Source organism: Sedimenticola thiotaurini, from assembly GCF_001007875.1.
Classification (GTDB): domain Bacteria; phylum Pseudomonadota; class Gammaproteobacteria; order Chromatiales; family Chromatiaceae; genus Sedimenticola; species Sedimenticola thiotaurini.
This window is the reverse complement of sequence record NZ_CP011412.1, coordinates 3,450,457-3,507,371: the sequence shown is the minus strand read 5'-3', so window position 1 is coordinate 3,507,371 and position 56,915 is coordinate 3,450,457. Positions and strand designations below refer to the sequence as shown.

The window sequence follows — 56,915 nt, the reverse complement described above, 5'->3', positions numbered from 1 at the left end:
CCACCCAGACCCACCAGGTGCAGGGTTCTGAACAGCACATTAAGCCAGCGCTGGCCGGGCAGATAGCGGGACTCCCGCGGGAACAGCCATGCTTTCAGACTCATGCGTCACACCTCGAACCAGGGACTGACCTCCCCTTGACTGGTCAGGGTAAGGCGTGGCGCCAGCTCTGGCAAGCGGGACAGAATGGTATCCCGAACCTTGTCCGGGTCATTGTTCTGTTCGCTCACGTGGGCCACCACCAGGTGACGCAGACGGGCATGATCCAGATCGGCCAGCAATCCCACCGCCTGCTCATTGTTCAGATGACCAAGCCGGCCACCGACCCGACGTTGCAGGGAGGGTGGATAGGGGCCGCTGTTGAGCATCGCCAGATCGTGATTGAACTCCAGCAACAGGGCGTGGCAACCCGCCAGCATCTGCTGAATATGGGGCGTGATACTACCGCTGTCGGTCAGCACCCCCAGGCTGGTGCCAGCGCTGCTGAATACATACTGCACCGGTTCCCGTGCGTCATGGGGTACCGGATAGGGTTGCACATTGATGGCGCCGATCCGGAATGGCGCCTGGTGACTGTGGATCAACTGTGGGTCCGGCAACTCCCCGCAGCGACCCTGACGGTAGGTACCGTGGGTAATCCACACCGGCAGATCGTAACGCCGGGCCAGGGGGCCGACCCCCTTGATATGGTCCTGGTGTTCGTGGGTCACCAGGATGGCAGAGAGACTCTCCGGAGCGACTCCGAGCAGCCCCAGGCGCCGCTCCGTCTCTCTGGCGGCAAAGCCACAATCCAGCAGCAACCGGGTTGTTCCACACTCGATCAGTGTGGCATTTCCCCGGCTGCCACTGCCGAGAGAGGCGAATCGCACCGCTCCTATCCTGGCCAGGTTCCGCCTTTACTGGATCTGCTCATGCAGCAGGGTCAGGATACGCAGTGCGGTATCCGAGTTCTCCTGCACGCCGTCCTTGTTCCTGACCACCACGCGGGAGCCACCATTACCATCCGCAGTCAGCCCCACCTGGTACTGGCTCTCCTTGTCGATATCCTTGTCGTTATCGCTCCAGAACGCCAGTTTGCTCAGCAGGCCCGGCTCGTCAGTCTCCTTCAGCGGATCGTTGTAACGCACGTAGTAGATCATCTTGGCACGATCCCGATCCTCCACCGCGAAACCGACCCGGTCCAGGGCCACCCCGGTCAGACGCCAGGCGCGACTCACCTCTTCATTCATCAGCAGCACCACCTCACTGTCGTTGCGTACCAGCCGGGAGCGCGCCTGGGGCGTGCCCGCCTGGGCCAGTGAGGTGCGGGACTGCTGATCCGTGACGCCCATGTAATTCATCAGGCGGCGCAGCATCTCCGCCTCCAGGCCGTGATCGGTAGGCCGGGGATTCCAGATGGTACGCTCCGGGTCCCCCCCTCTATTCAGCACATACTCCTCTTCCATACCGCGATGGGTCAGATAGAGTTCGGTGGTCCCTTCGGTCAAGCCCTGCTCAATACGGACACGGTACTGATCCCGGGTCGCCGCAGCATAGGCACCATCAAATACGGAACGAATCTTGTCCGTAATGAAATCACGCTTGATATCCGCCCGGTTCTCCAGCCAGTCGGTCACCATCACACCCACCGTAGGATCCTGCTGGGCCAGCAGAATGCCGTTCTCCTGCCAGAACGCAACCGCCTTGTACCAGACATCCTCGGGATCGCTCTGGATACGCAGCCAGCGCTGGTCGCCGTCCCGCATCACCTGGATCTTGTCGATCTTGGGCAATACGTTGGTCCGGGTTGCCACACGGCCCTGAATACGCTCTCTCTCCAATTGCCCCGACAGGGTGGTCGCTTCAGCACCGGAGGAACCGGGAATGACCAGTTGATCATTGATAGTGCTTTTGGTCAGGTCGGGCGGGATCTCCAGATTGTTACCGGCATCCTTGGCCTTCTTGTACTCAACCTTCCGGTCGGGCAGTACGTCATCCATGTTTGGCAGGGCACCACAGCCCGCCAACATAACAGTAACCAGGAGTGTGACTAGCGTATTTCGAGTCGTTAAAGCCATGTTGTAGAAAACCTTGTTGCCAGTTACCTGACGTTTCAGAGGAGACCTGCGGTGACCAGCGATTGACGCAGTTGATCGTGATAACGCTCTGCGAACCAGGTCAGCGGCAGGCGGATACCCACTGGAATGCGGCCCATCTCCGCCAACGCCCACTTCACCGGGATCGGATTGGACTCCAGGAACAGATCCCGGTGCAGGGCAGCCAGCGGCTCGTCCAGGCGGGCGGCCTCTTCCGCGTCGCCCCGCCGGGCGGCCGCAATCATCTGGTGCATCGCCGCCGGCGCCACGTTCGCAGTTACAGAGATGGTTCCGACACCACCCAACAGAATAAATTCACGGGAAGTTGCATCATCCCCGGTAAGCAGTGCGAAATCCTCGCCACAAAGCTCGCGCAGGATCGCCACCCGATCCAGATCACCGGTGGCTTCCTTGATACCGACAATATTGGTAATTTTGGAGAGTCTGCCCACTGTCTCCGGCAACATGTCGCAGGCGGTCCGGCCCGGCACATTGTAGAGCAGTTGCGGAATATTCACCGCCTCTGCGACCGCCTTGAAGTGCCGATACAGCCCCTCCTGGGTCGGCTTGTTGTAATAGGGCGTGACCAGCAGACAGCCATCGGCACCCGCCTCCTTGGCACAGCGGGTAAGCTGGATCGCCTCGGTGGTGGAGTTGGCTCCCGTCCCGGCGATAACCGGCAGCCGTTTGGCAGTAAATTCCACAACCTGCCGGATTACCTCACAGTGCTCCGTCTCATCCAGGGTGGCGGATTCACCGGTGGTACCCACCGCAACAATGGCGTCGGTACCCTGTTCAACGTGCCATTCCACCAGGTCACGCAGGCTGTTCTCATCGACGCTGCCATCCTCCTGCATCGGGGTGACCAGCGCTACCATACTGCCTTGAAACATGTGAAAAAACTCCAATTAATCCGCCTAATCAGCCATTCTAAAACGCCGACTCCGACGCTGACAAGGCGGATGGGCGATAATCTGGCATTTCCCTTCGCATTCCCCAGACACCACTCGCCCGGCAACCCCATTCCAAATCGCAAAGATGGATGGCAGGATGCCGGGGCCTCCAACGTCCCGGCTGGAGGGGCACACCGTTCACCCGGTCAACGTTTTGCCAGAGAACGCAAGACAAGCGGACCCTTGCGGGGCTACACTTCAGGAGAAAAGAAACAGGAGTAGCAATTTTCTATGTCTACACAGAACTACTTGGTGATATCCGCGCTGGGAAAAGATCGCCCCGGCATTGTCGACGAACTCTCCAAGGCGATACTGAATATCGGCTGCAATATCGCCGACAGCCGCATGACCGTTCTCGGCGGTGAGTTTGCCATTCTGCTGATGGTGGAAGGTAACTGGAATACCCTCGGCAAGCTGGAAGAAGCGATCCCCGCACTGGAACAGCAGCTCGACCTGACCATCATTGTCAAACGCACCGAAGCCCGCGACAGCACCGCCCGGGCCCTGCCCTATGTGGTGGACGTGGTCTCTCTCGATCATCCGGGTATCGTGCACCAACTGGCCAACTTCTTCTCCCAACGCAAGATCAATATCGAGGATATGGCCACCACCAGCTACGCCGCGCCCCATACCGGCACCGTGATGTTCTCAGTCCATATGACCGTGGGGATTCCGGCAGACTTGCACATCGCCACCCTACGGGACGATTTCATGGAGTTTTGTGACACCATCAATCTGGACGCCATTATCGAACCGGCCCAGCGCTGATCCGCGCCACACGCAGCAACCCCACAACCCGATGCAGGACAAGCCACCGATGACTGACCAGGAGAAGCGCCGACTGTTTGTGCTCGATACCAACGTACTGATGCACGACCCCACTGCTATCTTTCGCTTCAAGGAGCACGACATCTTCCTCCCCATGGTAGTACTGGAAGAGCTGGACAAGGGCAAGAAAGGGGTCTCCGAGGTGGCGCGCAACGTGCGCCAGGTATCCCGCTTCCTGGATGAACTGATGTCGGGTGCCAGCAAACAGCAGATCGATACCGGCCTGCCCCTGCCTGCACCGGCGAACGGCACCAGCACGGCAACAGCGCCGGCCGGCCGGCTGTTTTTCCAGACCACCACCCTGGCCAGCCACCTGCCTGAGAGCCTGCCGGGAAATATGCCGGACAACAACATATTGAGTACTGCCCTGACCCTGCAGCAGGAGCATCCCGAGATGCAGGTGACCCTGATATCCAAGGACATCAACCTGCGCATCAAGGCAGCCGTATTGGGGGTACCGGCGGAGGATTACAATAACGACCAGGTGCTGGACGACGTCAACCTACTCTACAGCGGCGAGGCGGAACTGGAGGCCAATTTCTGGGAGGAACACAGTAAAAACCTCGACTCCTGGCAGGAGCAGGGCCGCACCTACTACCGTATCAAGGGCAAGGATACCCAGGCCTGGTACCCCAACCAGTGCCTGTTCCTGGACGACGATTCCAAGTTCGAGGCCATAGTGCGGCGCCGCGACGGTGACGACGCCATTATCGAGATGGCCACCGATTACCGCAGCGCCAACCATGCGATCTGGGGCATACGGGCGCGTAACCGGGAGCAGAACTTCGCCATCAACATGCTGATGGATCCGGAGGTGGATTTCGTCTCGCTGCTGGGCAGCGCCGGTACCGGCAAGACCCTGCTGGCCCTGGCCGCCGGGCTCGCCCAGACCCTGGACATGAACATCTACCGGGAGATCATCATGACCCGGGTGACCGTGCCGGTGGGCGAGGATATCGGCTTCCTGCCCGGCACCGAGGAGGAGAAGATGACCCCCTGGATGGGCGCTCTGATGGATAACCTGGAGGTACTGACCCAGACCGAAGGGGGCGAGTGGGGCCGGGCTGCCACCGATGAGCTGCTCCGCTCACGTATCCGCATCCATTCACTCAACTTCATGCGCGGACGCACCTTCCTGAAGAAGTACATCATCCTGGACGAGGCGCAGAATCTCACCTCAAAACAGATGAAGACCCTGATCACCCGGGCCGGCCCCGGTACCAAGATCGTCTGTCTCGGTAACGTGGCACAGATTGACACTCCCTACCTGACCGAAACCACTTCCGGTCTGACCTACGTAGTGGACCGGTTCAAGGATTGGCGCCACAGCGGCCATATCACCCTGCTGCGGGGTGAGCGCTCACGCCTGGCCGACTACGCCTCGGAGGAGCTGTAGTCCTGTTGGGTTACCCCTTCAGCTAACCCAGGCTGCGATAAATCCGACACAAACGGTGCGAACCTGGCAGGGTGGGCACGTCTTTTATGCCCACGCGGGTGGTGCGGCACGGGGTAAAAGGTGGGCAGACGACATGTTCAACCGGACAACAGCCGCAGGATCGCGTTCCGGTTGGTCCAGGATGTGGCTTTACAGGCCGCCTGCGCGGCCGGGAGCCAGCGCATCTCGGCGTGCTCGCGGGGATTGAGCCGGATCAGCCGACGGGACGGTAACCGGAAGTAGAAGAGGTGTTCCCGGTTGTAGTGTGCGGAAGGGGCAAAACGGGCTCGCCAGGCCGGCAGAATGGGGAAACGCTCCGTGTGGCGGGCATCCCGCAGGCGACCCTGGTGGTGGAGACCGGTCTCTTCAAACAGCTCCCGTTCCGCTGCCTGACGGGGTGACTCGTTCCACTTCAGACTGCCGGTAACGGACTGCCAGAACCCCCTGGGCTGGGTGCGATTGAGCATCAGCACCTCGCCCCGGTCGGTGTAGATCACCACCAGAACCGACTCTGGACGTTTATAGGTTGGCCGCACCGGTCCGCTCCAGTTGTCAAATAAGCATCCTGCTTGTCCGATTACCCAATCGACGACACCCGACTGAACCATTCAGCCATTACGATAAACGTCCGGGCCAGCCTTCACTGACCCGAACGCAGCCTGCTCAGCCCTGCTCTTCCGCCTTTGGCGTACGCACCCGGATAGAGAGCTCCCGCAGTTGGGCGGGACTCACTTCGGACGGTGCCGCCGTCAGCATACAAGCCGCTGTCTGGGTCTTGGGGAAAGCCATCACGTCACGGATGGAACCGGCGCCGGCCAGCAGCATCACCAACCGATCCAGGCCAAAGGCCAGACCGCCATGGGGCGGACAACCGTATTTCAGCGCAGTGAGCAGGAAGCCAAACTTCTCCTCGGCCTCCTCTTCACCGATACCCAGCAGCCGGAATACCCGCTCCTGCACGGCGCTGTTGTGAATACGGATGGAGCCACCGCCCACCTCGGTACCATTCAGCACCATGTCATAGGCCCGGGACAGGCAGGCACCCGGATCGCTCTCCAGCAGGTCCAGCTGATCCTCCTTCGGCGCGGTAAATGGGTGGTGCAGCGCATTCCAGCGGTCCGCGCCCTCGTCCCATTCGAACATCGGGAAGTCGACCACCCAGACCGGGTGCCAACCGGGCTGCATCAGCCCCCGATCTTCACCCAGCTTGACCCGCAGGGCGCCCAACGCCTCATTCACCACCGAGGCCTTATCAGCACCGAAGAAGATCAGATCGCCATCCTGGGCGCCGGTGCGCTCCATGATGCCGTTGACCGCCTCATCCGGCAGGAACTTGAGAATCGGCGACTGCAAACCATCGCGCCCCTGGCCACTCCAGTCGTTCACCTTAATGTAAGCCAATCCCCGGGCCCCGTAGATACCGACGTACTTGGTGTACTCGTCAATCTCCTTACGGGTCAGCTCACAACCCTTGGGCAGGCAGAGGGCCGCCACACGGCCTTTGGGGTCCTTGGCGGGTCCGGAGAACACTTTAAAATCGACCCCGTCCATGAGATCCGCCACGTCCACCAGCTCCAGCGGACAGCGCAGATCGGGGCGATCAGAACCGAACCGGCGCATCGCCTCCTGGTAGGTCATGTGGGGGAACGGATCGGGCAGATCCACGTCCAGCACCTGCTTCACCACGCCCCGGATCATCTCTTCCATGGCGTTCATGATCTCGTTCTCACTCATGAACGAGGTCTCGATATCCAGCTGGGTGAACTCGGGCTGGCGATCAGCACGCAGATCCTCATCACGGAAACAGCGCACAATCTGATAATAACGGTCCATGCCGGACATCATCAGCAGCTGTTTGAACAGCTGGGGTGACTGGGGCAGGGCAAAGAAGTGGCCCGGATGGGTTCGGGACGGCACCAGGTAATCCCGCGCCCCTTCTGGAGTCGCCTTGGTCAGCATCGGTGTCTCGATATCGAGAAAGCCGTTATCGTCCAGGTAGCTGCGCAACGCCCGTGTGACGGCAGCCCGCAGCATGATGCGCTTCTGCATCTCGGGGCGGCGCAGGTCGATATAACGGTAGCGCAGGCGCACCTCTTCGGAGACCCGCTCATGCTCATCCAGCTGGAACGGCGGGGTGTCGGCCCGGTTCAGCACCTCCAGACCGAGTCCGAGGATTTCGATTTCACCGGTCGGCATATCCGGGTTGACGGTGCCTTCGGGACGGGCGCGCACACGACCACGCACCTTCAGTACAAACTCGTTGCGAACCTGTTCAGCGATGGCGAAGATATCCGGCAGGTCCGGATCGTACACCACCTGGACGAGTCCTTCGCGATCCCGCAGATCGATAAAAATCACCCCGCCATGATCACGTCGCCGGTGAACCCAACCGCAAATTTCGACCTCCTGGTCGATATGTGAGGCGTTTATATGACCGCAATAGTGGGTGCGCATACTCGATATTACCGTTACAGACTGATTTCAGGCGAGAAATTCGCCCGACTGAGAAAACAGGAAATTTTAAGGTTTGGATACGAGAGGCGCAAGCACTGAGTCGATTTAATTGTTCGTGGGGGGAGAAATCGACGCGCCTCCTGACCAATGGGAGACCCGGCGCGGCGAACAACCGACTGTCCGGACAACCATTCAGCTGTTGTAACCGGACACCCTGCAACCGGATAAAAATGGGTACTTCCCGGACTAGTTTAGAGAATAGAGGATTGAACTGCTAAAGGGATTTCGCCCGGTCTGCCGCTCTTTGACGAGGTACTTTTACCATACGAAGTGACCCGGCGCAGGGGACCGGGTGCCTGGTTTAGAAAAACCGGGAGTCCTGCGCTCAGTGACCGGGATCAATCCCGTCGGTCTGCCGGGAGGTTTTCTGCCCCTGGGGCACCACCGCCCCCATGGACATGAGCATTTTCAATCCGTCATCCACGCTCATATCCAACTCCACCACATCCTCCCGGGGCACCATGACGAAGTAACCGCCGGTCGGGTTGGGGGTGGTGGGAACGTAGACATTCACCACATCCCGCCCGGTTTTGAGCTGGGCTTCACCCGCATCGGTACCGGTCTGAAAAGCCAGTGTCCACAACCCTTTGCGGGGAAACTCGATCAACAGGACTTTCCTGAAGGATTGCCCCGCCTCGCTGAACATGGTCTCCGCCAGCTGCTTGGCCCCTGAATAGACGGACCGAACCAACGGAATGCGGGCCATCAGGCGTTCCCAGACGGAGACCAGGGAGCGACCAAACAGATTGGCCACCATCACCCCGGTGACAAATACGATCAACACCGAGACCAGCACACCGAGCCCGGGAATGGAGAAACCCAGCAGCTGTTCCGGCCGGTAGGCCTCCGGCAACAGTAGCAGAGATCCATCCAGCCAGCGCACCAGCAGACGCACCACCAGCAGCGTTATGCCCAGCGGCACCCAGACCAGCAGTCCGGCCACCAGGTAGCGGCGGATTAATCGCATATCGCGGGATCAGGGCTCACAGCTACTACAGGCACCGGCACCGCAGGCAGGCGCCGGCTTGGAGTCCTGCTTGTCTCCGCTGTGCAGATTCTTCTGTTTGCCACTCTTGAAGTCTGTCTCGTACCAGCCCTGCCCCTTGAGACGGAACCCGGCCGCCGATATCAGCTTTTTCAGCGCGGGTTTACCGCACTTCGGGCACTCGGTCAGCGCCTCATCGCTCATTCTTTGCATCGCCTCCAGCTCATGGCCGCAGGCTTCACAACGGTACTCATAAATCGGCATGCGTTACTCCTGATCGTTCAATAGCCCCGGGCAAACTCCGGGGCGCAAAATAGCAGTGGATGTTAGCACAATTAATGGTGGTTCAAAGGCTTTCCCGAGCCACTGCAACAACCGGTGAAAACCTGCTGCAATACAAACCTGTCCGACGGGCGCTCAACAAAACCGTCCTCCTCACCCGATCGCCGGCTTCACAATCCCAGCTTCTGCACATCCTCACCCTGGTCGAGCTGCTGTTGCACTTTGGCCTCTTCCACCAGACGAACCAGTTTCATATGTTCATCCACCGGCAGCCCGAAACGCAGAAACAGCTCCAGATGCTCCAACACCTTCTCCAACATCTGGTCCCGCTGGTGCAGATAGAGCAGCGATCTGGCCAGAAAATCCGGATCATCATCCCGCTCCCGCATCTGTTCGGCTAGGCGTAGCGCCCGGTTTAATTGATCATCAGTCGGTTTCATAAATTACTTCCCTGCCAGTTGCACCAGGCGGATCTCCACCCGGCATAAATAAGGTCAATTCCCGATTTCTGCAAGTGCCATTAAAACAGGTACCACAGCTCCGGTGACGCCGGCGACCGGTCTGGCACATTGCCTGAAAAGAACACAACACCCTTCCGGTCTTATTGTACGTGTCCTGACGTTGCAAAGCGCCATAACAACTCTGTTTCCCGCACAAGTACAGATCCACCCACAGCATAAACGGAGTATTAACGGCAAAACGACCAGCGATCCACAACAAAAACAGACAGGCATTTCAACCAGAGGAGATCCAACATGAAGCAGACCAGCTCCAGAAAGACCCTGACAGCCATTGTCAGTGGCTGTCTGACCACCGTCGTACTCGGCGGCACCCCACTCTATGCGGCCAATCCCTGCGCGGCCAGATCCAGAAATCCCTGCGCAGCAAAAAGCATCACCCCCTGTGCCGGCAGGAACCCTTGCACCGCCCAGTCGATGAATCCCTGCGCGGCCCGGATCAACTCCGCTGCCGTAACACGTCCCGATAACTACCAACCCTACCAGGCTGATCAGGCCACACTGCTGGCCGAGGGCGAAAGACTGTTCAAGGATACCAGCCTGAGCAGTAACGGCATCTCCTGTAACAGCTGCCACAACAACCATGGCATGTTCCAGGCCACATTCGCCCAACCCTACCCCCACTACGTACAGATGGCCAATGACCAGTTTCAGGTAAAAACCGTTCACGCCGACGAGATGGTACAGCTCTGCATGGTCTCCCCTATGGCGGCCCAACCCCTGGCCTGGGACTCCATGGAACTGGCCGCCCTGGCCACTTACGTGACCCATCAGCAGAAAAACTTTGCCGAATCGCACAGCAGCGGGACCATGAACCCTTGTGCGGCGAAAAACCCCTGTGCCGCAAAGAACCCCTGCGCGGCAAAAAATCCCTGTGCAGCCAGAAATCCCTGCGCCGCCAATTGAGAAACAGGTGGCGGGCCAAAGCCCGTCACCTGACCCGCGCGCCCGCACCGGGGGACAGCATGGGGTCAGCTCCCCCTGATCGCCTCCGGTGATGGTATCGCCACTTTTTCTGCCGGCACACCTCCCGTGGAACCTGCTGAAGGTGCCCGAATTTACCGCCCCGGCTGCGCTGCATTGGCAACGATTATGCGATCCTGCTTTGGGACTTTGACAGATGAGTAACAGAGAACCACACATACAGCCACCCCAGCTGATACCACCCAACCCCGTCCACCTGCTCCAGGACGAGATCAAAACGATGTTGCATGCCGGTGACGAGGTTCGCTCCTGCATGGGCGCACTGGAGCGGGTCGGACTGAACCTGGTGGGGGAGATGCTCAAAGGGCAGGGGGATTTTGTCGAACTGGAACACTATCCCCGTGATGACGTGTTTGATAACGAGACCTTTGGCCAGTACTACTACCACGCCCATCGCAGCGATATTCAGGAGCACGGTCATTTCCATACTTTCCTTCGCACCGGCGGACGCGCCTGGCCGGCTGAGCCACTGGATTACCCCCTGACCAGTGAACCCTGGCCCCAGGGCCAGGATGCCATCGCCCACCTGGCGGGCATCTCCATGGATGCCTGGGGACGCCCCATCGGCCTGTTTGCCGCCAATCGCTGGGTGACCGGAGAAACCTGGTACAGCGCACGGGACGTAATCGAGATGCTGCCTCAATTCGCCATCGAACACGCCTGGCCCTCCTGGCCGGTAAACCGCTGGATCAGTGCCATGCTGAGACTGTTCCGGCCCCATATCCAGGCACTGCTGCTGCATCGTGACCAGATGATGGAGTACTGGCAACAACGTCACCCTGGGCAGGATGTGCTGGAGGACCGGAACCTGGAGTTGACCGGCTATCTGCCCATCTCAATCGACCATTGGATAGCCTCACTGGAGCAGGTCCAGCGGGGCTGATCCGACGCGGCACCTAAAGTGGCCACAAGATCCTCCACGTCCCCACCATCAGGAAGAGGATTTCGACTGACCCAGGGCAAAAACAGCAGGGGATATTCCTCTATACTTTAATCTCCGGGGTCGTTGACCCGTTTATCAACTTGAGAGAGGAATGATTATGAATGCAGCCTGGGTAGTTGTTGCTGACACAAGCCGTGCAAGAATCTTCTCCGCCGAGAACGCCTTTAGTCCCCTGGTAGAGATCCACACCCTGGATCATCCGGAGGCCCGCCTGCATACCGGGGATCTGGTAGCGGACCGGCCGGGGCGTGACCGCAGCGCCGGTCCCCGCAGTCATGACGTGGGTCATGTCAATGAAACCAAGCACGATGAGGCAGTACGCTTCGCACACCAGGTCTGTGCCACTCTGGAATCAGGTCGAGCCCAGGGCCATTTCAACAAACTTCATGTTATCGCCGCGCCCAGCTTCCTTGGGCTCTTGAGAAAGCAACAGCCGCAACCCCTGCAGAAACTGGTTGCCACTGAGATATCCAAGAATCTCACTACCCAGGATGTTGAGACCATCCGCAAAAATCTGCCCCATAGACTCTGAGCAGACCCCGCACAGGCCGTGGCACATAGGCGGCGCGCCACCACGGCCTGGCCATAATCCGCCGGATTATCACCATTCACCCTGCCTATACGGGGTAACGGTGGGTCGATTGGCCCCGGTTAGGCGGTACCAGCATAGGTGAAACCGGCATCTTCAACTGCCTGCCTGATCAGGTCATCATCGTCCACTCCATCGACAGTCACCAGTCCACCTTCCAGTTGAACATCCACACTGGCCTGGGCCGCCGCTGTCTTGATTGCCTGCTCCACTGAACTGGCACAACCGCCACAGGTCATGCCTTCCACTTTATAGGTCTTTGCCATCATCGTACTCCAACAACAGAGTTAAAAATTATCGGGCTGAACTGCGCCAGCGCCGTAACAACAGGGAATTGGACACCACGCTCACCGATGACATGGCCATGGCCGCGCCGGCCACCACCGGGCTGAGCAAACCGGAGGCTGCCAGGGGAATGGCGATCAGGTTATAGATCAGCGCCCAGAACAGATTCTGCCGGATCTTCCCATAGGTGGCACGGGATATGGATATGGCATCGGACACCAACTGGGGATCACCCCGCATCAGGGTAATCCCAGCGGTATGCATGGCCACATCGGTTCCCGTGCCCATCGCCATCCCCACATCCGCCGCCGCCAGGGCCGGCGCATCATTGATGCCGTCCCCCACCATGGCCACCACCCGCCCCTGCTCACGCAGACGCACTACCTCGGCTGCCTTCTCCTCCGGCAGCACCTCGGCCACCACCTGGTCGATGCCGACCCGGTCGGCTACCGCGCGGGCGGCGTGTCGATTGTCACCGGTCAGCATCACAGTCAGGATGCCCTGCCGCTTCAGCGCCGCCACCGCGTCTGGCGCCTCCGTTTTGACCGGGTCGCTGACAGCGATATAGCCAAGCACTCCAGCAGCCGGAGCGGTCTCCGCCACCCACATCAGGGTGCGTCCCTGATTCTCCAGTTGTGCGGCTTCGGCCGCCAGACTATCCAGAGCGATCCCCTGCTCGTTCATCAGGCGACTGTTGCCGATCAGCAGCTTCCGATCGCCCAGCCGGGCAGCCAGTCCACGTCCGGCCAGGGTGTTGAAATCCGTCACCGGCTGCAGGGTGAGCCCATCCGCTTCAGCCCGTTCCAGTATGGCGTGGGCCAGAGGGTGCTCACTGCCCTGCTGGGCAGAAGCGGTCAACTGCAGCAGTGCCGCAGCATCCCCATCCAGCGCCACTACCGACTCCACCGTGGGTCTGCCCAGGGTCAGGGTGCCGGTCTTGTCCAGAATCACCGCACTGCAGTGGTGGGCCCGCTCCAGCGCCTCCGCATCCTTTATCAGCACGCCGTTCCTGGCTGCCACCCCGGTACCCACCATCAGCGCGGTCGGTGTAGCCAGGCCGAGGGCACAGGGGCAGGCGATCACCAGCACCGATACCGCCGCGATAAAGGCCACTTCCAGGTTGGAGCCGATCAGCCACCAACCCAGGAAAGTGAGCAGAGCAATACCAGCGACCACCGGCACGAATATGGCGGAGATCTGATCCACCAGTTTCTGTACCGGCGCCTTGCTGGCCTGGGCGCTCTCCACCAGGCGGATAATCCGCGCCAGAGTGGACTCGGTGCCGACCGTGGTAGCTTCCACCCGCAGCAGGCCCGAACCGTTTACCGACGCCCCGGTGACCCGATCACCGACACTCCGCTCCACCGGCAGGGATTCACCGGTAATCAGGGATTCATCCAGTTGGCTCGCCCCTTCGACAATCAAGCCGTCCACCGGCACCCGTTCTCCCGGCCGGATCACCACCACCTCGCCATGGGTGACGCTCTCCGCCGGCACTTCTACAACGCCACCATCCCGCTCAACCCGGGCCAGTTCCGGTTGCAGATCCATCAGGGCACGGATGGCGGATGCGGCGCTGCGCTTGGCCCGCCCCTCCAGCCATTTGCCCAACAGCACCAGGCTGATCACCATGGCGCCCGCCTCAAAATAGAGATGACCTCCGGCACCACCGAACAGGGTTACCCAGGCGCTTAGCCCCCAGGCGGCACTGGTCCCCATCACCACCAGCACATCCATATTGCCAGCGCCACCCCGCAGGGATTTGTAGGCCCCTTCATAGAAGCGCCATCCCAGCCAGAACTGCACCGGTGTAGCCAGCGCCAGCTGCCAGAAAGGGGGCAACTCGGCCTGTATGCCGAACGGCATCAGCAGCATTGGTAACGCCAGTGGCAAGGACAACGCCAGTGCCAGAATCAGTTTCCGCAACTCCCGGCTTCTGCGCTGTTCGGCCAGTACCTGCAGGCGGGCCTGCTGTTCGGCAGCCGTGGCGACCGGTGCTGCCTTGAAACCCGCCCGCTCCACCGCCGCAATCAGTTCAGCCTGGGACACCAACCCGGCCGGCGCGGTAACTGACGCCTTTTCCGTTGCCAGGTTGACTACCGCCCGTTCCACCCCGGGCAGGCGGGACAGCACCTTCTCCAAACGAGTGGAACAGGCGGCGCAGGTCATGCCACTGATCAGCAACTCCCGGGTTTCCGAAGGGACTGAAAAGCCGGCCCGACTGATCGCCGCGGTAATATCCAGGGGAGAGATCTTTGCCCGGTCAAACTCCACGCTGGCACTGTTGGCGGCGAGATTGACCTGGGCCACGGAGACACCGTTCTGCTTGCCCAGCACACGCTCCAGGCGGGTCGAACAGGCGGCGCAGGTCATACCTTCCACGGGCAGATTGATACGCAGTGACTCATTGGGTGTCTGTTGTTGCATAACGGTTTCGTTGCCGGTCAGGCCGCGGCGCCAGGGATTGTCGGACGGCGATTTTATCAGGAATGGCTAATGCAGGCCTGCCCTTTTGACCGGGATCGGGCCACATAATTCATCCGTTGCGGCAGTGTCTGCGGTGCCGCCGGTAAAAATTCAGAAATAATAGTATGACTATCCGAATACAGAGCGACTTTAGATTCTGCATCTGGCTCCAATAGCCAGCAAAGAGTATACTAATGATTCTATTAAAAAATTCTGTGGCCCATCCTTGACCGGATCAGCACATCAATCCTCATGCCCCTCCAGAAGAACAGATAACATGACACAAAAACATTACGACACCCTAGTTATCGGCAGCGGCCCTGCTGGCGAAGGCGCTGCCATGAAACTGGCCAAGTCAGGCCAGAATATCGCTATCGTTGAGAAACACAGCAAGGTGGGCGGTGGCTGCACCCACTGGGGAACCATCCCCAGCAAGGCACTGCGCCACAACATCTCCATGCTGGTGGACTACAAACGCAATCCGCTGTTCCTGCACAGCGTCGAACAGGTCAATGCGGACTATCCCCGTATGTTGCGCGCGGCGGACTCGGTGATTCAGGAGCAGGTAAGTACTCGCTATCGTTATTATTCCCGCAATAACGTGGATATTTTCAACGGCAGCGCCAGCTTTGTGGATGCCAACACCCTGAACATCCTGCATGTGGACGGCTCCTCGGAACAGGTGACCGCCAACAATTTCGTAATCGCGACCGGCTCGTCACCCTATCATCCCGACGATATAGACTTCAGCCACCCGCGGATACACGACAGTGACAGCATCCTGTCACTGAAGCACACCCCGAAATCCCTGACCGTCTACGGAGCCGGGGTGATCGGCTGCGAATATGCATCGATCTTCTGCAATCTGGACGTAAAAGTGAATCTGGTGGACACCCGGGACCGGCTGCTCTCCTTCCTCGACGATGAGATCACTGACGCACTCAGCTATCACCTGCGCAACCAGGGGGTGGTGATCCGCAACAACGAGGAGTATGAGCGGGTCGAGCCGATGGCGGATGGTGTGGTCCTGCACTGCAAATCGGGGAAAAAGTTTAAGACGGACATCCTGCTCTGGGCGAACGGTCGCTCCGGCAACACCCGGGATATGGGACTTGAGGAGATCGGCGTGCGAGTCAACCACCGCGGGCAGATCGAAGTCAATGAACGCTACCAGACCGATCTGGAGCATATTTTTGCAGCCGGTGACGTGGCAGGCCCGCCTGGATTAGCCAGTGCCAGCTACGACCAGGGACGATTTGTCGGCGCCCAGATCAGCGCCGGAAAGTGTGACTGGAACCTGATAGAACAGTTCCCCACCGGCATCTACACCAATCCGGAGATCAGTTCCCTGGGCAAAACAGAAAGAGAACTCACCGAACAGCAGGTGCCCTACGAGGTGGGACACGCCATGTTCAAAAGCATCGCCCGGGCGCAGATCACCGGTCATACCGTGGGCATGTTGAAAATTCTGTTCCACCGGGAGACGTTTGAGATTCTCGGCATTCACTGTTTTGGTGAAACAGCCGCGGAGATCATCCACATCGGCCAGGCCATCATGTCCCAGAAGGGCGAAGCCAACAATCTGCACTACTTTACCGAGACCACCTTTAACTATCCCACCATGGCTGAAGCCTATCGCGTGGCCGCATTGAACGGCCTGAACCGCATTTTTTAGCAGTCCCCTCAAAATCCCATCCGGCGCAGCCGCCTGGCGGCGCCCGGATGGCCCTGTGCGGCCGCTTTCCGGTACCAGCGGGTGGCTTGCTGCAGATCCCGTTCCGTGCCGCGACCGATACGGAACATCTCGGCCAGGTTGTACTGGGCCACGGGGTCGCCATGCAGAGCCGCTTCCCGATACCAGTTGATCGCCTCCTGCGGATCGGGGGACACCCCCAGGCCCTGGTCATACAGATAGCCCAGGTTAACCTGGGCGTAGCCATAGCCCTGCCGGGCCGCCAGGGTGAACCAGTGCAGCGCCCGGGCATAATCCCGGGTCACCCCATCACCGGTCCGGTACATATCCCCCAGGCAGTTGCGCGCCGCCGCATGCCCCTGTTCAGCAGCCCGGGTATACCAGTCGACCGCCAACTCCCGGTTCTGCGCCACCCCCAGGCCCTGGTCATAGCAGCGAGCCAATCGATACTGGGACTCCCCATCACCCTGATTGGCGGCCTCCCCCAGCCAGCGTACCGCCTGGCTGGGGTTGGGCTGAACACCGATACCTTCGTTATACAGCAGGGCCAGATTGTACTGGGCATCCACCAGGCCCTGTTCAGCAGCGCGCCGGTACCAGTCAGCAGCCAGGGTAAAATTTCTCGTTACGCCTTCACCACGATCAAACAGCACCGCCAGGCCGTACTGCGCCCGGGCCTCCCCCGCCTCAGCCAATGCCGACCAACAGCGATAGGCCTCTTCATAGGCACGGCGCCCGTAGGCCGCCACGCCCTGCTCATAGGGATTATCATCCCCCTGGTCGGTACAGCGGTCTGCACCCTGCCCGATGGAACGCCGCGCTGAGAGCATCCCCACAACTCCTGCAAAAATATTCAAAATAGCAGCGGCACGCAGCCCCCCCCTTTCCCGGCGCTGGATGATTCCAGATGCACATGGTATCCAGCGCACCAAACCGATGTTGACCCACGCTTCAGTGAGTTGCGGATCGGCGCCTCGTGCCAGACAGGTTTATAGATAGAAAAAACCGGCGCATTATCCCATGAAATGTGGCCGGTTTCCCATTCCGGCCCGCTTTCCGCCGCCTTTGCTGAAACAGAGCCGGTAAACTGGCACAATCACGGCTCTTGCCAATCTCTAATACCTAACGTGCGCCAAACATGAGAAAACAATCCCTGCTCTCGATCTGTCTCCTGCCAATCACTATTCAGGCGTTTGCCGAGGATATCGACGCGCTCGCCAGCCAGCGCGATCAACTTCAGCAGGAGATTGAACTTCTACGGCAGACCACCCAGGATAATCGCGACCGTCTGGATACCCTACAACGGCTGATCGAGGCGGCCCGGAAACAGAACAGTCAGCTGGATCAGCAGCTCAATCACTCGCTGGAGAACGCGGCCGGCGATACCCGGATCACCCCAACCCCGGCACCCCCGGCAGAATAGAAAAACGGCCGGAAAATTATTCACAATTCCTGTGGATAACATTGTGGAGAAGTTGCCGAAACTTGCCCGTACCTCACGTACATTCAACACTGTTACGGTTTTGTTTACTTTTTATACAGCATAAAAACACTATATTTTTCAGTTAGTTAAAAACACACCGGAAACAGGTCACAAAAAGATTCGCAACAACACATAAGCCATCCCCGCACCTGGTTTAATGTTAACAAAACGTCAGAACGACAATCACTTAGCCGATTGTCAAGATCAATTTGGATGAAAAACAGCGCCTGGCAGCGCAGGGGTTTGGCAGGGTTAATCGGCACGCCACAGCGGGCCAATGACTGTTAGAATAGCGCGATGAATTCATCTGAAACACCATTCTGGGTTCGCAAACCCCTCGCCCAGCTGACTCCGTCCGAATGGGAATCCCTCTGTGACGGCTGCGCCAAGTGCTGCCTGCACCGGTTCGAGGACGAGGAGACCCGGGAGATCCAATTCACCAATGTCTGCTGTCGCTACCTGGATCAGTCCGATTGTCGTTGCAGCGACTATCCCAACCGCTCCCGGAATGTCCCGGAATGCGTCACCATTACTCTGGCGGTGCTGGAGGATCCCTACTGGCTGCCGGAGAGTTGCGCCTATCGGCTACTGGCGGAGGGTAAACCGCTGCCGCACTGGCACCCGCTGGTCTCCGGAGACCCGGATTCCGTTGTCCAGAGCGGGAATTCGGTGGGCGGACGGGTGATTAGTGAACTGGAGGCCGACGACCTGGAATATCACATCATAGACTGGATCAGCTAACTGACTTAGCGAGAAACCCCGTGCAACAGATCAGTACCATTACCGAATTTCTGGAGACCAGCGGCGCCCGTCTGCGCTTTTTCGACATGGGACGCCGGGTGGTGAAACTCTCCCGGGAGCGCTTCCTGCAGTTTGAAAAGAACGACATCCCCTACCCTTTTCCGCTGCAACAACAGGCCTGGTTTGCCCTGCTGTTCCAGGACAAGAGCAGCCAGCAGGAGCCGCTGATCTGGTTCCTGCGCATGCCCCTGGATGAGCAGGGAAAACTGCTGCAGGCGGCCCGGGACGACTTCATGCATCGCCTGATCGAGCGCATTGGTGAAAAGATGCAGGCGGACAGCGAAGGGCAGCAACTGGAGTCGGCACTGCAGGACAACCCCTACAGCTTTAAGCCCAAGGATGAGCGCATGGCCGTGTTCCATGCCCGCATCTCCCGGCTGTTGAATGCCCCACCGTCCCGTTTCTATGAACATGCCCGGCACTATTTCTCCGGTCAGCCGGGCTGGGAGCAGTGGTCGTTCGTCGGTTACCAGGGCATTGCTGACCTGGCGGCTCGACTGGACCAGGACAAGAACGAATCGCTGGTCGCCGGCGCCATCAATGAACTGCCTAACCAGCCGCTGATTGCCCTCTGCCACTGCCTGGAGAACGAAACCGTTTCAGCACCGGTCTGCCAGGCCCTGCTTGAGCGGGTGGAGCGGGAGTTGCAGCAGCCCGACAAAGACCCCTCACTGCTGGCAGCCGCTATTCGCGGTAGCGCCCGCGCCGATTCAGCAGAACTGCAACGTCGGATCATCAAACAGATTCTCCACGCCCCGGATGGCAACCACATCGAGATCCTCACCGCCGTCTCCGGTCGCGCCTGGGAACAGCTACTGGACAGTGAAGTACGCCAGCTGTTCCTGGAGCGGCTGGCGGAGAACAGTGCCGGACAGGAGGCGTTCAATCTCTGTATCGCCGATCTGCTCTATCTACCGGGAATGCGCCAGCCGATCCTGACTGCCGTGCGCGATCCGGATCGTTCAGAGCAGCTCTCCACTGCCATCGGCGCCCTGTTCCAGAAGATCACCCAACAGTAACCGCGTGCCTGGTCACCCGTGGGATGGGGCCGGGCAGCTACAGTTACCTCCGAGACTACGAATCAAAAGTTCTTCACAGGTTGGCGGGAAAATGGATTTCACCCGGCCCGGCGACCTTGAGCGAGCTACTTTTTGGGCCAAAACTGCCCAAAAGCCTTTCCCCGGTCAGCCGGCCCTTCGGGTACTCTGCGCGTCTCAGCCTGAGCGGCGCGTGAAAAAACTCGCCGCGGCGCGGCTCAAACAATTTCACGCTTGATTCCGCTCAGCCCTGCGATGCTCGACAGGCTGAACGGGGAGGTGCACGAATATACAGCCTGCCAATCTGCTCGTTCATCAGAAAACAGCCCCCGGGGTTCAGGTTCCGCAAGGTGATCCGACTTCCGCGCCACCGAGTATCGCAGCCAGGGACGGAAACCGGCGTGCATCTGTCTGAGCACAGCGAGTTATGCGCGCCCCGTTCGCTGGCGAGAAACGCAGGGGACCCAGAAGGGGTGGCGTAGTGGAGCGAGGGTTTTGGTTACTTTTACCCGTAAAAGCAACCCGGCCCGAAGGGCTGGTTTCCCCGAGTTAAAAACAGGTTGACCTACTAGAGGAATTTCGCCCGGCCTGACCGCCTGTGGCAAGATACTTTTGTGGCCAAAACTGCCCAAAAGCCTTTCCCCGGTCAGCCTGCCCTTCGGGTAATCTGCGCTTCTCGGTCTGAGCGGCGCGTGAAAAAACTCGCCGCATTGCGGCTCAGACAATTTCCCGCTTGATTCCGCTCAGCCCTGTGATGCTCGACAGGCTGAACGGGGAGGTGCACGAATATACAGCCTGCCAATCTGCTCGTTCATCAGAAAACAGCCCCCGAGATTCAGGTTCCGCAAGGTAATCCGACTTCCGCGCCACCGAGTATCGCAGCCAGGGACGGAAACCGGCGCGCATCTGTCTGAACACAGCGAGTTAGGAGCGCCCCGTCGCTGGCGAGAAACGCAGGGGACCCCGCCGGGGTGGCGTGGTGGAGCGAAGGTTTTGGTTACTTTTACCCGTAAAAGTAACCCAGCCCGGTGGGCCGGATCTCCTGTTTAAAAAAGAATTTCACCCGGCCTGGCGGCCTTTGGCGAGGTACTTTTGTGGCCAAAAGTACCCAAAAGCCTTTCCCCGTTCGCTGGCGAGAAACCCAGGGGTGGCGTGGTGGAGAGAGGGTTTTGGTTACTTTTACCCGTAAAAGCAACCCGGCCAGGCGGGCCGGACCCACCAACAAAAATCCCATGCAATCAATCGGTTAAAAAAATTAAGATCGAACCCCGCTGATATACCCTATGCTTAGAGGTATGTCCCATCTTTACTTCTCCCTGCACCTGCGCAACCAATTGGGGCTGCTGGCGAGCCTTGCCTATCCCCGCGAGGCGTGCGGCATATTGTTTGGAAAACAGTCACAGGGTCATATCTCGGTGCATCGGGTGAAGGAGATGATCTATCCCGACCAGGTGGAGGGCAATTTTCGCCTGGAACTGCTCAACCAACAGCAGATCGATCAACGCACCAAAAAACAGGGTCTGGAGATTATCGGTGTCTGGCGCACCCTGCCGGATCAGTGCCATATCCCCACCGACAGTGAGCGTCACCTGATGTCCCCCGGTTACTCCTACCTGATCGCCTCCATTACGCCCCAGGGCATCTCCGAAATCCGGTCGTGGCGGTTACTCAGCAACCGGTTTGAAGAGGAGGAGCTGGTCTCCTGAGACCGCCTTCGGTCAGAATTTGGAGAGATACTCTCCATAGCCGGCTTCGACCAGCTCTTCCCGCGGGATGAAGCGCAACGCGGCCGAGTTCATGCAGTACCGGAGACCGGTCGGCTGGGGACCATCCTTGAACACATGCCCCAGATGGGAGTCACCAAAACGGCTCCGGATCTCGGTGCGCGGGAATATCATCTTGTAGTCGGTATGTTCCACCACGGCATCGGAATTGATTGGCCGGGTGAAACTGGGCCAGCCGGTTCCCGACTTGTACTTGTCCCGGGAAGAGAACAGCGGCTCACCGGTCACCACATCCACGTAGAGACCTTCACGCTTCTCATCCCAATAGGCATTATCGAAAGGCCGTTCGGTACCCTCCTGCTGGGTCACCTGATACTGCAGGGGGGTCAACCGCTGCCGTAACTCCTCGTCTGACGGCTTCACATAACGCGCCCCATCCTGCATGGCAGCGGTTGTCGTTGCAGCCTTCTCTGTCGCCGCCGGAGCCGATTTCTCAGCTCCCGCATTGAGCCAGAACAGCATGGCCACCGCGACCAGGGCAATGCCTGCGAAATATCCTCTCATGTTCATACTCCTGACTGAAAAATCGTCTGCCATCCGGTCTGTCTGCAGTGCAGCAGTCCCGGCACCGGTGTGGTGATCCGTATCCGGACCTCCCTAACAGAGACCCCAACCGGCGGTTGTTTGTTTCCGCCGTTATAAAACTGTGACAATTGCCCCCTCGGCAGCCGCCCGCCGGCAGAGCAATTGCATTCCAAAACCCGAGATGTCATGCTCCGAACAGCCCGTTTCTTACCGAAAGTCATGCATGGATATTTCACTACTCAGAACTTTTCTGGAAGTTGCCAGGCTGCGCCATTTCGGCAAAGCGGCGGAAACACTCTGCGTAACCCAGTCGGCAGTCAGCGCCCGCATAAAACAGCTCGAATCGACCCTTGATGTGGCACTGTTCATCCGTAAACGCGGAGATATCCAACTGACTGTAGCCGGCAATCGCCTGCGCCGCCACGCGGAGACCATTGTCAAAGGCTGGGCCAGGGCGAGGCAGGATATCGCCATGGACTCATCCCTGTCCGATTCCATCTCCATCGGCTGTATGAATGACCTGTGGCCGATTACGGTTAAGGATCTCTGCCTGCGACTGGCCAGCCAGGCCCCCGAAATGCTGCTCCAGGTGGAGATCCTGACCAGCGAAACCCTGATCCAGCGCCTCACCTCCGGACTGCTGGACCTGGCGATCATGTTTGAGCCCCCGCAGATGTCCGAGCTGGTGACCCGGAAAGTCCGTGATGTACCGTTGGTGATGGTGTCATCCAGGCCCGGTCTGATGGCCGCTGAAGCGGTACAGTCCGGCTACACCCTGGTGGATTGGGGCAACAGTTTTGCTAGTCTGCACGCCGAGCACTATCCCGATGCACCACCCCCCATGATGCGCACCGGTTCCGGTGGTCTGGCCTATGATCTGATCGAACAGCAGGGCGGCACCGCCTATCTGGCCGAGCCTATGGTCGCGGAAGCACTGAAACAGGGCAGCCTGTACCGGGTGGAGGATGCCCCGGTGCTGGAGCGTCAGGTCTACCTGGTGGTACGCCCGGAATATGAACAGCGTCAACCGGTCAGGATCGCCATCGACTGTCTGCAGGCGGGGGGTTGAGCGGCATGCCGGTACGGCGAACCCGTACCGGCGGATTGGAATCAGAAACTATCGGGATACCGATTACTGTTTCTACGGGAACTGTTGCGCTTGCGCGGGCCATCCTCCCGGTCGCGTGTGGTTGAACGACGAGCCTTGCCCGCCTCCCCCTGCCTGCGATTCCTGTGGTGCACCACATTGGACCACTGATCCAGGTCATCGTCGTAATCATCCCTCTCGGAACGCCTGCTCACTCGTCAAATCTCCATACAGAACCGACTGGAATCCTATCATCCGAACGGTTGTTTCTACTCTGCATCACGCCGGCCAACCGGCACAACTGCCTCTCCCTCACCCCGGCAACCGACTATCGACCGGTTGCTCACTCAAAATCGACAAAATCGGGATCGCCCAACTGCTGCCGCAACCGCCGCAGCTCCATCAACTGCTCAACCCGGCGCCGGGCATCAGGTGAACTTCTTCTTGACCGTGTTGCTGCATACTCAAGATCGGGATCGTCGTCGACTTCCAGATCATCATCATCCAGAACATCATCTACCGTATTCATTACCTGCCAATCTCACGCAAAAAATAGGAGGGTCAGTAATTACTCTGAGTGGAGCGGCGAGGTAAAGTTAAAAATTTTTGTCGTGATGATTAAAATGTTTAATCATCAGGGTGAGGAAGCGGCCCCCGCGACAGGGAGCCGGCAGCCTGGATAATCAGGCGGGAGAGAGACCCGGGAGCTCGGTGCCGGAGGGAACCCGGTCATCCAGCAAGCGGGTCACCAGCCCCATCTGCGGGCACGCCCCGGGCAGGGGTACCTTGACCACGTAGCCACCACCGGGTGCCTCGGTCATGGGATTACCCTGCTCATCCTCCATGGCCTGCAGGACAAACTGCTGATTGCCCGCCGGGGTCAGCAGCTCCAGCCGATCACCTACGGCAAACTTGTTTTTCACATCCAGCCAGCTCTTGCCATCGGCCGCATCGGTTGACCGCACCTCGGCCACGAACTGCTGGCGGGAACTGCGTGACGAGTTATCCCGGTAGGACTGTAGCTCCTGACTCTCGTGACGCTGGTAGAAACCGTCGGTATAACCCCGGCTGGAGAGATTCTCCAGTTCGCTCATCAGTTCGGGACGAAACGGCCGGCCGGCCACCGCGTCATCAATCGCCTGGCGATAGATCTGGGTGGTGCGGGCGGTGTAGTAGTGGGACTTGGTGCGACCTTCGATTTTCAGGCAGTCAACGCCGATCTGCACCAGTCGGTGAATATGCTCCACCGCGCGCAGATCCTTGGAATTCATGATGTAGGTGCCGTGTTCATCCTCGAATATGGGCATGAACTCACCGGGGCGCTCCTTCTCCTCCAGCAGGTAGACCTCATCCGCCGCCGGATGCCGTACCTGGCCGGACTGGGCGACACCGGTCACCTCCTCGCCACCATTCGCCTGGCCCACCTTGTACTCCCAGCGGCAGGAGTTGGTGCAGCTCCCCTGATTGGCATCACGGTGATTGAAGTAGCCGGACAGCAGGCAGCGCCCGGAGTAGGCAATACAGAGGGCGCCATGTACAAACACCTCCAGCTCCATATCGGGACAGGCCTGGCGGATCTCCTCGATCTCATCCAGGGAGAGTTCCCGGGAGAGGATTACCCGGGTCAGTCCGACCTGTTGCCAGAACCGAACCGAGGCGGCGTTGACGGTATTCTCCTGCACCGAAAGATGCACCGGCAGATCGGGCCAGCGCTCCCGTACCAGCATGATCAGGCCCGGGTCGGACATGATCAGGGCGTCCGGCCCCAGCGCCACCACCGGTTCAATATCCGCCATGAAAGTTTTCAACTTGGCACCATGGGGCATCAGGTTACAGGCCAGAAAGAACTGTTTTCCCAGTTCATGGGCTTCACTGATCCCGGTGGCCAGATTCTCTTCCATGAAGTCGTTGTTGCGTACCCGCAGGCTGTAGCGGGGCATGCCCGCATACACCGCATCCGCGCCATAGGCGAAGGCGTAACGCATGTTTTTCAGGGTACCTGCGGGGGAGAGCAGTTCGGGTCGTTTCATGACACTAAATCACCAGGAGAAGCGGAACAGAAAACTATAGCGCAGGGGCGCCTCAAAAACCAAAATTCAAGTCCCTTAAAATTGCAGGGCAATCCGCCAGGCAGAGCCTATTTACCCTATCGCCGACAGGATCAAAAGCGCTCCGCCTCCCTGCCTTTTTCACCGGAAAGCGGAAATAAAACCTGATATAGATTAAGGTAAGCGACAGAAAGGGCGGATCAGCCCGTTTCCATCCTAAAGTTGTCCTGCAACCGGTCGCAAAGCTGCCATGTAATACTCAGTACACCTCTATGGACTCGGAGGGAAGCAGAGTAAGTCTGACCAGGCATATGAAGTATCACTGAGATAAACTTAAAACTCTGAGCCCGATTTATGAACCCAATACAGGAAGCCATTGAAAACGCCGGCAGTAATATCACCGTAGGCGATATTATCAGCTACAAACTGCTGGAGTGCCCTCCTTCCACCCCCATTATCCAGGCCGCCCGGATGATGTGGGAATCCAAATGCAGTTCCATCGTAATAACTGAACAGCAGAAGGCTCTCGGCATCTGGACCGAATCCGATGCCCTGAGGCTGGATCTGTCCGATGATACCGACAGCATGGGTCAACCGCTCTCCAGTGTCATGAGTCAGCCGATCAAGAGCATCCAGCTGCATGCCACGTTGAATGAGGCGGAGCGCCTGCTGCAACAGGAGAATATCCGCCATCTACTGGTGGTGGATCAGGAGGGCGCTCCCGCCGGCCTGCTCAGCCAGAGCGACCTGGTGCGCTCCCAGGGTGTGGAGCACGATCTGCTGTTACGTAACATCTCCACGATCATACAGCGCCCCCTGGTGGTCTTTGAGGCAGATCTGCCCTTGGCCAAGGCGGTACAGTCGCTGCGGGAAGCAAAGGTGGATGCGGCCGCCGTATTCTACGCGCCCGGCCAACCCTACGGCATTTTCACTGAACGGGATTTCCTCAAGAGCATCGCCACAGAGTGCACTGCCAAAAGCGTCGGTGCCGTTGCCAGCCGGCCGCTGATGATGCAACCGGACCACCTCTCCCTGATGCAGGCCCGGACCATTTTCGACCAACGGGAGTTCCGCCATCTGGGTATCACCAACAAACGGGGTGAGCTGAGTGGCATCCTGTCATTTGCTGAAATCCTCGCCGGTATCGATCACACCCATGTGGATGACCTGCGCCGGGCGCTGAAGGAGCGGCGCATCGCCCTGGAGGTGTCCCAGGAGAACCTGCACCTGGCCAGACAGGTGATCGAGGCATCGCGGGACGGCATCATGGTGACCGACGCCAAGGGGTTCGTCCTGTCGGTCAACCCGGCCTTTACCCGCATTACCGGCTACAGCGAGGAGGAGATCATCGGCAACACACCGGCCCTGCTCCGCTCCGGCAAACACGATGCAGACTTCTACCGCAAGATGTGGAATGCGGTATACAACCAGGGCAGCTGGGCCGGTGAAGTCTGGAACCGGCGCAAAAACGGCGAGATTTACCCGGAGTGGCTGACCATCAACGCCATTCGCAACCATACCGGTGAGATCACCAAGTTTGCCGCCATTCTCACCGACATCACCGACCGGAAAAAGCGCGAAGAGCAGATCAAGAATCTGGCCTATTACGACGTGCTGACCGGCCTGCCCAATCGACGCCTGTTCAATGACCGGCTCAATGTGGCCATCGCCAACGCCCATCGCCACAATCACCTGCTGGCAGTGGTGTTCATCGACCTGGATCAGTTCAAACGCATCAATGACACGCTGGGGCACACGGTCGGGGATCAGCTGCTGGTGAATGTATCCCAGCGCATCCATGCCGAGGTCCGGGAGGGCGACACGGTCGCACGCATGGGAGGCGATGAATTCACCCTGCTGCTGCAGGAGATCGATGACGCGGACGCGGCGGTAACCCTGGTACAACGAATCCTGGAGACACTCTCCAAACCGGTGACTCTGACCACCAACACCCTCTACATTACCGCCAGTGTCGGTATCAGCATCTATCCCCACGACGGCAGCAATGGCGAAACCCTGATCCGCAATGCGGACACCGCCATGTACCGGGCCAAGGAGAACGGTCGCAACAGTTATCAACTGTATACCGCCGCCATGAACGCCGCCTCTTTCGAGCACCTGGCCATGGAGGCGAATCTGCGGGAAGCGATAAAAAACGGCCAGTTCACACTCCACTACCAGCCAAAAATCGATGCGGCCAGCAGCCGCATCACCGGTGCCGAGGCCCTGATTCGCTGGCAACACCCGAAACTGGGTTATGTAGCCCCGTCACTGTTTATTCCACTGGCGGAAGATCTGGGCATTATCAATGACTTGGGCGACTGGGTGCTGGGCAGCACGATTGGCCAATGCCGCAACTGGATCAGAGAGGGTATGGATGATTTCCGCATTGCGGTCAACGTGTCGGCCAACCAGCTCCAGCCAGGTTTCAACGAACGCCTGCTGAATATGCTGAAAGAGGCGGAAGTGGAGCCCCGCTACCTGGAGCTGGAGCTGACCGAAAGCGCGGTCATGAAGAGATCGGAGGATGTGGTGCCCATGCTCACCGCCCTGAAACATCGTGGCATCCATATCTCCATTGACGACTTTGGCACCGGCTACTCGAACTTCGGTTACCTGAAACGGCTGCCGATCAACAAGCTGAAGATCGACCTCTCCTTCATACGGGACATACCGGCCAGCCAGGATGATGCTGAACTGGTCTCAGCCATGATTGCCATGGCCCACAAGCTGAGTCTTACGGTCGTGGCGGAGGGTGTGGAAACCGCCGGACAGGTCGCCTTTCTGCAACAGCAGAATTGTGATGAACTGCAGGGCTACTTTTTCGCCCACCCGCTGCCGGCGCATGAGATTCAGCCGCTATTGCAGGCCGGCATCTGCCAGCTGGAGAGGTGATCCCCCAGGATTGGCCTGTCCGCTTTGCCCGACACCCCCAGTGCAGTATTCTGCTGGGTCCGACACATCCTATTCCCTAACCCCGGCAGAGACATGAGCAGTCAGACGAGCTTCACCGAAGACGCCGCCATCGTGGTCCAGGCGCTGAACAATTACATACAGGAATCCGCTGATCAGGGCGCTCCGGTGATCCGCCAGGCGCGGCTGGAGAGCCTGATTGAGCAGCTGGATCTACGCCGGCACCTGGAACGGGGCGACCTCACCGGCCCAGCCCTGGAACACTTTATCCAGGACTACCTGGCCGCCACTACCCGGCTGCACCACCCCGGCTTCCTGGCCCACCAGGTGGCGGTACCCCACACCAGCGGCGCTCTCGCCTCCCTGATTGACGGCGCCACCAACAACGCCATGGCGATCTACGAGATGGGTCCGGCTGCCTCCAGCATCGAATATTTCATGGTCAACTGGATGCTGGAGAAAATCGGCTGGTCCGGGGTACCCAGTGACCGGCAATCCGATCCCCAATCGGAACATGCCGGTGGTGTTCTGACCCACGGCGGTTCACTGGCCAATCTCACCGCCCTGCTGGCGGCACGCAGCGCCCGGGTACCGACGTTCTGGAAATCGGGCAACCCCGGCAACCTGGTGGTACTGGTGCCGGAACAGTCCCACTACTCCATGAAACGGGCAGTGGCCATTCTCGGCCTGGGCGAGGAGAACTGCCTGACCCTGCCGGCGGATGCCGATGGCAGGGTACTGCCCGGCGAGATGCAGCAGCAGATCGACACCCTGCGCAACCGGGGCAAACAGGTGATGGCCATCGTGGCCAACGCCTGTGGCACGGCCGCCGGACTCTATGACCCGCTGCCGGAGATCGCGGCGATCTGCCGGGAACAGCAGATCTGGCTGCATGTGGACGCCGCCCACGGCGGCGGTGCGCTGGTGTCGGACAAACTCCGTCACCTGTTGCGGGGCATAGAACAGGCCGACTCGGTGGTCTGGGATGCCCACAAGATGATGCGCACACCCACTGTCTGTGCAGCTGTGCTGGTGCGGGATCACCGCCACCTGGATCACGCCTTCGAGCAGGAGGCGAGCTACCTGCTGCACGCCAAAGATCAGCCCGGTTTCGACTTTATCTCCCGCACCGTGGAGTGCACCAAGGCGGCCCTGGGCCTGCGCCTGTTCATGACCGTTGCCGCCATGGGCGAGCAGGGTCTGGCCAGGCACGTGGAAGGGCTGGTGGAGCGGGCACAGGAGGCGGCCGACCTGATCCGGCAACAGCCCGGGTTCGAGCTGGCCATCCAGCCGGAGACCAACATCCTCTGTTTCAGAACCAGCGACAACGACCAGACGCAACTGGAGATTCGTCGGCAGCTGCTGGAGCGGGGCGATTTCTACATCTCCTCCACCCTGTACCGGGGACGCCGCTGGCTGCGTCTGGTGTTCATGAACCCGGCCACCGACCTGGACGACATCCGACGTCTGCTGGATCAGATTGTAACCATCCGTTCCCACCTCGAACAGTGAGTGATGGGGATGATCAGTAACCATGCCTGAAGGGCCGGAGATCCGCCGTGCTGCGGACCAGGTGGCAGAGGCCCTGCAGGGCCGACCACTGCGCCGGGTAAGGGTTGGCCAGGGCTATCTGAAGCCCCTGATCAGCGCCCTCACCGGGCAGCGGGTAATCCGGGTCGATACCCTGGGCAAGGCGATGCTGACTCGCTTCGATAACGGCCTGACTCTCTACACCCACAACCAGCTCTACGGCCGTTGGAAGACCGGCCCTGCCGACCTGCCCGCTGATGGCCGCCGCCAACTGCGCATCGCCCTGGTCACCGACCGCAGCGCCGCCCACCTGTACAGCGCCACCACCATTGAGCTGCTGAACGACCAACAGGTGGGCGATCATCCATTTCTGAGCAGGCTGGGGCCGGACATACTGCACCCCGAAACTGATAAGGCCTGCCTGCTGGAGCGACTCTCCCGGAACACATTCCGCAACCGGCGCCTCGGCCAGCTGCTGACCGACCAGAGCTTTGTGGCCGGGCTGGGCAACTACCTGCGCTGTGAAATCCTCTTTGTGAGCGGTCTGCATCCCGACCTGCGCCCGACCGACTGCCACCCTGCCCAATTGGAATCACTGACCGACGCACTGCTGGAGTTGCCGGCGCGCTCCTACCACAGCGGTGGCATCACCAACGACCCCGCCAGGGCGCAACGACTGATGGCGGACGGAGCCACCTTTGAGCAGGCGCGCTTTCACCTGTTCCGACGGGAGGGGCTGCCCTGCTACCATTGCGGTGAGCCGATCCGAAAAAGTCGCAACGCCGGACAGGCCTGCTATCTCTGTAGCCGTTGTCAGCCCGCCAAAACCTAACAGGGAGAGCGCATGCCACGGGACCGGGACGGCGGATGGGTGTATAAGAGTGTAAAAGGCGAGGGACCATGCTACCCACCATTATCGACATCGAAGCTTCGGGGTTCGGACGGGACAGCTACCCGATTGAGGTGGGCGTGGTGCTTCCGGACCGGCACTGTTACTGCTACCTGATCCGGCCGGCCACCCACTGGACCCACTGGGACAGCAAGGCGGAAGCGGTGCACGGTATTTCGCGGCAGCTCTTGCTGGAGAAAGGAGTTGCACCGAAACAGGTCGCCGAACAACTCAACCAGCTGCTGCAGGGCAGAAAGGTCTACACCGATGCCTGGGGACACGATATCTCCTGGATCGGCAAGCTGTTCGATCTGACCGGTATAATCCAGCGCTTTAACCTGGAGAGCCTGCGCGGCCTGATCGACGAGGGGCAGATCGCTCTCTGGCATCCCACCAAGGCGGCGGTCATTGCGGAGCTGAACCTGACCCGCCACCGGGCCAGCACCGACGCCATGATCCTGCAGGAGACCTATCGGCGCATCTGTCAGCCGGCAACCCGCCCTGCCATGCCCACCACAGACGTCGGCACCCGGTGAAACTGGCCGATCTGTTACAGGCCCTGGCAGTAGTCATCATCTGGGGTTTCAATTTCGTGGTGATCAAGGTCGCGGTCAGCGAAATACCGCCGCTGGCCCTCACGGCACTCCGTTTCGCGTGGGTGGCCTTGCTCGTCGCGCCCTTTTTCCGTCCCACCCGGGCCCAGTTCGGCAGTATCGCCGGGCTTGCGCTGGTGCTGGGGTTGGGCCACTTCGGCATGCTGTTTATCGGTCTGCGGGGTACCGATGCCGCCACCACCGCGCTGATGATCCAACTGGGCATCCCGTTCAGTGTCATTCTCTCCACCTTGCTGTTTGCCGACAGCCTGGGCAAGGTACGCCTGATCGGCCTGGCATTGGCGTTTTCCGGTGCCGGCCTGCTGGCTGGTGAACCGGAGGGCGGTACACCGCTGGCGCTGCTGGCGTTGCTGATGTCGGCGTTCTGCTGGGCTCTGGCCAACGTACTGATCAAGCGCCGCAGCGATATCCACCCCCTGACTATCATCGGCTGGATGAGCCTGCTGGCCATGCCAATCCTGATCGCCGCTTCGGCACTGTTCGAGACCGGTCAACTGGCCGCCATCCGCTCCGCCAGCGGACAGGCCTGGGCCGCCCTCGGCTATGTGGTGGTCGGTTCATCCATCATCGCCTACTATCTCTGGTATCGTCTGATTGCCCGCCTGAGCATCAACCAGGTAGTGCCCTTCTCACTGCTCGCCCCCCTGCTCGGCGTGACTGCCGGAGTGCTGATCCTGGGTGAATCATTCACCCTCTATAAGGCGATCGGCGGTGCACTGACCCTGGGCGGAGTGGCACTGATCGAGCTACACCAGGCCCACCTACGCAGGCGCAAAGCGGCCCTGGTGGATAACTGACGACCGACCACCGCGCCACCCGGTTCACAGATCATCGCGCCGGAACTTTATATTCACGCCCGGTTTCATCTATGGTGTGCTCATGCTTTACTCCGCAAAATGGCGCTTCCTTATTTTTGCAGCCTGCCTGCTGCCAGCCAGCCCGTTGCTGGCCGGCGAGCTGGCACTCCCCCAGCCATCCCCCGGTTCCGCCTTCCGCAATCTGGCGGGCAAGGTGGCGCTGGCGGATCGGCTGGCGCGCTACGATTTTGCCACCATCACCCTGAGCCAGCTGATCGCCGATTACGAAACCAGTTACCGGGAGAGTGCCCTGGAACAGCACAGCAAGCGGAAGGCGCAATATAAGCTGGCCCGCTGGCGCCGGGAGTCCCGCGCTTTCATCGATCAGCTCAAGGCCCAGTTGGCTGGCATCGATCAGCAGAGCCATATCGAGATAGCGGTGGATCAGACCGGTTCACTGATGCTGTTCATCGACAACATCCCGATCGTCATCAGCGGCCCCGAAATCGGCAAGGTGGGTCAGATGGAGCAGCGGGTGGTGGAACGCTTCTGCGCGCTACATGATTGCGCACAATACCGCGATACCGACCCCCAACCCGAGAAACCCGAGAACCGGCCGGCACCACAGCGGGTGCGGGGCAACTGGCTGCTACAGAGCCACCAGGGGGCCATCTATACAACTGGTGACGGACTCGGTTTTGTATTTCGCAGCCTGGAAAACCGGGCTGAAAAACAGGCCCGTTGCGAAGCCGTTGCGCAGGATCTGCGCATGCTGGTCGCCAGGCTGAAAGAGGCGCAACGGGCCGGCTACGCCATCGATTGGGAACGGTTGACCCTGGCCACGCTGCATGACGGCATCACCCGGCAGGTGGTGATCAACAGCAGTGGCGATTATCTCAACCTGAACCTCACTGTGCTCGGCAACCAGCTGGACCTGGAGGAGCCGTTATTCGACTGGGTACAGAATCGGGTGGCGGACGAACCGGCCAGCATTGTTATCACCAATGCGGAACGGCTGCTCCCCGGAACAGCTCAGGAGTGATCTGCCCTGGCGGTTTCCGCCGGCACCTGGCCAGCTCTCTCCCGGTCCAGGGCTGCATCCATGGTGCGGCTGGAGGCGTAGAGCCGGGCGAAGCGGCCGCCCCGGGCCCGCAGTTCGGACAGGGTACCCTGTTCGATGATACGCCCCTCCTCCATCACGATTATCCGGTCCATCAGCTCCAAACCGGTCATGCTGTGGGAGATCATCAGCAGGGTGCGCTGGCCCAGAGTATCAAACAGGGTCTGCATCAAGCGGGCACCGGCAGCCACATCGATACCCTCGGTGGGCTCGTCCATGATCAGCACCGGGGCATCCTTAAGCAGTGCCCGGGCAATGGCGATGCGCCGGGCCTGGCCACCGGAGAGCTTGAGCCCCGTCTCACCGGCAATGGTATCCAACCCCTCCGGCAGTTGCTGGATAAAGTCGTCCAGCTGCGCCCGACGGCAGGCCGCCACCAGCTCATCCTCAGTCGCCTCCGGCCGGGCCAGCAACAGGTTCTGCCTGATGGTGGTATGGAACAGGTGGGGTTGCTGGGGAACCACCGCGAACTGGCTGCGTAATCCTTCCAGTGAATAGTGCTCCAGGGCGTGACCACCCAGGGTGATGGTGCCGGCTGACACCGGCCAGAAGCGCAGCAGCAGGTTGATCAGGGAACTCTTGCCGGAACCGGTGGCGCCCACCACCGCCACTTTGCTGCCGGCGGCAATCCGCAGGTCGATATCCCGCAGCACCGGCGCAGCATCACTGCTGTAGCGCAACGCCACGCCCTGGAAGTCGATATCAAACCGGTCCGGAGTCAGATCGGGATCTCCACTGTCGGAGACCGCGGGTTCGGTATCCACGATGGCGAAGATGCGCCCCGCCGCTGCCAGGGTTTCGCCCAGCGACTGGAAGGCCAGCGGCAGGGGCGCTACCGCCTCGAAGCTGGCCAGGGTAAACAGGGCCAGCATGGCCAGGTCGGCCGGCGGGACGGTCCCGGCATTCACCCAGGGGATCAGTATCACCACCATCAGCCACAGGGCCAGGTTGGCACACAGACCCACCGCCCCCTGGGAAAAGCCACTGAGGTGACTCAGCCGCTGTTGTGATGCCACCAGCGACTCGCTCAGACGATTGAGTTCCCGGGCCTGCCGTTCGGCCGCACCGTAGACCAGCAGTTCGCCCAGCCCCTGAACCGTATCCACCGCGGTAGCGCGCATTTCGGCGCTCAGCTGGACCTTCTCCTGACCCGGCTGGCGGCCGGCAACCATCACCAGCCAGGGCACCACAAAACCGGCCAGCAGCAGGAACAGCAGCTCCACCAGCAGCAGCCGGGGGGAGTACTGGTAGAGAAACAGCATGAACACCAGCAGTGCCGGTATCGCCACCGCCACCGGCAGCAGGATGCGCAGGTAGAGGTGGTCCAGGGTGTCGATATCGGCGCGGATCCGGCTCAACAGGTCGCCGCCGCGGTAGTGTTGCAGACGGGCCGGCGCCAGCGGCTCCAGGTGGGTGTAGAACCAGCCACGCAGCTGCGCCAGCAGGCGGAAGGTCGCCTCATGGGTGAGCAGCCGTTCGCCGTAACGTCCCCCGGTACGCAGGATGGCGCAGGCCCGGATCACCGCCGCCGGGGTGAAGTAGTTCATACTGACCCCGGCCACACCCGCCAGCGCCATGGCGGAGATAAACCAGCCCGACATCGCCATCAATGCCACATTGGCCAGCAGCGTCACCAGCGACACCAGGATGCCGAGCAGCATCCAGCCGGCGTAGGGGCGAAACAGTCCCAGCAGGCGCCACAGCGGCTTCATACCGTCCCCTCCTGTAACGCGGCCAACCGACTGTAGTAACCGCCCTGCTGCCGCAGCACAGCGGGCGCACCGGACTCCACGATGCGACCGTTTTCCAGTACCAGGAGACGGTCCGCATCCCGGACAGTCTGCAGTCGATGGGCAATGGTGATGAGACTACGCCCCTTGGCCAGCTGCTCGATACCGGCCTGCACCAGCTGTTCACTCTGCTGATCCAGACTGGCGGTTGCCTCATCCAGCAACACCAGTGGCGCATCCTTGAGAAATGCACGGGCCAGGGCCACCCGCTGAATCTGGCCACCGGAGAGCCCCTGGCCCCGGTCACCGACCCGGGTCTGGTAGGCATCCGGCAGCGCCATGATGAAATCGTCGGCCTGGGCCAGTTGGGCCGCCTGCCGCACCGCATCCAGGGGGGCATCGGGTCTGGCCAGCCGGATATTGTCCAGCAGGGTGCCGTGGAACAGGCGCGGATTCTGCGGCACCCAGGCGATCAGCTGCCGCCAAGCGTCGGGATGGAGGCTGTTGATCGCCACCTCGTTAAGCATGATCCGTCCCTGCTGGGGCCGGATAAAGCCGAGCAGCAGATTCATCAGGGTCGACTTGCCACTGCCACTGGGCCCCACCAAAGCGAGGCGTTCACCCGGATGCAGGGTGAAATCGATACCCTGCAGGGCCGGTCGACCCGCTTCATAGCCGAAGCATACGTCCTCGAAGCGAACCGCCAGACCGTTGCTAATATCCAGGGAGAGGGTCCGGGAGGGAATCTCCGGGACCGGTGTCTGCAGAATCTCCACGATGCGCTCCGCCGCCCCCACCGCCTCCATGCGGGCGTGATAGTGGGTGCCCATGTTACGCAGGGGAAGATAGAACTCGGGTGCCAGCAGCAGCAAGAACAGGCCGGAGAAAAAGTCCAGCTCGCCCCAGAACAGCCGGAAACCGATCAACACGGCCACAATAGCGATACTGACCGTGGAGAAGAACTCCAGGGCAAAGGCGGACAGAAACGCCACCCGCAGCACCGACATGGTGCTGCGCCGGTAGTCGTCGGAGATCCGGGCAATCACCGCAGCTTCACGCCGACTGGCATTAAACAGCTTGAGGTTGGTCAGCCCCTGGATGACATCGAGGAAATGGGCACTCATACGGGCCAGTTTTTTCCACTGGCGCTGATTGAGACGCTCCGCCCCTTTGCCGATCAGGATCATGAACAGGGGGATCAGGGGGGCGGTCAGCAGCAGCACCAGGGCCGAGGTCAGATCCACCGGGAAGACAAACACCAGGATCGACAGGGGTACCAGGGCCATCAGGGAGATGGCGGGCAGAAAGCGGGCGTAATAGGCCTCCAGCGCCTCGATACCGTCGCTCAGGGTATTGGCCAGCTCGCCACTGTGTTCAGCGGCCAGCGCCACCGGCCCGAGCGCCTGAATATGCCGGACCAGACGGTCACGCAGCGCCACCTTCACCTGACCGGCGCCACGAACGGCGGTCTGTTCGGCGGCCCAGGCCAGCACCGCCCGACCGACAAACAGTCCCAGCATGGCCGACAGCCAGGGCCACTGCTGATCCAGGCTCTGGTCGGCGAATACCACACCGTCCACCACCCGGGCCAGACACCAGGCCTGAAAAATCAGCAAAAAGCCCGCCAGTACGCCGAGGCCGGTCGCCACACTGAGATGACGACCGGCCAGCGGTTTTTGCTCCTTCAGCCACTGCTTCAGGTCGGTGGACATACCAGGGTTCCAGGTCGCTCAGGAATCGTCCGTGTGCTCATGCTCACCCCGCTCCGCCTCATACCACATGACATTGATAATACCGAAAGCGATGGCAAGTAATACACCGAGAATCCAGGTGAAATACCACATAGCGTTGTCTCCTAAAAATATTCTGTACTCTTCGCCCCACCGGATGGTGTTGAGAGCGCGGGCCTGACAGTCGGGCGCTTTCCCAACACCACTCTCCGGCGGGGCCGCTCCGTAATCAATAGGCCGAGAAGCGATCCTGCATCTCTTCCACCGTCAACTTGCCCCACATCTTCCGGTAGTTCCATATCGTGTAGCCGATAACGATCGGCAGGAATATCACTACTGCCCAGAACATCACCGTCAGGGTGAGATGGCTGGAGGGGGCGTCCCAGATGGTCAGACTGCTACCCGGCTGGGTGCTGGAAGGCATGATGAACGGGAACATGGTCACCCCTGCGGTCATAATCACCCCGGTGATACCCAGCGAGCTGGTGACAAATCCCCATCCTGGCCGGTTGGCCCTGGAGAGCAGAATGGTCAGGGTGATACCAAAGAAGCCCAGGAACGGGAACAGCATGGTCAACGGATAGTCGCTGTAGTTCTGCAACCAGGCACCGGCCTGAACCGCAACCTCCTTGGCCAGGGGATTGGGCAGCGTGTCATGGGCAGGCGCGGTAATGATACTGTAGCCATCGATCCCCATAACCAGCCAGACACCGGCCAGGGCAAAGGCAACCATGGCGGCGATACCGGACCACTGGATATAGCCCTTGACCCGTTCGGTAATTTCACCGGCGGTACGCATCTGCAACCAGATGCCACCGTGCATGGTCAGCATGGCAAAACTGACAATACCGGCCAGCAGTGCAAACGGGTTGAGCAGCGCGAAGAACGAACCGGTGTAGTAGGCGCGCAGCAGTTCATCAAGGTGGAACGGCACCCCCAGGATCAGATTGCCAAAGGCGACTCCGAAAACCAGGGAGGGCACCGCACCGCCCACGAACAGGCCCCAGTCCCACGCCTTGCGCCAACGCTCATCACCCAGCTTGCTGCGGTAGTCAAAACCTACCGGTCGGAAGAACAGGGCAAACAGCACCAGCAACATGGCGACGTAGAAGCCGGAGAAGGCAGCGGCATAGACCGCCGGCCAGGCTGCAAAGATAGCGCCACCGGCGGTGATCAGCCACACCTGATTGCCGTCCCAGTGGGGACCCACCGTATTGATCATAAGACGGCGTTCATCATCGTTCCTGCCGAGAAACGGCAGCAGATTACCCACACCCATATCCATGCCGTCGGTGATGGCAAAACCGATCAACAGAACGCCGACAAAAAGCCACCAGATCAGCTTGAGGGTTTCATAGTCTAGAAGCATAACGGTCTCCTCAGGCCTCTGCCTTTTCAAAATGATAACGGCCGGTGTGCAGTGAGCTGGGGCCTTTCCGTGCAAAATGGAACATCAGCCACATCTCGATCACCAGCAGGAAGGTGTACAGACCGATGAAGCCGGCCATACTGAAGATAAGATCACCGGTGGTCAGCGAAGAGGTGGCCAGGAAGGTCGGCAACACCTCGCCAATCGCCCAGGGCTGCCGGCCGAACTCGGCAATAAACCAGCCGGTTTCGATAGCGATCCAGGGTAACGGTATGGACCAGAGGATGATCTTCAGCAACCAGCGTTTTTTCTCGATCACGCGGCGTGCGTTGTAGTAGAAAGCCAGGACAAAGATCGCCAGCATGGTAAAGCCGGCCGCCACCATGATACGGAAAGTCCAGAACAGCGGTGCGACATGGGGAATACTCTGCTGGGCCGCCATCTTGATCTGCTCTTCCGTGGCATCGACAACATTCGGTGTGTAGGCTTTCAACAGCAGGCCGTAACCCAGATCCTGTTTATGCTTTTCAAATTCCGCCTTGTTGGCTTCGGTGACTTCACCGGCCCGCAGTCGTTGCAGATAATCGTAGGCGATCATGCCGGAACGGATACGCCCTTCGTTGTGGACGATCAGATCCTTCAGTCCCATCACCTCCTCATCCAGCGACCGGGTGGCAATCAGACCCAGGGCCCAGGGAATTTTAACCTCGCCAACGGTCCTCTGCTCCTCCTGGTTCGGCAAACCGATCAGGGTGAAACCGGCCGGAGGTTCATGGGTCTCCCACTCAGCCTCGATGGCTGCCAGCTTGACCTTCTGCACATCACCCAGCTCGTAACCTGACTCATCGCCCAGTACGATCACCGAGAGAATACTGGCCAGACCAAAACCGGCCGCAACCGAGAAGGAGCGCTTGGCAAAGCCAAGATCCCGTCCCTTGAGCAGGTAGTAAGCCGAGATGCCCATAACAAACATGGAGCCGGCCACGTAACCGGCCGCAACAGTATGGATGAACTTCACCTGCGCCACCGGGTTGAGTACCAGTTCGGCGAAGCTGGTCATCTCCATGCGCATGGTTTCATAACTGAATTCCGAACCGGCCGGATTCTGCATCCAGCCGTTGGCCACCAGAATCCACAGTGCCGACAGGTTGGTACCCAGCGCGGTGAGGAAAGTCACCATCAGATGCTGACGTTTGCTCAACCGTTCCCAGCCAAGGAAGAACATACCCACGAAGGTGGATTCAAGGAAGAAGGCCATCAGACCCTCAATCGCCAGTGGCGCCCCGAACACATCCCCAACGTAATGGGAGTAGTAGGACCAGTTGGTTCCGAACTGGAACTCCATGGTCAGACCGGTTGTCACACCCAGGGCGAAGTTGATACCAAACAGTTTGCCCCAGAACTTGGTCATGTCCCGGTAGATCTCTTTACCGGTCATCACGTAGACCGACTCCATGATCACCAGAATCCAGGTGATACCCAGAGTCAGTGGAACAAACAAGAAATGGTAAAGCGCGGTTATTGCAAACTGCCAGCGTGACAGTTCAATCATGGTGGGATCGAGCATAATTTATCCCCTCTTTGCTATACAGATTTACGGATTTACGACGCACTGGACTGTGACGGCCTGATGTCATTCAGATCGCCGGTTAAATCCTGTACTGATGCGGTAAAGTGTTTTCTCTATGCGGTATTCATAATCAACTTCCGTGTTGATGATCATGGGGCAGTGGCGGTGCCAGGGACTCCCCGGCCAGCAGTTGACTTACTGCCTTGAGCGGATCCTGTTCGCCGGTAGTGATGACCCGGACATTGCGGGACTCCAGGCGTCTTTTGAAGCCGTTGCCACAACTTCCTGTAATAAGAATATCCAACTGATCAATCGGATGTTCCGTGCCGCGGAACTCATGCATCGACATCTCTTTAGGCAGATCCAGGCGGTCCACTTCCGTCGGCACGCCATCGCTGTTTTCGGAAAAGATCAGGAACCGGCGAGTTTTGCCGGCGTGACCGGTTATGGTTCTGAAGTTCTGACTTGTTACCCCGATTTTCATCATCAATACGTCCTCGTTACTCTGTGCTGTAAACGGCAGATCCACAAGCCGGGTCCACCGTAGCGCCATGTTTGGTTTGCTATCACGCCACCTGCTTGTTTCGCAGTGACAAGACCCAATGCTCCATCGCCTGATTGGCCACCGGCATCGGCGCCTCCATGAAATTGATCACAAAGCCAGTCGGGGTCTCCGCCACACCAATCGAGCGCGGCCTGACAGCCAGCACATTGGCGTTTGGCAACGCAATACCGAAGCAGAAGATAATATTCTGTGCATCGAGAATGTCATCAGCGATGCTGTGTTCCTCAAGCGCCTTGGTATGTGCATAGTGATCAAAAGTGGCGATATAACTGGCAATCTTGTGCTCATCGATCTGTTGCTTGAGATAGGCAATGATCTCATCAACGTTGTTGAAGGTTGTCTCACTCTTTTCCAGTTCCAGATGAAATACCGGATACTTTTCCTGCAGAAGTGACTGTTTCATTTTCCTAACCAGTAGATGATTTATGGGGCGATACTTTACCCTTCCGGCACGCAGATGCTATGCCTGCTGATGGCCAAAGCGGTTTTGTAAAGCAAGAAAACAACAATTAGTGTCAATATGCTCAACAGCGCCCATCCCAGCAGGGCAAAACCGTTGATCAATGTCTGTTCATACATCAGAAACGAGGCGATAGTGATAGCCGCCAATGGGAATGAGTAAGCCCACCAGGAGAGAAAAAACTGTAACCGGGCAAAGCGTCGAACCTGGGTAAGCAGCAACAGGGTCAGAAACAGTCCGCTGTAATAGAGCAGGCGCGCTGCGGAGTCCAGTTCACCTGTAAGGGCTGTATAGGCGATAAAACCGACAGCCGGTGGTGCAATCAATATAAAAAAGGTCGGCATCAGTTTCGCCGGTAATGGATTGTGGAAAATCACCCGGTTGAAAATAATTGCCAGAAGCACTAACCAGAACAGCATACCGATACTGAAAAAGAACCAGGAGACTTCAATATAACCCAGGTGCACGCCATTAATCGGAATCAGCACATTGCCGACCACCGGGATAAACCATGCCGGATTGATATGTTGAATCTCATACTTTTCGTGATGAATCCAGCAACTCATCACGTAGAGCGTGAGCAGCAGATGCAACAGTGCACCCACGTACCAGAAGCCCGCTGACAGGCTCGGGTTAATATGTCTGAAAGCGATGGATAGCAGTATGAGACTTATGGATATTGCCGGAAAAAAGTTGAGTTTGACTGGGTGATTTAACTCATTTTTTACCGCTTGATTAAAACGTATCAGCTTGGCGAGAAAAAACGTTAACAGAATACCGAATACCAATAACGTAAACCAGGCCAGCGCGGCACTTAGGTTGACGGGTATATCAAGGGTTGATTGCGCCTTTCCCCAGGAGATAGTCAGCCCGGCAAGGCCCATTACCATGGCAAAAAAAGAGATCGGAAAATTTTCCAGTCTTGCAGGCTTATCCATTAAAGCTTCCCCATCCATCAACGCGGTGCGTTGTTAATCTGTTACTGCGTGAACAAATGCCCTGAACAGGCTAATTGTGTGATTGAAATAGTATGAAATACAGGGCAGGACAGCATTGAAATTTATCAATTCAAAACACGACATTAGTCAATTTATAAAACCATACTATGTAAGGTTTTATAAATTGAAAAAATGATCACCGGATAATTAATAGTTCACGTTAACCATTAACACAATAGCTTTTTACACGGGGGAATAGCGCGCTGGATGGTGGCGACAGAAAAATATCCACCACTGAAAATTGATAGAACAAGTTGCAGTAAAAAACTGTTTAAACGGTTTCGATCAGATCGCGGCGCAGTGAACGGGCCATGCCGGACAGCTGTGCCTCCGCATCGGCGCTACTCATAATTTCCGGCCACGCCAGATGTGCCAGATGAAAACTGCTCTCCCGGTTTTCAGCATCCAACAACCTGAAAATCGCGATGGATTGGTCATCCAGAAAACGGTGATTTATCAACGACAGGGAGAGGCCGGCAAACCAGGCCGACGCCTGGGCCATGAGAGAGAGTCGTGGATCGCCCTGAAACGGACCATGCATGGAGAAGTCTGTAATCAGTGCGTTCAATTGCTCCGCCAGGCTGAGCAGATCGCCGCCTGCGGCTGGTTCAACCCGCTGAATAATCTGTTGCAGACTGGTGCGCTGGATGACGGAGTAGAGTAACAACCGGGTATGGTCGTCATAGATATAGATGGAGGTTCCACCGATGGCTTCCGCTTCCAGCCGCGTCGGCGCCCAGCCGTTCTCCAACAGTTGCCGGTCGTAATCCCTTTTCGCTTTGTACTCGCAGAAATCTGCAACCCGTCCCATCACTACACCTCCGGTGATTGCCTCTCACCTAAAGGGTAGTTTATCAACACAACAAGAACAGGATTCCGGTGGCTTTCAGTCAGCCGCCCAGCAGTGATACCAAGGTCCGGCCATCTTCCGGGTTCAATGCATGACCACTGCTCACCACGGTCACCGACGAGCGACCTTGCAAAGCCTGAACCCGGTTCATGTCCTGACTGAACACCGGCACCAGCTCATCACCCATACCGACCGGACCGGGTCGTACAATGGAGTGGTAGGCAATGGAGGGATGGGGCTGATGGTTCAGCCAGAACAGCAGCGTGCCCGGTCGAGCCGGCACCAGATCCAGCAGCACCCCGCGGGATTCCCGCAACAGGCGGGTCTTGCCATCGGTAAAAAAGTTCTGCACCAGGCAGAAGGGATAGGGGATATCGGTACTCTCCAGCGCCTGTACGGCCCGACCGGTACCCAGATGGGGCGTGGCGATAGTGATCAGCGCCCGGGCATTGGGCACAGCGCCCCGGACCAGGACGATTCGGGCCACAATACCGCCGGCGGAGTGGGCCACCAGGGAGAGGGGCTCATCCGGGTGTAATCGGGCCACCTGTTGTAACATCGCCTGCAACAGGTCCGCCTGCAACATCATGGGCGCCTGGGAGGGCAACTCCACCTGGTAGAGGCTGTTGTTCCCCTCGTCACCCAACACCGGTGTCAACTCAACCCCGTAAGGATCCGCCCGCAGGATGCCGGCCCGCTTCCAGCCATTGGCTACCAGCGCCGCATTGACACCGCTGCTCTCCCAGGAGTTGGCACTGCCCAGGTAACCATGAATCAACACCGCCACATCGGCCTGTGCCTGGACACTGCCAAACAGCAACGCACAGGTGGTGATAATCAGTTTCAATCCTTGCATAGCCTTAAATCCCTTTGTGAAGACCCACTCAGGCCATTGACTGGTAATAGATATTCTGTGGATGTTTCGCCTCAGCGAAGAAATACCAACGTTCAGCGATCAGCCCCAGATACTGCAGGCCGAAGGCGGCGATCGGCAGTGAGGTCGATTCCAGCGAATAGGCGACAGCCATCAGTACGACCGGAATGGGAAACACCGTCAGCAGGAAGAACCAGCGGATCAGCCGCACCGCCTCGGGAGTACGACCATGGAAGAACTCCCGGGTGTTGAATGCACCGCCCATGAAACCCTGGCTCAACTGCTTCATGTTGGGATGACGCACGCCAATGGCGGTGGGCAGACCATACTTGTCACGCAGCGCCCGGTTGCGGATCAGTGACGCACCACGGGACACCGCACCCGCCAGGGTGAAGATCACCGCCCAGATACCGAACAGGAACACCAGGTCATTATTGACATAAGCGGAGAACGCCGCCGCAGACATAAAGCCTGACGCCAGGCCCAGCAGGGTGTAGTTGGACACCGTGAGCGCCGTGTGCCACTCCTTGAGGAATTTGAGACTGGCGTAGATCATGGCCGTACAGATAAACAGGGCAAAAGCGGTCACGCTGGCCAGCACGCCGACAATCAGGGTCAGGTCCACCGGCAGGGTATCCGCCACCATGAACAGCGGTTGGGTCCAACCGAAGTAGTGGGCCACCCCGTAGATGAATACCAGCAGCATGAACAGCGGCAGCACGATCACCTCCCGGGAGAGCCAGGAGGTGCGCCACATGGCAACGGCACGCCAGGCCCGTTCCGGCCGTCCCAGGTGGAATACAGAAGAGATCAGCCCCAGCGCCAGGAACAGCAGTGACAGGAGACTGCCGAGCGCGTAGAAGCCCAGGCTCTCCTGCACCGGAATCAGGTTGGCCAGACTGTATACCTGGCCGGTAAACAGAGCCAGAAACAGCCCCTGACCGATACCGATCAGGGTAGTGAGAAAAATTACCGAGAATGCCGGATGCATCGTTTTAAATCCTGAGTTCAAACATTGTTTGCAGAAGCGGTTTCAAATCGCGGCTGATTCCGCTCCTGCCAAATAATCACCAAAGCGTACGCGCACTGGACAGGTCGCCTGTGCCCAGTGCGCCTGATTACCAGGCCACATCGTCCAGGGTGTCGCCCTGCTCGATCGGCATCTCAACCTCCTCCTTGCGCAACGGATTGTCAGCCCGGATCAGCTCATCCTTGTGGATCTGCATCTGGCTGCGACGACGCGGCAGGTAGTGGTTGGCCGGTTGGGTGCCCCACTCCGGTTGCAGCTGATAACCACCCTGCTCCCGGATCGCCACCGAGGCTTCCGATTGCGGATCGTGGATATCACCGAAGATACGCGCCGAAGTGGGACAAGCCAGCACACAGGCCGGCTTACGTTCCGATTCCGGCAGCGACTCGTCGGTCACCCGATCCACACAGAGGGTGCACTTCTTCATCACCTTGTTCTGGGCGTCGATCTCCCGGGCACCGTAAGGGCAGGCCCAGGAGCAGTACTTGCAACCGATGCACTTGTCGTAATCCACCAGCACGATGCCGTTGTCCTCGCGCTTGTAGCTGGCCCCGGTGGGGCAGACCGGCACGCAGGGGGGATCCTCGCAATGCAGGCAGGATTTGGGAAAGTGCACCGTCTCGGTATCGGGATAGCAACCCACTTCGTAGGTCTGCACCCGGTTGAAGAAGACGCCACTCGGATCGGCTCCATAGGGGTTCTCGTCCGGCATCGGGCCGGCCCAGCCGGAGCTGTTCCACTCCTTGCAGCTGGTAACGCAGGCATGACAGCCGACGCACACGTTCAGATCAATCACCAGTGCCAGTTGTGTCATACCTTGCTCCCTCGCTTCTTACCCAGTTTGCCGGCAAAAAACGCCCGCCAGCGTCCCCGGTAGGACTTCTGCCCCGGCAGGATTTTCATCGCCTCGAACTGGGGTGATGTCTGTTCAGGTTCCTGGGGCCCCGCCTTGTAGATTTTCACCCGCACATCGAACCAGGCCGCCTGGCCGGTCACCGGGTCGGAGTTGGAGAGGTGCTCGCCCGACTCGCAGGGCGGCAGCTCTTCCGGTATCAGGTGATTGAGCAGGAAACCCTTCTGGGACTCGTTCGCCTTGGGCGACAGCCCCCAGGCCCCGGCCGCCTTGCCGATGGCGTTCCAGGTCCAGACCGTGCCCGGCTCCACCGCCTCCGAGTAACGGCACATGCAACGCACCTTGCCGGTGGGCGACTCGACCCAGATCCAGTCGCCGTCATCGATCCCCTTGGCATGGGCCAGGGCCGGATTGACGAACAGGTAGTTGTGGGTATGGATCTGCCGCAACCAGGAGTTCTGGGAGTCCCAGGAGTGGTACATCGCCATGGGCCGCTGGGTCAGGGCGTTGAGCGGATACTCGTGGGTATCCACCAGCCGGGACAGCAGCGGTTCGCTGAAGAACGGCAGCGGGTCGAAGTGCATCTCGATACGCTTGCGCAACCGTTCCGGCGGCTTACGACCTTCGCCCTTGCCCTGGGCGGCCAGGCGGAAGCGCTGCAGCACCTCGGAGTAGAGGTGGATGGTGATCGGTTCGGCATAGCGGATCATGCCGTGGTTGCGCGCCCAGTGCAGGTAACCCTTGTTCCAGTTACGCATGTACTGGTAGGACTTGGGCAGCTTGTAGTGGTAGTAGCAGTCGTTCTTCTGGTACATCTCCCACTGGCGCGGATTGGGTTCGCCCTTGAGGAACTTCTCGCCACCCTTGCCGCGCCAGCCAGCCAGGAAGCCGATACCGGAGCCCGGCGAGGTCTCGTAGTTGGTAATGAAATCGGGATAGTCGCGGTACTTTCGCTCGCCCTTCTCATTGATGAAGGCGGGCAGATGCAGCCGGCTGCCCAACTCCACCAGCACCTCCTGGAACGGCTTGCACTCGCCGGTCGGCGGCACCACCGGGATACGCACCGAGTCCACCGGCCCCTCAAACTCAGAGATCGGTCGGTCCAGCATGGACAGCGCATCATAACGCTCCAGGTAGGTGGTATCCGGCAGCACCAGGTCGGCAAACGCCACCGTCTCCGACTGGAAGGCGTCGCAGACGATCAGGAACGGGATCTTGTACTCGCCCGACTCGTCCTTGTCGGTGAGCATGTGGCGTACCTGCTCGGTGTTCATGGAGGAGTTCCAGGCCATGTTGGCCATGAACAGCAGCATGGTGTCGATGGGATAGGGATCACCCCGCCAGGCGTTGGTGATGGCGTTATGCATCAGGCCATGCACCGACAGCGGATACTCCCAGGAGAACGCCTTATCCAGGCGTACCGCCTCACCCTTTTCGTCGACAAACAGATCCTCCGGCCGAGCTGGCCAGCCCAGGGGCATACCATCCAGCGGAGTGTTGGGTTTCACCCCGTCGGGTGAGTTGGGTGGCTTGGGACAGGGGGGAATGGGCCGGGGGAACGGCGCCTTGTGGCGGAAACCACCGGGCCGGTCGATGGTGCCCAGCAAAGTCATCAGAATACTCAGGGCACGAATCGTCTGGAAACCGTTGGAGTGGGCGGCGATACCGCGCATGGCGTGGAAGGCCACCGGGTTGCCGGTGATGGTCTCATGTTCGTTCTCCCAACTGTCGGTCCACTGGATCGGCAGTTCGATCTTCTGATCCCGAGCGGTGACCCCCATCTCGTGGGCCAGGCGGCGGATGGTGTCCGCCGGAATACCGGTGATCCCCTCGGCCCACTCCGGGGTGTACTCATCCAGGCGATCCTTCAGCAGCTGAAAGGCCGGTTTTACCCGGGTGCCGTCCTCCAGGCGAAACTCACCCAGCAGCCGGGGATCGCTGCCCGGGGTGTGGGTGGAGATCTCCCGGTCCAGGTCCCGGTCCCACCAGAGCTTGTTCTCCGGATCGAAACAGCCCTCCTCCACATGCATCTCGAAGCGGCTGAACAGGCCGTGGTCATCCCGCCGGGGATCGTCCACCACCAGCTCCGCAGCATTGGAGTACTGGGTCAGGAACTCCCGGTCGAACAACCCCTGCTTGATCAGCTCGTGATTGATCGCCAGGATCAGCGCACCATCGGTACCCGGCTTGATCGGCACCCACTCGTCGGCAATGGCCGAGTAGCCGGAGCGGATCGGGTTGATGGAGATGAAGCGACCACCACGACGCTTGAACTTGGAGATGTGGATCTTCAGCGGATTGGAGTCGTGATCCTCGGCGGTGCCGATCATCACAAACAGCTTGGCCCGATCCAGGTCCGGCCCGCCAAACTCCCAGAACGAACCGCCGATGGTATAGATCATGCCGGCCGCCATGTTGACCGAGCAGAAACCGCCATGGGCGGCGTAGTTGGGCGTACCGAACTGCTTGGCGAACAGGCCGGTGAGGGCCTGCATCTGGTCGCGGCCGGTAAACAGGGCAAACTGCTTGGGGTCTTCCGCCCGGATCCGCGCCAGCCGCTCGGTGATCATCTCGAACGCCTGCTCCCAGGAGATCTCCTCGAATTCCGAAGTGCCCCGCTCCGCCCCCTGCCTGCGCAGCAGTGGTTTGGTGATGCGCGCCGGCGAATACTGCTTCATGATCCCGGAAGAACCCTTGGCGCAGATCACCCCCTGGTTATGGGGATGGTTGGGGTTGCCCTCAATGTGGCGGATCTCGCCGTCCCGCAGGGTCACCCGGATACCGCAACGGCAGGCACACATGTAGCAGGTGGTGTTTTTAACCTCCACGCGCCCCAGGTCGTTGTCGGATTGGGTGGTTGGATCTTGCATGGGCACTGTCCCGAATCTGTAAATGAGAAAAATTATTAATTAAACTTATTCTAATATTCCCGCAATCGGCACCGCAACTGCAGCAAAGTTTATGGAGACATGGAGTGAGTGAATGACCCTCTGGGGTTTACCCGACCTCCAGAAAGGGATTTCCACAGGGTGATATCGGCCACCACCCAACTCCAGCTAAAGCATCAAAGCAACGGCGACACCATACCGCCCCGCCCGCTACCGCCCGGTTTCAAAAGGCTATCGAAGGGAATCCCGGTCTGAACCCCTACTTCCGGCGGGGCTGGTTGGTGAGTTTCAAATATAGCCATATCCAGGAGAATAGCGGAAATTGCTTCCGGTAACGGGTTAATGCTGCCTGCCTTCAGTGGAACCAGTTATTCGCAAAAAGGCGGTTCCAATTCCGACAACTTCTCTATTAATAGTTAGTAACGGATCTGCCGTAGGGCCAAAGCGGACTGCCGGGATCTATGCCTGAGCGACCCCAATCGACATGAAGCTGCCGTGCGCTATGTGCGTGACATGCCTCTGTGTCCGCCGGACACTATTCGACCTTAGCACCAACCCTGTAATTGGGTAGAAAACAGCCCAATACGGGATCTAGCAGTCACTAAGGAATATAGGTAGTATGGGGATACTCAGAACAATAAGACGCATTTTTCAAATGATGCGCGAGCAACATTTCTCAAGAAATGCGCGAGACGCATAATCAGCTGTTGAACTAAACCGCTTCGCGGTAGCCTCTTAAAACCTCGCTTTTTTCTCTTATTCACCACACTTTCCAAAGACCACTTCCGGTCTTGCTACAGGAGAGTGATGATGACTTCCTTACGTCAACAGATGATCGAGGCCATGCAGCAGCATGGCTTCTCTCCGCGCACCCATGAGTGCTACCTGCGTGCCGTTACCGACCTGGCGCGTTTCAGTCACCGTTCACCCGACCAGCTCACCACGGATGATCTGCAAGCCTACTTCGCCCACCTGGTCCGGGAACGCCAGCTGGCCAACGCCAGTTGCCGGCTTTATCTTAACGGCATCCGCTTTTTCTACTTGAAGGTGTTGGGCTGGAAGGCTTTCGATGTGCCGATTGTTCTACCCAAGCGACCGCAACAGATCCCGGAGCTGCTGACCCGCAAGGAGGTGGCGGCGATCATCCACGCCTGTCACAACGAGAAGCACCGGATGATGCTGCTGACCTGTTACGGTTGCGGACTGCGGGTCAATGAGCTGGTCTCGCTCAAGGTACGTCACATCGATGGGGAGCGTCGTCTGTTGCGGGTGGAACAGGGCAAGGGCCGCAAGGACAGGATGGTCACTCTGTCCGACCAACTGCTGGAGCGGTTACGCCGGTACTGGCGAATATATCGCCCCAGCGACTGGCTGTTCCCCAGCAGCGAGCACTTCCCCGGTCGACACCTGGATGCCAGATCCATCCAGCGGGTGTACCGGCGCTGCAAGGCACAGGCCGGCATCCGCAAGCGCGGCGGCATTCACGCCCTGCGCCACGCTTACGCCACCCACCTGCTGGAGGCGGGACTGGCCGTCAACCAACTGCAACACCTGATGGGCCACCGGGATATCCACAGCACCCTGGGATATCTGCACTGGTTGCCACGCTACAACAGTCGCGAGCGGGTGCAGTGCGACCTGATCGCCCACCTGGGAGGCCGGGCGTGAGTCTGGGGTTGCAGCAGGTGCTGGCGGCGCACCTGCCGCACTACTGTGCACGGCATCGCCTGGATAGCCGTCGTCTCCGGGTCTGCGACCATATCCGGCAGTGCCGGACCGAAGCCCTGGGCGGCTACCGGCTGGCCTGTGACCGCTGCGCTCATGATCAGACCCACTACTACAGCTGCCGCGATCGGCACTGCCCCCAGTGCCAGCAACGGGCCAGCCGGCAATGGGCCGAAGCCCAGCAGCAGGCAGTGTTACCGGTTGCCTACCACCACCTGGTATTTACCCTGCCCGACACCCTCAATGGTTGGGCGCAGCTGCACCCGGATGTCCTGTATCGGGCCCTGTTTGCATCGGTTTGGGCGACACTGAAGCGCTTTGGTGAGGACCCTAGAAGGTTGGGCGGGCAACTGGGGATGACGGCGGTGCTGGCCGTTCCTGCGCATCCTGCGCCCACGGCATTAGTGCATCCTTGCACGTCACACACCTGGGGTCAGACCCTGACCCAACATGTGCACCTACACTGCCTGGTGCCGGGTGGTGTGCTCACGGACCAGGGCCAATGGAAGGCAGCAAAGAGTCACTACCTGTTCCCGGTCAGGGCGCTGTCGCGCTACTTCCGGGGCCACCTGGTCCATCGTCTACGCCGCCTGTTCGAGAGCGGCGAACTGTACCGGGTGACCGCAGCCGATGCAGACGCCCGATTGGATGAGTTGATGCACAAAGAGTGGGTGGTGTTCAGCCGGCCCTGTGAACAGGCTACCCGGTCGGTGGTGAACTACCTGGCCCGCTACAGCCACCGCACTGCCATAAGCAATCGGCGGATCCTGGCCATGGATGAAGAGACGGTGAGCTTCCGTTACAAGGACTATGGGGATGATGAAAAGCCCAAAGTGATGCAGCTGGATCACGCAGAGTTTATCCGCCGCTTCCTGCTGCACGTGCTGCCCAAGGGCCTGATGCGTATCCGCCACTACGGCTACCTGGCCAACTGCTGTCGGGCCAGGCGACTGCCCCAGATCCGGACGGCCATCACCCGGGCCGAGGCAACCGAGGCCGAGCCGGACAAGGCGATAAACCGATCCACCCCGGAGGTGGCCGCCTGGCCCTGCCCGGTATGCCAGGGCGGGCGTTTGCGCGTAGTAATGGAGTTGCCACCGCGACGCCCTGGCGGCGAGTGACGCTGGCCCCGTTGCACGGGGGAAGATGTAGGCAATCAACAGGCCCGAGGGGTCTGACGGGCAGGTAGTGGCCAGGGGCTGGAAAATGAGGCATTATGAAGAAAAATCGTTAGAAAGACGGGCGGCTAGCCTTCAGGAAGCGGGGCCGGAATGCACAACACCGAAGACCTTCCTGCGCTGTCACCCCAAATAGCAAACCGCCGGGCAGCCGGAAAAAAACAATTTCTTATTAATAGAGTTGGGCAACCCTATCGAGGGCGGCTCAGTTCAACAGGCATTTATGCCACATGAAAGTCACGCGGCATAAATGCTTAAAGGTTATAAATCATCAAGGAAGTTATGAGTGTTTAGCAAAATACTAAAAAAAGATAAACCTAGAGTGTTTCTAGGCACACTTGCAGTAGCACCAAGATCGGATATAAAAAGGCACATAGACCAATGGGGTATGTTTAAAAATGAAGACCTAGACAGTAACCTTCGCCACAGTCTAAAAGAAATTTTTTCATTACCGTCCGCAAAAAACATTGAAGACCCAAAAAACACTGATTTAGTTCTTGATGTTGTAGTACCAAAGTTTCAGTCTGGAGACGCATGGGATTTAACTTTAGGAGATATTGGTCTCCCTTTAATGTGGAGACCAAAAATAACCATTAGCTCTCGCCTTTATTTTTTAAGTACTGCAAAAACAAAAGCTACTTTCTCTGTTACAGAGAAAATGAAAGTTAGTCAGTATATTGGTCGCCTATTTACCTGGCGTGCATTTTTGCGTTTCCGTCCGGTGTTCGATGCAGAAGATATGGAGTATCTTTTATACAAAGCTTGTCATAAATTATTGCTAAAAATGCAGAAAGCAAAATGATTTATAACAAGGCAATCAAGACCGTTCGCTTTCGCTCACTTGGACGAACAAAAGCTCCGCTTTTGTCCGCCCCTTATTTAATTCGTTAGCTGGTAAACACATGACCATTGAGCAAGAAAATGTCATAGACATCATCGCAAATAACGAAGAAAAAGGTTACGTTTCTTTGGTTATCTCGGATCACCTGGAGTGGGATGAGAAAAATGAGAAACTACTGATTTTGCAAAACAAAATTAATGCATACATTACATTCGCTGAATCCGGTCAAATCTATGAGGAGTATCCCTCAGCCAAAGGCCTAAATGTTAATATTCAGCTTACATGTATGCATCCCCCCAATGAGGAGGGAACAAAGTTTCTAGGTCTAGTTCAACCAGTAATTGAAGAGGCTGGGTTTAATTTCAATTGGGAAGTCAGCGGGTGAGTCCACAGCTAACAAGGCCAGCAATAGCGACAAATTTTCCAGCCTTCGGCTTCCAAATTTGCGCATTCTGCCAGCGTTAGCATCAAAAATCATAAGGGATGACGGTGAAATTATTTGAAAAACTCATCTATCTTGATCGAGATTTCATATCAGCAATGTATGAGACAGAAATGGGATATTCGCCGGAAACAAAAATAACTAAAACTGAAGGGTTAAATGCTTCTGCACGGATACCATTAATTTCGGCTGGCGCTAGTTCAGTTGAAAGTAAGTCCTACGCAATTTCAACAATTGGAATGCTTGAAAAACTTGAAAATAAAATTTCCGCTTACCCAGAATTTCTCGGGGCAGAATATCAATTTGGTAGTTCATCAGTCATTTGTTGGGCAAAAGGCATTTTGTCAATAAACAAAGTGGAAGTTAAGCGCAGCAAAAGTACAATTACGATAGTTGGGAAACCAAAGGAAAATCCAGAAGACTATAGGGATAAATTGATTGCTGAGGAATATTACTTTTCACTACAGTCCAATGAAAGTAAATTTGCTTTGCTTCCAACCCCAGATTATTTTTCATCTGGTGTATCCGCATTCCAAGACTTGGCAAATACGGTAGTGGGGCCTATAGAACTGCCGGTAAAGGCTTTGGTAAGAGTGTATTCAGCGCAGACCAACTTTAAAGAATGGCTATCGGTCCCAATGGTCATATTAGAACCATAGATGCTAACAAGGCAAATTAACTCGGGTGCAAAAAGCTGCGCTCCGCTTTTTGCGTCCGGTTATTTGCGGCGTTAGGGTAAAGAAGGAAACGAATCTTCAATGAGCGATCAAAGTATAAAGCCAGAAAAAATAACTAAACCTATTCAATTGCTAGGTGCTTGGCTTGCTGGATTATTTTCTATTGATAGTTGCTTTTTATTTGCGGTTGCTAATTTGAACCAAGGATCATTAGAGTCTTACGCTTTAACTATTGCGGCAATTGTCAATGTACCTATTTTTTTAATCGCTGTTTTTCTTTTACAAACAAAGTTTCGTCCTGAGCTACAAGAAGATTCATACTACTCAACATATTTAAATCAAAAAACAAATGAAAAAGTTGTAGTTTCAAAAACCGATGCACATATAGCAGAACTGTCATCAATTATCGCGGGCCTGAAAGCGAAAATTGAAAAGACAGATGATCAAGGTTTACAAGAAAACAATGTAATCAAACATCTTAACATCGGTATAAATTCAGCATTACCAGACCTAGAGGAGGTCAAACTAAAGTTAAAAGAGGCTGGGGCTACAAGTTACTCATTGTTTGGGAACGGCGATATGCCCACTAATCGAGTACTGGCGATGTCTCCAAGGTTAAGCGACAAGGCGCAGCATGAGTTAATAGGATTTGCTCAGCAGATAGGATTTACACACTTTAGCTACTACGAACCAGGTGGTGACGAGGACATTGAAGAAGATGCGCTACTCGGAGGATATGGAGATCCCGGCCGTGCGATTTTGTAAAACAAACCCTAACAAAAAGTTCAACAACGCTCGTTCCTCGCTCGGACAGCCTACGCTATGAACTAGCACCACTTTAATGGACAGTCGTGGACTGATCTGTTGAAGAGGTACGAGATGGGACAAACAAAGAAGCGGAATTACGATAGATACACACTAGAGTTCAAGCAACAGGCCGTTAAGTTGGCTAATCACCCTAAAGTTATAGCCAAGGATATTGCTGAGTCGCTTGGAATCCACCCGGTCATGCTTTACCGTTGGCGAATGGAGTACAAAAACGGCGAACTCCGGGAAAATAAGCACATGAAATCAAAGCAGGTATCACCCAAGAGGCTAGTAAAAAGAACAGACCCTTTGGTTGAAAAAGAGGCAGAGCTGGCAAAAGCAAATAAGCGGATCAAAGAATTAGAGCAAGCCCTGGAAAGTTGTACAGAGGAGCTTGATCTGTTAAAAAAAGCGAAACGGTTCTTCGAGAAGACAAAGCGGTAATATTTGCTTTTATCGAGAAGAACCGTGACAAACACAAACTGGATCGCCTGTGTGAACTCTATGGTGTTTCAAGAAGTGGTTTTTATGCATGGAAAGCACGGCCTATGAGTAACCACAGAGCACATGATCTCAAGCTGATGGAAGCGATCAAGACGCTACATCAAGGTTTTCGTCGCAGCTATGGGGCAGCTAGATTACATCAGGAATTGATTCAAAAAGGTCTGCCTTGCAGCCGCAGACGGGTTAATCGTTTGATGAAAGAGATGGGTGTAAAGGCTTCTACCACAGGACTTTATGCGTGGCGACCCGGCCAACATGAATTCTACTCGTCTACCGGCAATCAATTGAAGCAGATGGAGAAGCCAGTACAGCCAGGCACACAATGGGCGGGTGACTTTACCTATATTAAGACCAAAACGGGTTGGCTCTACCATGCAGTAGTTCTTGACCTATTCAGTAGAAAGGTTGTGGGTTGGTCATTTAGTCGAAAACGGAATGCAGAGCTGACAAAAAGCGCCCTCAAAATGGCACTAACCCGGTCGAATCCTCAGGAGGGTTGTCTATTCCATTCTGATCAGGGAATTGAATATGCGGCACATGAATACCGAGATGTGGTGGAGGCCGCTGGCATGACCAGGAGCATGAGTCGAAAGGGCAACCCATTGGATAATGCCTTTGTCGAATCATTCTTTCACACCATGAAGGCAGAACTCATTCATCGCAGGCTATTTGAAAATGACATCAGTGCGGTGGCGCATCTGGTGGAGTATATCGAGTTTTATAACCGAGAGCGTTTACATTCAGGGATAGGCTACCAATCACCAGAGAATTATGAAAAGCTATTCCAATAAAAGTGTCCACAAAAGTGGTGCTAGTTCACTGCGCTACAAACCAGCCGCAAATGCTGGCGTTAGGCGCCCCGAGTTCGTAATACGCCCAAATGCGAAGCACAAATGTACTACAATAAATTGATGGAAGGTTTTTGGTAAACAGGGTATCTATAGGGGGTTGTATGGAAGTTGAACATCTTGAAAAAAAGTTAAAGGATAAGGATCTTGAGGAGCAACGAGAAATAATCCTAGCTTTTTGTGATAAGAATATATCCAAAGAGGAAATTGAGGCAATTGATGTTGCCTCGAAGTCATTACTCAATGAACAGAATAAATTTCAAGTAAATATATATACAAAGGAATAGAAATAATGCCTTCAAGGAGCCAGATTCAAGAGCGTATACAAGAGACCAAGGGTAAAGCTCAAGATGATGTCAGAAGAGAATACCTAAAAGATCTTTCCGACTATGTAGATAGGGATGTTATTATCTACATGTCTGGTTTTACTTCCATAAAAGCACCGTCTATACCTTCTACTTTTCAATCTATAAACTTGCAAGATGTACAGGGCTTTATGGCCGCAGTGCATGGGCTAAAAAGAAAAAAATTAGACCTTATATTGCATAGCCCAGGTGGATCATTAGAAGCTGCTGAGCAAATAGTTCAATACCTAAGAGCCAAGTATGATCATATTAGGGCTGTTATACCCCAGAATGCTATGTCGGCCGCAACTATGATATCTTGTGCATGTGATGAGATTGTTATGGGCAAGCAATCGGCTATGGGACCCATTGACCCTCAGTTAACACTACCTAGTCCATCTGGCCAATTCACGGCACCCGCGCATTCTATTCTTGATGATTTTAAGAAAGCTAGGGAGTCTATAATTGCTGATCCAAAAACGGCTCCCCTGTGGGTAAACAGAATTAATTTGTTGCCACCTGGTATTTTGAATATCTGTGAGAATACAATTAAGAACTCTGAATCAAAAGTAGCTGAGTGGCTTGATAATTATATGTTTGGTTCCGATCAAGATAAAAAAGGAACAGATATCGCTAAGTGGTTGGGAAATGCTGCTGAGCATAAATCGCACGGTAGACCAATTAATATTGAAAAGTGTAAAGAAATCGGTTTAAAAGTCGCCGCGCTTGAAGATGACCAAGATTATCAAGAGAAAGTCCTTTCTGTTTTTCACGCTTCGGCGGTCACATTGGATATCACTTCCTGTATCAAGTTCATTGAAAATCAAAATGGCAAAGGCTGGTTCTTGGCTTCTGACATTCAAAAACCAAGCGCCTAACAAACGCTTTAAAGATGACGCCTGGGGGCGCACTTTAAGCGGGAGTTAACGAGCCGAGCTCCCCAAGAAAAGTAAACACCAGCAGACATCACTGGACTTCCCACGGTCCAATAGACACTTCCGGTCTTGCCACAGGAGGGTGATGATAGGCCCGTTACATCAACGGTAGTGTCAAAAATCTTTCGCACTTTGCTTGGCGGTAACTTCGCGGTTACGCGGTAATCGAGCTCTCCAGGTCCTGTTTCTCAAGCGCCTCCATCGACAGATAGCGACGGATCCCTCACTTGGTCCCCGCGATGTACCTGAGACGGGCTGCCACCAGCATCAGGGCCGAGTTGTCATCCGGGAATGCACCAACGATTTGGGTATTCCCTCAACTATTGCATCAACCGATTCTACAACCACCGGCGGACGCATTCAGGGATAGGCTACCTGGCGCCGGCAGAATATGAGGCGATGACAGCGTGACACTACCCATGCGTCCGTTTTATCACAGGATAAAAACGGGCTTGCGTGGGATTTGATTACTTGGCTCTTGACATTCATCATCCAATGTCGCACTAATCCATTTTCATC

The 56,915-nt window shown here is 57.6% G+C and carries 57 protein-coding genes (1 of these 57 running past the window's edge); 27 read left to right on the top strand and 30 right to left on the bottom strand.

From position 1 onward, the window contains the following. The 4 genes from AAY24_RS16150 to dapA all read right to left on the bottom strand — a co-directional run. On the bottom strand, positions 1-104 hold the 5' portion of the coding sequence (locus AAY24_RS16150) for a hypothetical protein (RefSeq protein WP_046860558.1). 313 nt of this gene lie to the left of the window's left edge; 104 of the gene's 417 nt are visible here — the first part of the coding sequence; it begins with the start codon at positions 102-104; its stop codon lies off the left edge, out of view. Between the two features lie 3 nt (positions 105-107). After that, positions 108-869 carry an MBL fold metallo-hydrolase gene (locus tag AAY24_RS16145; RefSeq protein ID WP_046860557.1) on the bottom strand — a complete coding sequence of 254 codons (762 nt, stop codon included), beginning with the start codon at positions 867-869 and terminating at the stop codon, positions 108-110. Positions 870-896: 27 nt separating this feature from the next. Beyond that, positions 897-1,979, bottom strand: coding sequence for an outer membrane protein assembly factor BamC (gene bamC, locus AAY24_RS18805; protein WP_234422189.1), 1,083 nt, complete (start codon positions 1,977-1,979; stop codon positions 897-899). Positions 1,980-2,092: 113 nt separating this feature from the next. After that, on the bottom strand, positions 2,093-2,968 hold the full coding sequence (dapA, locus tag AAY24_RS16135) for a 4-hydroxy-tetrahydrodipicolinate synthase (RefSeq protein ID WP_046860555.1): 876 nt from the start codon (positions 2,966-2,968) through the stop codon (positions 2,093-2,095). 291 nt (positions 2,969-3,259) lie between these two features. Here dapA and AAY24_RS16130 point away from each other — a divergent pair, with 291 nt between their 5' ends. Together AAY24_RS16130 and AAY24_RS16125 are read left to right on the top strand one after the other, a co-directional pair. Beyond that, positions 3,260-3,796 carry a glycine cleavage system transcriptional repressor gene (locus AAY24_RS16130; RefSeq protein WP_046860554.1) on the top strand — a complete coding sequence of 179 codons (537 nt, stop codon included), beginning with the start codon at positions 3,260-3,262 and terminating at the stop codon, positions 3,794-3,796. A gap of 49 nt (positions 3,797-3,845) precedes the next feature. Beyond that, positions 3,846-5,252, top strand: a complete 1,407-nt coding sequence (locus AAY24_RS16125; protein WP_046861385.1) for a PhoH family protein — start codon at positions 3,846-3,848, stop codon at positions 5,250-5,252. 137 nt (positions 5,253-5,389) lie between these two features. On the opposite strand, the gene nudB is transcribed toward AAY24_RS16125, so the two are convergent. The 5 genes from nudB to AAY24_RS16100 form a co-directional block, all read right to left on the bottom strand. Continuing rightward, a complete protein-coding gene (nudB, locus tag AAY24_RS16120) occupies positions 5,390-5,827 on the bottom strand; it encodes a dihydroneopterin triphosphate diphosphatase (protein WP_052761281.1) in 438 nt (145 codons plus the stop codon). Positions 5,828-5,954: 127 nt separating this feature from the next. Continuing rightward, positions 5,955-7,745, bottom strand: coding sequence for an aspartate--tRNA ligase (gene aspS, locus AAY24_RS16115; protein WP_046860553.1), 1,791 nt, complete (start codon positions 7,743-7,745; stop codon positions 5,955-5,957). A 385-nt stretch (positions 7,746-8,130) separates the two neighbouring features. Beyond that, the gene (locus AAY24_RS16110) at positions 8,131-8,772 is read right to left on the bottom strand and encodes a DUF502 domain-containing protein (protein WP_046860552.1); all 642 of its coding nucleotides are present in this window, start codon (positions 8,770-8,772) and stop codon (positions 8,131-8,133) included. A 9-nt stretch (positions 8,773-8,781) separates the two neighbouring features. Then, the gene (locus AAY24_RS16105; RefSeq protein ID WP_046860551.1) at positions 8,782-9,054 is read right to left on the bottom strand and encodes an FmdB family zinc ribbon protein; all 273 of its coding nucleotides are present in this window, start codon (positions 9,052-9,054) and stop codon (positions 8,782-8,784) included. A gap of 188 nt (positions 9,055-9,242) precedes the next feature. After that, positions 9,243-9,512 (bottom strand): hypothetical protein, encoded by a 270-nt coding sequence (locus AAY24_RS16100; RefSeq protein WP_046860550.1) that lies wholly within the window; start codon positions 9,510-9,512, stop codon positions 9,243-9,245. Between the two features lie 315 nt (positions 9,513-9,827). Here AAY24_RS16100 and AAY24_RS19515 point away from each other — a divergent pair, with 315 nt between their 5' ends. The 3 genes from AAY24_RS19515 (at position 9,828) to AAY24_RS16085 (ending at position 12,049) form a co-directional block, all read left to right on the top strand. Next, positions 9,828-10,496 carry a c-type cytochrome gene (locus AAY24_RS19515; RefSeq protein ID WP_046860549.1) on the top strand — a complete coding sequence of 223 codons (669 nt, stop codon included), beginning with the start codon at positions 9,828-9,830 and terminating at the stop codon, positions 10,494-10,496. A 214-nt stretch (positions 10,497-10,710) separates the two neighbouring features. Beyond that, the gene (locus AAY24_RS16090; RefSeq protein ID WP_082117188.1) at positions 10,711-11,457 is read left to right on the top strand and encodes a DUF6969 family protein; all 747 of its coding nucleotides are present in this window, start codon (positions 10,711-10,713) and stop codon (positions 11,455-11,457) included. Positions 11,458-11,614: 157 nt separating this feature from the next. Beyond that, positions 11,615-12,049: a host attachment protein gene (locus tag AAY24_RS16085; RefSeq protein ID WP_046860547.1), complete on the top strand. Its 435-nt coding sequence runs from the start codon at positions 11,615-11,617 to the stop codon at positions 12,047-12,049. 119 nt (positions 12,050-12,168) lie between these two features. On the opposite strand, the gene AAY24_RS16080 is transcribed toward AAY24_RS16085, so the two are convergent. Both AAY24_RS16080 and AAY24_RS16075 read right to left on the bottom strand, forming a co-directional pair. After that, positions 12,169-12,372: a heavy-metal-associated domain-containing protein gene (locus tag AAY24_RS16080; RefSeq protein WP_046861383.1), complete on the bottom strand. Its 204-nt coding sequence runs from the start codon at positions 12,370-12,372 to the stop codon at positions 12,169-12,171. A gap of 28 nt (positions 12,373-12,400) precedes the next feature. Beyond that, the gene (locus AAY24_RS16075; RefSeq protein WP_046860546.1) at positions 12,401-14,818 is read right to left on the bottom strand and encodes a heavy metal translocating P-type ATPase; all 2,418 of its coding nucleotides are present in this window, start codon (positions 14,816-14,818) and stop codon (positions 12,401-12,403) included. Positions 14,819-15,134: 316 nt separating this feature from the next. Here AAY24_RS16075 and sthA point away from each other — a divergent pair, with 316 nt between their 5' ends. Beyond that, positions 15,135-16,532: a Si-specific NAD(P)(+) transhydrogenase gene (gene sthA, locus AAY24_RS16070; RefSeq protein WP_046860545.1), complete on the top strand. Its 1,398-nt coding sequence runs from the start codon at positions 15,135-15,137 to the stop codon at positions 16,530-16,532. A gap of 8 nt (positions 16,533-16,540) precedes the next feature. Here sthA and AAY24_RS16065 read toward each other — a convergent pair whose 3' ends face one another. Next, a complete protein-coding gene (locus AAY24_RS16065) occupies positions 16,541-17,380 on the bottom strand; it encodes a tetratricopeptide repeat protein (protein WP_052761280.1) in 840 nt (279 codons plus the stop codon). A 308-nt stretch (positions 17,381-17,688) separates the two neighbouring features. Between AAY24_RS16065 and AAY24_RS16060 the strand changes: the two genes are divergently transcribed. From AAY24_RS16060 to AAY24_RS16050, 3 genes are all read left to right on the top strand, one after another. Further along, positions 17,689-17,973, top strand: coding sequence for a hypothetical protein (locus AAY24_RS16060; protein WP_046860544.1), 285 nt, complete (start codon positions 17,689-17,691; stop codon positions 17,971-17,973). A gap of 357 nt (positions 17,974-18,330) precedes the next feature. Further along, positions 18,331-18,774 carry a YcgN family cysteine cluster protein gene (locus tag AAY24_RS16055; RefSeq protein ID WP_046860543.1) on the top strand — a complete coding sequence of 148 codons (444 nt, stop codon included), beginning with the start codon at positions 18,331-18,333 and terminating at the stop codon, positions 18,772-18,774. 20 nt (positions 18,775-18,794) lie between these two features. Next, positions 18,795-19,853 (top strand): DUF3549 family protein, encoded by a 1,059-nt coding sequence (locus AAY24_RS16050; protein ID WP_046860542.1) that lies wholly within the window; start codon positions 18,795-18,797, stop codon positions 19,851-19,853. 73 nt (positions 19,854-19,926) lie between these two features. Here AAY24_RS16050 and AAY24_RS19305 read toward each other — a convergent pair whose 3' ends face one another. Beyond that, a complete protein-coding gene (locus AAY24_RS19305) occupies positions 19,927-20,103 on the bottom strand; it encodes a hypothetical protein (protein WP_199930410.1) in 177 nt (58 codons plus the stop codon). Positions 20,104-21,166: 1,063 nt separating this feature from the next. On the opposite strand from AAY24_RS19305, the gene AAY24_RS16045 reads away from it, so the two are divergent. Then, positions 21,167-21,577, top strand: a complete 411-nt coding sequence (locus AAY24_RS16045; RefSeq protein ID WP_046860541.1) for a Mov34/MPN/PAD-1 family protein — start codon at positions 21,167-21,169, stop codon at positions 21,575-21,577. A 12-nt stretch (positions 21,578-21,589) separates the two neighbouring features. On the opposite strand, the gene msrB is transcribed toward AAY24_RS16045, so the two are convergent. Continuing rightward, on the bottom strand, positions 21,590-22,159 hold the full coding sequence (gene msrB / locus AAY24_RS16040) for a peptide-methionine (R)-S-oxide reductase MsrB (protein ID WP_082117186.1): 570 nt from the start codon (positions 22,157-22,159) through the stop codon (positions 21,590-21,592). Between the two features lie 244 nt (positions 22,160-22,403). Here msrB and AAY24_RS16035 point away from each other — a divergent pair, with 244 nt between their 5' ends. After that, positions 22,404-23,249 carry a LysR substrate-binding domain-containing protein gene (locus tag AAY24_RS16035; protein WP_046860540.1) on the top strand — a complete coding sequence of 282 codons (846 nt, stop codon included), beginning with the start codon at positions 22,404-22,406 and terminating at the stop codon, positions 23,247-23,249. Positions 23,250-23,290: 41 nt separating this feature from the next. Here AAY24_RS16035 and AAY24_RS19300 read toward each other — a convergent pair whose 3' ends face one another. From AAY24_RS19300 to trhP, 3 genes are all read right to left on the bottom strand, one after another. After that, on the bottom strand, positions 23,291-23,482 hold the full coding sequence (locus tag AAY24_RS19300) for a hypothetical protein (RefSeq protein WP_199930408.1): 192 nt from the start codon (positions 23,480-23,482) through the stop codon (positions 23,291-23,293). A gap of 128 nt (positions 23,483-23,610) precedes the next feature. Further along, positions 23,611-23,796: a PA3496 family putative envelope integrity protein gene (locus tag AAY24_RS16030; RefSeq protein WP_046860539.1), complete on the bottom strand. Its 186-nt coding sequence runs from the start codon at positions 23,794-23,796 to the stop codon at positions 23,611-23,613. A gap of 154 nt (positions 23,797-23,950) precedes the next feature. Beyond that, the gene (trhP, locus tag AAY24_RS16025; RefSeq protein ID WP_046860538.1) at positions 23,951-25,297 is read right to left on the bottom strand and encodes a prephenate-dependent tRNA uridine(34) hydroxylase TrhP; all 1,347 of its coding nucleotides are present in this window, start codon (positions 25,295-25,297) and stop codon (positions 23,951-23,953) included. Positions 25,298-25,669: 372 nt separating this feature from the next. Here trhP and AAY24_RS16020 point away from each other — a divergent pair, with 372 nt between their 5' ends. The 6 genes from AAY24_RS16020 to AAY24_RS15995 all read left to right on the top strand — a co-directional run bounded on the left by AAY24_RS16020 (position 25,670) and on the right by AAY24_RS15995 (position 33,100). Beyond that, positions 25,670-28,210: an EAL domain-containing protein gene (locus AAY24_RS16020; RefSeq protein WP_046860537.1), complete on the top strand. Its 2,541-nt coding sequence runs from the start codon at positions 25,670-25,672 to the stop codon at positions 28,208-28,210. A gap of 93 nt (positions 28,211-28,303) precedes the next feature. Continuing rightward, positions 28,304-29,740: a pyridoxal phosphate-dependent decarboxylase family protein gene (locus tag AAY24_RS16015; RefSeq protein WP_046860536.1), complete on the top strand. Its 1,437-nt coding sequence runs from the start codon at positions 28,304-28,306 to the stop codon at positions 29,738-29,740. A 22-nt stretch (positions 29,741-29,762) separates the two neighbouring features. After that, complete coding sequence (gene nei / locus AAY24_RS16010) at positions 29,763-30,590, top strand: endonuclease VIII (protein ID WP_046860535.1); 828 nt, start codon at positions 29,763-29,765, stop codon at positions 30,588-30,590. Between the two features lie 68 nt (positions 30,591-30,658). Further along, complete coding sequence (locus AAY24_RS16005; protein WP_046860534.1) at positions 30,659-31,183, top strand: 3'-5' exonuclease; 525 nt, start codon at positions 30,659-30,661, stop codon at positions 31,181-31,183. Further along, positions 31,180-32,058, top strand: a complete 879-nt coding sequence (locus tag AAY24_RS16000; RefSeq protein WP_046860533.1) for a DMT family transporter — start codon at positions 31,180-31,182, stop codon at positions 32,056-32,058. Before AAY24_RS16005 ends, AAY24_RS16000 begins: the two co-directional genes overlap by 4 nt. Before the next feature lie 82 nt (positions 32,059-32,140). Then, entirely contained in the window at positions 32,141-33,100 is a 960-nt protein-coding gene (locus AAY24_RS15995; protein ID WP_046860532.1) for a DUF1947 domain-containing protein, read from the top strand. Here the strand turns inward: AAY24_RS15995 and cydC are convergent. From cydC to soeA, 13 genes are all read right to left on the bottom strand, one after another. Then, positions 33,091-34,890 (bottom strand): thiol reductant ABC exporter subunit CydC, encoded by a 1,800-nt coding sequence (gene cydC / locus AAY24_RS15990; RefSeq protein WP_046860531.1) that lies wholly within the window; start codon positions 34,888-34,890, stop codon positions 33,091-33,093. The two genes, AAY24_RS15995 and cydC, sit on opposite strands and share 10 nt — an antisense overlap. After that, positions 34,887-36,620, bottom strand: a complete 1,734-nt coding sequence (gene cydD, locus AAY24_RS15985) for a thiol reductant ABC exporter subunit CydD (RefSeq protein WP_046860530.1) — start codon at positions 36,618-36,620, stop codon at positions 34,887-34,889. The genes cydC and cydD overlap by 4 nt, the downstream gene beginning before the upstream one ends. A gap of 18 nt (positions 36,621-36,638) precedes the next feature. Continuing rightward, positions 36,639-36,752 (bottom strand): cytochrome bd-I oxidase subunit CydX, encoded by a 114-nt coding sequence (gene cydX, locus AAY24_RS18800; protein ID WP_063370471.1) that lies wholly within the window; start codon positions 36,750-36,752, stop codon positions 36,639-36,641. Between the two features lie 115 nt (positions 36,753-36,867). After that, positions 36,868-38,007: a cytochrome d ubiquinol oxidase subunit II gene (cydB, locus tag AAY24_RS15980; protein ID WP_046860529.1), complete on the bottom strand. Its 1,140-nt coding sequence runs from the start codon at positions 38,005-38,007 to the stop codon at positions 36,868-36,870. 10 nt (positions 38,008-38,017) lie between these two features. Further along, positions 38,018-39,574 (bottom strand): cytochrome ubiquinol oxidase subunit I, encoded by a 1,557-nt coding sequence (locus tag AAY24_RS15975; RefSeq protein ID WP_046860528.1) that lies wholly within the window; start codon positions 39,572-39,574, stop codon positions 38,018-38,020. A gap of 133 nt (positions 39,575-39,707) precedes the next feature. Beyond that, positions 39,708-40,130, bottom strand: a complete 423-nt coding sequence (locus AAY24_RS15970) for a NifB/NifX family molybdenum-iron cluster-binding protein (RefSeq protein ID WP_335337182.1) — start codon at positions 40,128-40,130, stop codon at positions 39,708-39,710. A 13-nt stretch (positions 40,131-40,143) separates the two neighbouring features. Further along, positions 40,144-40,545 (bottom strand): DUF6858 family protein, encoded by a 402-nt coding sequence (locus AAY24_RS15965; RefSeq protein ID WP_046860527.1) that lies wholly within the window; start codon positions 40,543-40,545, stop codon positions 40,144-40,146. Between the two features lie 35 nt (positions 40,546-40,580). Further along, complete coding sequence (locus AAY24_RS15960; RefSeq protein WP_046860526.1) at positions 40,581-41,540, bottom strand: SLAC1 anion channel family protein; 960 nt, start codon at positions 41,538-41,540, stop codon at positions 40,581-40,583. 331 nt (positions 41,541-41,871) lie between these two features. After that, on the bottom strand, positions 41,872-42,411 hold the full coding sequence (locus AAY24_RS15955) for a hypothetical protein (RefSeq protein ID WP_046860525.1): 540 nt from the start codon (positions 42,409-42,411) through the stop codon (positions 41,872-41,874). A gap of 79 nt (positions 42,412-42,490) precedes the next feature. Continuing rightward, positions 42,491-43,306: an esterase/lipase family protein gene (locus AAY24_RS15950; protein WP_046860524.1), complete on the bottom strand. Its 816-nt coding sequence runs from the start codon at positions 43,304-43,306 to the stop codon at positions 42,491-42,493. A gap of 28 nt (positions 43,307-43,334) precedes the next feature. Then, the gene (locus AAY24_RS15945; RefSeq protein WP_046860523.1) at positions 43,335-44,315 is read right to left on the bottom strand and encodes a dimethyl sulfoxide reductase anchor subunit family protein; all 981 of its coding nucleotides are present in this window, start codon (positions 44,313-44,315) and stop codon (positions 43,335-43,337) included. Positions 44,316-44,442: 127 nt separating this feature from the next. Next, positions 44,443-45,168: a 4Fe-4S dicluster domain-containing protein gene (locus tag AAY24_RS15940; protein ID WP_046860522.1), complete on the bottom strand. Its 726-nt coding sequence runs from the start codon at positions 45,166-45,168 to the stop codon at positions 44,443-44,445. Continuing rightward, the gene (gene soeA / locus AAY24_RS15935; RefSeq protein WP_046860521.1) at positions 45,165-48,077 is read right to left on the bottom strand and encodes a sulfite dehydrogenase subunit SoeA; all 2,913 of its coding nucleotides are present in this window, start codon (positions 48,075-48,077) and stop codon (positions 45,165-45,167) included. The genes AAY24_RS15940 and soeA overlap by 4 nt, the downstream gene beginning before the upstream one ends. Before the next feature lie 825 nt (positions 48,078-48,902). Here soeA and AAY24_RS15930 point away from each other — a divergent pair. From AAY24_RS15930 to AAY24_RS15895, 10 genes are all read left to right on the top strand, one after another. Beyond that, positions 48,903-49,763 (top strand): tyrosine-type recombinase/integrase, encoded by an 861-nt coding sequence (locus AAY24_RS15930; RefSeq protein ID WP_335337169.1) that lies wholly within the window; start codon positions 48,903-48,905, stop codon positions 49,761-49,763. Positions 49,764-49,765: 2 nt separating this feature from the next. Further along, positions 49,766-50,941, top strand: a complete 1,176-nt coding sequence (locus AAY24_RS15925) for an IS91 family transposase (RefSeq protein WP_046861254.1) — start codon at positions 49,766-49,768, stop codon at positions 50,939-50,941. Between the two features lie 343 nt (positions 50,942-51,284). Then, positions 51,285-51,800 (top strand): hypothetical protein, encoded by a 516-nt coding sequence (locus AAY24_RS19295; protein WP_199930407.1) that lies wholly within the window; start codon positions 51,285-51,287, stop codon positions 51,798-51,800. Between the two features lie 100 nt (positions 51,801-51,900). Then, entirely contained in the window at positions 51,901-52,224 is a 324-nt protein-coding gene (locus tag AAY24_RS15920; RefSeq protein ID WP_046860520.1) for a DUF6572 domain-containing protein, read from the top strand. A gap of 104 nt (positions 52,225-52,328) precedes the next feature. Then, the gene (locus tag AAY24_RS19290; protein WP_199930406.1) at positions 52,329-52,940 is read left to right on the top strand and encodes a hypothetical protein; all 612 of its coding nucleotides are present in this window, start codon (positions 52,329-52,331) and stop codon (positions 52,938-52,940) included. Between the two features lie 99 nt (positions 52,941-53,039). After that, on the top strand, positions 53,040-53,723 hold the full coding sequence (locus AAY24_RS18640) for a hypothetical protein (RefSeq protein ID WP_052761279.1): 684 nt from the start codon (positions 53,040-53,042) through the stop codon (positions 53,721-53,723). Positions 53,724-53,837: 114 nt separating this feature from the next. Then, positions 53,838-54,209, top strand: a complete 372-nt coding sequence (locus AAY24_RS15910) for a transposase (protein ID WP_046859812.1) — start codon at positions 53,838-53,840, stop codon at positions 54,207-54,209. Further along, on the top strand, positions 54,209-55,060 hold the full coding sequence (locus tag AAY24_RS15905; RefSeq protein WP_199930577.1) for an IS3 family transposase: 852 nt from the start codon (positions 54,209-54,211) through the stop codon (positions 55,058-55,060). The genes AAY24_RS15910 and AAY24_RS15905 overlap by 1 nt, the downstream gene beginning before the upstream one ends. A 161-nt stretch (positions 55,061-55,221) precedes the next feature. After that, the gene (locus AAY24_RS15900; RefSeq protein ID WP_046860519.1) at positions 55,222-55,404 is read left to right on the top strand and encodes a hypothetical protein; all 183 of its coding nucleotides are present in this window, start codon (positions 55,222-55,224) and stop codon (positions 55,402-55,404) included. A 5-nt stretch (positions 55,405-55,409) separates the two neighbouring features. Further along, positions 55,410-56,339, top strand: a complete 930-nt coding sequence (locus AAY24_RS15895; RefSeq protein WP_046860518.1) for an SDH family Clp fold serine proteinase — start codon at positions 55,410-55,412, stop codon at positions 56,337-56,339. Positions 56,340-56,915 lie beyond the last annotated feature (576 nt).

Excerpts from the sequence above, each read along its gene's own strand:
- AAY24_RS16005 (WP_046860534.1), top strand. The coding sequence starts at position 30,659 with ATGCTACCCACCATTATCGACATCGAAGCTTCGGGGTTCGGACGGGAC.
- cydX (WP_063370471.1), bottom strand. The coding sequence starts at position 36,752 with ATGTGGTATTTCACCTGGATTCTCGGTGTATTACTTGCCATCGCTTTC.
- AAY24_RS16110 (WP_046860552.1), bottom strand. The coding sequence starts at position 8,772 with ATGCGATTAATCCGCCGCTACCTGGTGGCCGGACTGCTGGTCTGGGTG.
- AAY24_RS15975 (WP_046860528.1), bottom strand. The coding sequence starts at position 39,574 with ATGCTCGATCCCACCATGATTGAACTGTCACGCTGGCAGTTTGCAATA.
- trhP (WP_046860538.1), bottom strand. The coding sequence starts at position 25,297 with ATGAAACGACCCGAACTGCTCTCCCCCGCAGGTACCCTGAAAAACATG.
- cydD (WP_046860530.1), bottom strand. The coding sequence starts at position 36,620 with ATGTCCACCGACCTGAAGCAGTGGCTGAAGGAGCAAAAACCGCTGGCC.
- AAY24_RS16060 (WP_046860544.1), top strand. The coding sequence starts at position 17,689 with ATGAGAAAACAATCCCTGCTCTCGATCTGTCTCCTGCCAATCACTATT.
- aspS (WP_046860553.1), bottom strand. The coding sequence starts at position 7,745 with ATGCGCACCCACTATTGCGGTCATATAAACGCCTCACATATCGACCAG.
- AAY24_RS16105 (WP_046860551.1), bottom strand. The coding sequence starts at position 9,054 with ATGCCGATTTATGAGTACCGTTGTGAAGCCTGCGGCCATGAGCTGGAG.
- cydB (WP_046860529.1), bottom strand. The coding sequence starts at position 38,007 with ATGCTTCTAGACTATGAAACCCTCAAGCTGATCTGGTGGCTTTTTGTC.
- AAY24_RS18640 (WP_052761279.1), top strand. The coding sequence starts at position 53,040 with ATGAGCGATCAAAGTATAAAGCCAGAAAAAATAACTAAACCTATTCAA.
- AAY24_RS16100 (WP_046860550.1), bottom strand. The coding sequence starts at position 9,512 with ATGAAACCGACTGATGATCAATTAAACCGGGCGCTACGCCTAGCCGAA.
- AAY24_RS15895 (WP_046860518.1), top strand. The coding sequence starts at position 55,410 with ATGCCTTCAAGGAGCCAGATTCAAGAGCGTATACAAGAGACCAAGGGT.
- AAY24_RS16055 (WP_046860543.1), top strand. The coding sequence starts at position 18,331 with ATGAATTCATCTGAAACACCATTCTGGGTTCGCAAACCCCTCGCCCAG.
- AAY24_RS16085 (WP_046860547.1), top strand. The coding sequence starts at position 11,615 with ATGAATGCAGCCTGGGTAGTTGTTGCTGACACAAGCCGTGCAAGAATC.
- AAY24_RS16080 (WP_046861383.1), bottom strand. The coding sequence starts at position 12,372 with ATGGCAAAGACCTATAAAGTGGAAGGCATGACCTGTGGCGGTTGTGCC.
- AAY24_RS16130 (WP_046860554.1), top strand. The coding sequence starts at position 3,260 with ATGTCTACACAGAACTACTTGGTGATATCCGCGCTGGGAAAAGATCGC.
- sthA (WP_046860545.1), top strand. The coding sequence starts at position 15,135 with ATGACACAAAAACATTACGACACCCTAGTTATCGGCAGCGGCCCTGCT.
- AAY24_RS16065 (WP_052761280.1), bottom strand. The coding sequence starts at position 17,380 with ATGCTCTCAGCGCGGCGTTCCATCGGGCAGGGTGCAGACCGCTGTACC.
- AAY24_RS16075 (WP_046860546.1), bottom strand. The coding sequence starts at position 14,818 with ATGCAACAACAGACACCCAATGAGTCACTGCGTATCAATCTGCCCGTG.
- AAY24_RS16045 (WP_046860541.1), top strand. The coding sequence starts at position 21,167 with ATGTCCCATCTTTACTTCTCCCTGCACCTGCGCAACCAATTGGGGCTG.
- AAY24_RS16035 (WP_046860540.1), top strand. The coding sequence starts at position 22,404 with ATGGATATTTCACTACTCAGAACTTTTCTGGAAGTTGCCAGGCTGCGC.
- AAY24_RS15965 (WP_046860527.1), bottom strand. The coding sequence starts at position 40,545 with ATGAAACAGTCACTTCTGCAGGAAAAGTATCCGGTATTTCATCTGGAA.
- AAY24_RS15950 (WP_046860524.1), bottom strand. The coding sequence starts at position 43,306 with ATGCAAGGATTGAAACTGATTATCACCACCTGTGCGTTGCTGTTTGGC.
- AAY24_RS16020 (WP_046860537.1), top strand. The coding sequence starts at position 25,670 with ATGAACCCAATACAGGAAGCCATTGAAAACGCCGGCAGTAATATCACC.
- AAY24_RS19515 (WP_046860549.1), top strand. The coding sequence starts at position 9,828 with ATGAAGCAGACCAGCTCCAGAAAGACCCTGACAGCCATTGTCAGTGGC.
- AAY24_RS15995 (WP_046860532.1), top strand. The coding sequence starts at position 32,141 with ATGCTTTACTCCGCAAAATGGCGCTTCCTTATTTTTGCAGCCTGCCTG.
- msrB (WP_082117186.1), bottom strand. The coding sequence starts at position 22,159 with ATGAGAGGATATTTCGCAGGCATTGCCCTGGTCGCGGTGGCCATGCTG.
- soeA (WP_046860521.1), bottom strand. The coding sequence starts at position 48,077 with ATGCAAGATCCAACCACCCAATCCGACAACGACCTGGGGCGCGTGGAG.
- AAY24_RS15960 (WP_046860526.1), bottom strand. The coding sequence starts at position 41,540 with ATGGATAAGCCTGCAAGACTGGAAAATTTTCCGATCTCTTTTTTTGCC.
- AAY24_RS15900 (WP_046860519.1), top strand. The coding sequence starts at position 55,222 with ATGGAAGTTGAACATCTTGAAAAAAAGTTAAAGGATAAGGATCTTGAG.
- AAY24_RS15920 (WP_046860520.1), top strand. The coding sequence starts at position 51,901 with ATGACCATTGAGCAAGAAAATGTCATAGACATCATCGCAAATAACGAA.
- AAY24_RS15970 (WP_335337182.1), bottom strand. The coding sequence starts at position 40,130 with ATGGCGCTACGGTGGACCCGGCTTGTGGATCTGCCGTTTACAGCACAG.
- AAY24_RS16125 (WP_046861385.1), top strand. The coding sequence starts at position 3,846 with ATGACTGACCAGGAGAAGCGCCGACTGTTTGTGCTCGATACCAACGTA.
- AAY24_RS15930 (WP_335337169.1), top strand. The coding sequence starts at position 48,903 with ATGATGACTTCCTTACGTCAACAGATGATCGAGGCCATGCAGCAGCAT.
- AAY24_RS15910 (WP_046859812.1), top strand. The coding sequence starts at position 53,838 with ATGGGACAAACAAAGAAGCGGAATTACGATAGATACACACTAGAGTTC.
- AAY24_RS15945 (WP_046860523.1), bottom strand. The coding sequence starts at position 44,315 with ATGCATCCGGCATTCTCGGTAATTTTTCTCACTACCCTGATCGGTATC.
- AAY24_RS16015 (WP_046860536.1), top strand. The coding sequence starts at position 28,304 with ATGAGCAGTCAGACGAGCTTCACCGAAGACGCCGCCATCGTGGTCCAG.
- AAY24_RS15955 (WP_046860525.1), bottom strand. The coding sequence starts at position 42,411 with ATGGGACGGGTTGCAGATTTCTGCGAGTACAAAGCGAAAAGGGATTAC.
- cydC (WP_046860531.1), bottom strand. The coding sequence starts at position 34,890 with ATGAAGCCGCTGTGGCGCCTGCTGGGACTGTTTCGCCCCTACGCCGGC.
- dapA (WP_046860555.1), bottom strand. The coding sequence starts at position 2,968 with ATGTTTCAAGGCAGTATGGTAGCGCTGGTCACCCCGATGCAGGAGGAT.
- nei (WP_046860535.1), top strand. The coding sequence starts at position 29,763 with ATGCCTGAAGGGCCGGAGATCCGCCGTGCTGCGGACCAGGTGGCAGAG.
- AAY24_RS15940 (WP_046860522.1), bottom strand. The coding sequence starts at position 45,168 with ATGACACAACTGGCACTGGTGATTGATCTGAACGTGTGCGTCGGCTGT.
- AAY24_RS16030 (WP_046860539.1), bottom strand. The coding sequence starts at position 23,796 with ATGAATACGGTAGATGATGTTCTGGATGATGATGATCTGGAAGTCGAC.
- AAY24_RS16090 (WP_082117188.1), top strand. The coding sequence starts at position 10,711 with ATGAGTAACAGAGAACCACACATACAGCCACCCCAGCTGATACCACCC.
- bamC (WP_234422189.1), bottom strand. The coding sequence starts at position 1,979 with ATGGATGACGTACTGCCCGACCGGAAGGTTGAGTACAAGAAGGCCAAG.